The 52,879-nt window shown below is 69.6% G+C and carries 25 protein-coding genes and 5 pseudogenes; 12 read left to right on the top strand and 18 right to left on the bottom strand.

Going from position 1 to position 52,879, the window contains the following annotated elements:
* Positions 1-54: 54 nt before the first annotated feature.
* The 3 genes and pseudogenes from ACFU5K_RS18780 to ACFU5K_RS18770 form a co-directional block, all read right to left on the bottom strand.
* Positions 55-984 carry a M56 family metallopeptidase gene (locus ACFU5K_RS18780; RefSeq protein ID WP_384062754.1) on the bottom strand — a complete coding sequence of 310 codons (930 nt, stop codon included), beginning with the start codon at positions 982-984 and terminating at the stop codon, positions 55-57.
* Between the two features lie 4 nt (positions 985-988).
* Positions 989-1,390, bottom strand: a complete 402-nt coding sequence (locus ACFU5K_RS18775) for a BlaI/MecI/CopY family transcriptional regulator (RefSeq protein ID WP_384062751.1) — start codon at positions 1,388-1,390, stop codon at positions 989-991.
* A gap of 74 nt (positions 1,391-1,464) precedes the next feature.
* Positions 1,465-1,876, bottom strand: a pseudogene (locus ACFU5K_RS18770) (BlaI/MecI/CopY family transcriptional regulator).
* A gap of 223 nt (positions 1,877-2,099) precedes the next feature.
* On the opposite strand from ACFU5K_RS18770, the pseudogene ACFU5K_RS18765 reads away from it, so the two are divergent.
* The 5 genes and pseudogenes from ACFU5K_RS18765 to tatA all read left to right on the top strand — a co-directional run bounded on the left by ACFU5K_RS18765 (position 2,100) and on the right by tatA (position 6,344).
* Positions 2,100-3,369 (top strand): annotated as a pseudogene (locus tag ACFU5K_RS18765) (LCP family protein).
* Positions 3,370-3,552: 183 nt separating this feature from the next.
* On the top strand, positions 3,553-4,128 hold the full coding sequence (locus tag ACFU5K_RS18760) for a TerD family protein (RefSeq protein ID WP_384062749.1): 576 nt from the start codon (positions 3,553-3,555) through the stop codon (positions 4,126-4,128).
* 203 nt (positions 4,129-4,331) lie between these two features.
* On the top strand, positions 4,332-5,102 hold the full coding sequence (locus tag ACFU5K_RS18755) for a hypothetical protein (RefSeq protein ID WP_384062746.1): 771 nt from the start codon (positions 4,332-4,334) through the stop codon (positions 5,100-5,102).
* Between the two features lie 176 nt (positions 5,103-5,278).
* A complete protein-coding gene (locus tag ACFU5K_RS18750; protein WP_384062743.1) occupies positions 5,279-5,860 on the top strand; it encodes a TerD family protein in 582 nt (193 codons plus the stop codon).
* Positions 5,861-6,071: 211 nt separating this feature from the next.
* On the top strand, positions 6,072-6,344 hold the full coding sequence (tatA, locus tag ACFU5K_RS18745) for a Sec-independent protein translocase subunit TatA (RefSeq protein WP_384062740.1): 273 nt from the start codon (positions 6,072-6,074) through the stop codon (positions 6,342-6,344).
* Positions 6,345-6,470: 126 nt separating this feature from the next.
* Here the strand turns inward: tatA and ACFU5K_RS18740 are convergent.
* The 6 genes and pseudogenes from ACFU5K_RS18740 to ACFU5K_RS18715 form a co-directional block, all read right to left on the bottom strand.
* Positions 6,471-6,575 (bottom strand): annotated as a pseudogene (locus ACFU5K_RS18740) (IS5/IS1182 family transposase); the annotation flags it as partial.
* A 642-nt stretch (positions 6,576-7,217) separates the two neighbouring features.
* The gene (locus ACFU5K_RS18735) at positions 7,218-8,264 is read right to left on the bottom strand and encodes a ketoacyl-ACP synthase III family protein (protein WP_384062738.1); all 1,047 of its coding nucleotides are present in this window, start codon (positions 8,262-8,264) and stop codon (positions 7,218-7,220) included.
* Positions 8,261-14,833 carry an acyltransferase domain-containing protein gene (locus ACFU5K_RS18730; protein WP_384062756.1) on the bottom strand — a complete coding sequence of 2,191 codons (6,573 nt, stop codon included), beginning with the start codon at positions 14,831-14,833 and terminating at the stop codon, positions 8,261-8,263. Before ACFU5K_RS18730 ends, ACFU5K_RS18735 begins: the two co-directional genes overlap by 4 nt.
* A gap of 176 nt (positions 14,834-15,009) precedes the next feature.
* Positions 15,010-20,370 (bottom strand): amino acid adenylation domain-containing protein, encoded by a 5,361-nt coding sequence (locus ACFU5K_RS18725; protein WP_384062736.1) that lies wholly within the window; start codon positions 20,368-20,370, stop codon positions 15,010-15,012.
* Positions 20,371-20,572: 202 nt separating this feature from the next.
* Complete coding sequence (locus ACFU5K_RS18720) at positions 20,573-21,853, bottom strand: ATP-grasp domain-containing protein (RefSeq protein WP_384062733.1); 1,281 nt, start codon at positions 21,851-21,853, stop codon at positions 20,573-20,575.
* A 49-nt stretch (positions 21,854-21,902) separates the two neighbouring features.
* Positions 21,903-28,217, bottom strand: coding sequence for an amino acid adenylation domain-containing protein (locus ACFU5K_RS18715; protein WP_384062730.1), 6,315 nt, complete (start codon positions 28,215-28,217; stop codon positions 21,903-21,905).
* A 677-nt stretch (positions 28,218-28,894) separates the two neighbouring features.
* On the opposite strand from ACFU5K_RS18715, the gene ACFU5K_RS18710 reads away from it, so the two are divergent.
* On the top strand, positions 28,895-30,571 hold the full coding sequence (locus ACFU5K_RS18710; protein WP_384062727.1) for a B12-binding domain-containing radical SAM protein: 1,677 nt from the start codon (positions 28,895-28,897) through the stop codon (positions 30,569-30,571).
* 94 nt (positions 30,572-30,665) lie between these two features.
* On the opposite strand, the gene ACFU5K_RS18705 is transcribed toward ACFU5K_RS18710, so the two are convergent.
* Positions 30,666-35,456 (bottom strand): amino acid adenylation domain-containing protein, encoded by a 4,791-nt coding sequence (locus ACFU5K_RS18705; protein WP_384062724.1) that lies wholly within the window; start codon positions 35,454-35,456, stop codon positions 30,666-30,668.
* Between the two features lie 882 nt (positions 35,457-36,338).
* Here ACFU5K_RS18705 and kdpF point away from each other — a divergent pair.
* The 5 genes from kdpF (at position 36,339) to ACFU5K_RS18680 (ending at position 43,566) form a co-directional block, all read left to right on the top strand.
* Positions 36,339-36,428 (top strand): K(+)-transporting ATPase subunit F, encoded by a 90-nt coding sequence (gene kdpF / locus ACFU5K_RS18700; protein ID WP_010058599.1) that lies wholly within the window; start codon positions 36,339-36,341, stop codon positions 36,426-36,428.
* An 8-nt stretch (positions 36,429-36,436) separates the two neighbouring features.
* Positions 36,437-38,101 carry a potassium-transporting ATPase subunit KdpA gene (kdpA, locus tag ACFU5K_RS18695; RefSeq protein ID WP_384062720.1) on the top strand — a complete coding sequence of 555 codons (1,665 nt, stop codon included), beginning with the start codon at positions 36,437-36,439 and terminating at the stop codon, positions 38,099-38,101.
* Positions 38,098-40,206, top strand: coding sequence for a potassium-transporting ATPase subunit KdpB (gene kdpB, locus ACFU5K_RS18690; protein WP_384062717.1), 2,109 nt, complete (start codon positions 38,098-38,100; stop codon positions 40,204-40,206). The genes kdpA and kdpB overlap by 4 nt, the downstream gene beginning before the upstream one ends.
* Before the next feature lie 6 nt (positions 40,207-40,212).
* Positions 40,213-40,893: a potassium-transporting ATPase subunit C gene (locus ACFU5K_RS18685; RefSeq protein ID WP_384062715.1), complete on the top strand. Its 681-nt coding sequence runs from the start codon at positions 40,213-40,215 to the stop codon at positions 40,891-40,893.
* Positions 40,894-41,052: 159 nt separating this feature from the next.
* Positions 41,053-43,566 (top strand): DUF4118 domain-containing protein, encoded by a 2,514-nt coding sequence (locus ACFU5K_RS18680; protein ID WP_384062713.1) that lies wholly within the window; start codon positions 41,053-41,055, stop codon positions 43,564-43,566.
* A gap of 28 nt (positions 43,567-43,594) precedes the next feature.
* On the opposite strand, the gene ACFU5K_RS18675 is transcribed toward ACFU5K_RS18680, so the two are convergent.
* Positions 43,595-45,550 (bottom strand): amino acid transporter, encoded by a 1,956-nt coding sequence (locus ACFU5K_RS18675; RefSeq protein ID WP_384062710.1) that lies wholly within the window; start codon positions 45,548-45,550, stop codon positions 43,595-43,597.
* 287 nt (positions 45,551-45,837) lie between these two features.
* Here ACFU5K_RS18675 and ACFU5K_RS18670 point away from each other — a divergent pair, with 287 nt between their 5' ends.
* Positions 45,838-46,299: a GNAT family N-acetyltransferase gene (locus ACFU5K_RS18670; RefSeq protein ID WP_384062708.1), complete on the top strand. Its 462-nt coding sequence runs from the start codon at positions 45,838-45,840 to the stop codon at positions 46,297-46,299.
* Between the two features lie 19 nt (positions 46,300-46,318).
* On the opposite strand, the pseudogene ACFU5K_RS18665 reads toward ACFU5K_RS18670, so the two are convergent.
* The 7 genes and pseudogenes from ACFU5K_RS18665 to ACFU5K_RS18635 form a co-directional block, all read right to left on the bottom strand.
* Positions 46,319-46,601: pseudogene (locus tag ACFU5K_RS18665) on the bottom strand (IS630 family transposase); the annotation flags it as partial.
* Between the two features lie 74 nt (positions 46,602-46,675).
* Positions 46,676-46,876 carry a hypothetical protein gene (locus ACFU5K_RS18660; protein WP_384062706.1) on the bottom strand — a complete coding sequence of 67 codons (201 nt, stop codon included), beginning with the start codon at positions 46,874-46,876 and terminating at the stop codon, positions 46,676-46,678.
* 443 nt (positions 46,877-47,319) lie between these two features.
* Positions 47,320-47,517: pseudogene (locus tag ACFU5K_RS18655) on the bottom strand (glyoxalase); the annotation flags it as partial.
* 72 nt (positions 47,518-47,589) lie between these two features.
* A complete protein-coding gene (locus ACFU5K_RS18650) occupies positions 47,590-48,861 on the bottom strand; it encodes an ATP-grasp domain-containing protein (protein WP_384062703.1) in 1,272 nt (423 codons plus the stop codon).
* Between the two features lie 11 nt (positions 48,862-48,872).
* Complete coding sequence (locus ACFU5K_RS18645) at positions 48,873-49,916, bottom strand: hypothetical protein (protein WP_384062700.1); 1,044 nt, start codon at positions 49,914-49,916, stop codon at positions 48,873-48,875.
* Between the two features lie 555 nt (positions 49,917-50,471).
* The gene (locus tag ACFU5K_RS18640) at positions 50,472-51,002 is read right to left on the bottom strand and encodes an NUDIX domain-containing protein (protein WP_384062697.1); all 531 of its coding nucleotides are present in this window, start codon (positions 51,000-51,002) and stop codon (positions 50,472-50,474) included.
* 87 nt (positions 51,003-51,089) lie between these two features.
* Entirely contained in the window at positions 51,090-52,427 is a 1,338-nt protein-coding gene (locus tag ACFU5K_RS18635; RefSeq protein ID WP_384062695.1) for a transcriptional regulator, read from the bottom strand.
* Positions 52,428-52,879 lie beyond the last annotated feature (452 nt).

The raw sequence follows: 52,879 nt of genomic DNA, 5'->3' as shown, positions 1-52,879 counted from the left end.
GGCCTGGCCGGTAGGCCCCACACTGGCAAACACCGCCGGAAGGAACTGCGCTTTTTACAGCGGGGTGGCCGCCTTCAGGACGAAGAACAAGGTGAGAGCCGCGTTCGCCGAGGACAGCGCAGAGACTGTCGTACCGGCCGCGGCAGCCCAGGCCGCCATGCCCACGGCTGTGCAAACAGGCGGCCACCTACGTGAGACAGGGGCGGGACCAAGCAGGGCCTCGACCCGACGCGGCACCGGTCCCGGCGCGGCCACGCCGGCGAGCGTGGGCGCGGGCGCCCCGCGGGAGACAAGCGCGGCCTTACCGATCGCACGCGCTACCACCCGCCTGCTACCTACCGCATCAGCAGCATCCTCGTCCGCCCATCTTTCGGCGGTGTAGGCCACCACGGTACTCAAGGGCCGCAGGAAAGGGTTCGCCCTCGCGGCCAACTGCACAGCGATCAGGAACCGATGGTGAAAGCCGGCCAGATGGGCCCGCTCGTGCGCGAACAGCGCCCGGCGCTCCGGCGCGTCCAGACAGGACAGCAGCGCCGTGGACACCACGATCCGGCTGCGGGAGCCGGGCAGCGCATAGGCGTACGGGGCCTCGTCTGGCAGCACCGCGACCGAGGTATCGGGCAGCCCGATGAGTGCGCGTACGGCACTGCGCCGCACCCGATGATGCCGCCAGGACGCCTTCGCGCACGCGGCGAACACGGCGATCAGGGCAGGGATGGCGGCCTTGCCCGCCACCTCGTCGTACGGCACCGCCTCGCGCACCTCCGGGTCCGACCAGCCGTCGGGCAGCGGATTGCCCGGCAGTTGGGCGGTGCCGACCACCATCAGCAGCACCAGGCACAGGGTGCTGCACACGGCCAGCACTCCCGCGACCGCGGACAGCAGCCAGGTTGCGGTGCGCGGGTGGAGATGGTGTGCGGCCAGGCGGGCAATGGGCCAGGCGGTTAAGGGCAGTACCAGCGGCAGGAAAACAAAGACGCCCATGGCTCTACTCTTCCGGCTCGTCGGTCACCTGGGACAGTAGGGTGCGCAGCAACTGTTCGTCACCCGGGGTAAGAGAGGTGAGGAAGCTGGCCAGGACCGCCTCCCGGTTCCTCTCGCCGTCCAGGACTTTCCGCATGCGTAGAGCGGCGAGACGGGCTTCGTCCGCGGTCGGAGTCCACTGGAAGGACCGGCCCGCGCGCTGCCGGGCCACTACACCCTTGGCGTGCAGGCGGGTCAGGATGGTCATCACCGTGGTGTAGGCGGGGCTGCCGCCGAGCCGCTCCTGCACCCAGGCCGCGCTCGCGGGCCCCGGAGACTGGCGCAGCGTGGCCAGCACCTGCGCCTCCAGCTCGCCCTGGCCGCGTCGACGGGGCTGGTCCGGGTCGCCCTGGTTCTGGTCTGCCACATCCGTCTCCCTCCAGGTGTCCCGCACACCGGCTCGCAGTGGTTCATCGTACTGAGTCGCAGCCCGGCCGCCGATCAGTCCTCTGGCACGCTCCCGCAGGCTGGGCCCCGGGTGCGGCCCGTGCGCTCGAGCCGGCGCCGCAGTGCCTGTTCGTCGTCGGGCGGCAGCCCCGCGAGAAAACAGGTCAGAACAGCACGGCGATCGCTCTCGCCCTCCAGCTCGCGACGCATCCGCCGGGCAGCAAGGCCCGCTCGATCCGTCGTCGCCGTCCACCGGGAAGGAGCGGCCGGACCGGAAGCGGGCCACGGCCTGCTTAGCCTGCAGCCGAGTCAGGATCGTCACCACCGTGGTGTACACGAGGCCACGATCCAACTGGTCGCGCACCCAGCCCGCCGTCACAGGTCCTGATGTGCCCTGGAGCGCCGCCAGCACCTCGGCCTCCAGTTCACCGGGCCCTCTTCGGCGCACTTCAGGACGCGTGGGCACTGCTTTCTGCTCCTGTTCCACCTGCACGTCCCCTCCGTCGCACCGCCGGATTCAGGCGAGAGTACGCCGCCCGCACCCCTTCACTGTCCCCGCCAGGCCCACAAACTTCTACACCGTTGTAGATTTTTGGCTGCGCCGTATGGGTCCCAACGCACTCGCGTACGGGAAATATGCGGCAGAGAGACAGGACCCGCACCGGGCCCGGTGGGTGGTGGAGAACAGCATGCACACGCAGCGCAATACCGGCCGGGCCGAGGCCCGGCCGCGGGCCGGTCATCGGCGCAAGACCGGCCGGCTGACCCGGCGCGGCCGGATACTGACCTGGGCCGGCGGCCTCCTGGCCGCGGTGATCCTGGGGGTGGCCGGCGTGGGCACGTGGATGTACCAGAGTCTCGACGGCAACATCCACACTGCTGCCGTCGAGAACAAGATCGGCGAAGGGCGCCCGGCCAATCTCAGCCCGGGGGCGAAAAACATTCTTGTGGTCGGCTCGGACAGCCGTGACGGTGACAACGCCGCGTACGGCAAGGGCCTGACCACAATGCAGTCCGATACCCTGATGGTCGTCCACATCGCCGCTGACCGGAAATGGGCCACCGCTCTCTCCTTGCCCCGCGACTCCTGGGTGCAGATACCCGCCTGCGAGCGCGGGGACGGCACGAAGTCCACTCCTCCCACTTCAAGATCAACGAGGCGTTCGCCATCGGTGGCACCGGAGGTGATGTAGGTGGCGCGGCGGCCTGCACGATCAAAACCATCGAGCAGAACACCGGGCTGCGCATCGATCACTTCGCCTCCCTCGACTTCCAGGGATTCAAAGGCATGGTCGACGCCTTGGGTGGCATCGAGGTCTGCCCCGAGGAGCCGATCCACGACACGAAGGCGCACCTCGACCTGGAGGCCGGCTGCCAGAGCGTCAAGGGTGAAAGGGCCTGTACGGATTCCTGGACTCGGCGACCAAGTCGCTGACCACGGATGAGTCCTTGGACGGCATCAAGCCTCTGTACGACCTGGCCTCCGACGTCAAAGGCATACCGAGTGACCGGCTGACCTTCCTCACCGTCCCCAACTACCCCCGCGAGCTGGACGTCCCGACCGACAAGGCCAACATCACCTGGCAGTACCCGCAGGCACGGACGCTGTTCACCGCCTTGGCCAAAGATCAGGAGATCGACAAGGAAGAGCTGACCAGCGCCAAGCCCGTCCCGACCAGCTCGATCAAGGTTCAGGTCCTCAACGGCACCGGCACGAGCGGCCAGGCAGCCAAGGTCGCCGGGCAACTGCGCACGGCCGGATACATCGTCACCACTACAGGCAATGCCCCGGAACCGGTCGAGGCGACCACAGTCTCCTACGCCGCGGGATCCGAGCAGCAGGCCGAAGCGCTGGCGGCCCGGCTCGCCCCCCAGGTTTCCCCCGAAGCCGGACGGAACGCGGCACCCGGGCCGATCACCCTCACCATCGGCCCCGACTACGAGGGACTGCGCGGCTGACCTTCCGGACTACCGAGGACGGGAGAAGGACCGCACTCCGAACCCAGCCCCGGCAGGCGCACACCCGATCCGGAACATCCGGCATGGGAACCATCAACAACTTCTACAGTGCTGTAGATTCTGATGCTCAAGGGACCGCCCCTCATTCGAGGGCGCGGTGGAACGCGCGAAGGGAACAGCAACATGGGTGTGAGCCTGGCCAAGGGCGGCAACGTTTCGCTCAGCAAGGAGGCGCCGGGTCTGACCGCCGTCCTCGTCGGACTCGGCTGGGATGCACGCAGCACGACTGGCACCGACTACGACCTGGACGCCAGCGCACTACTGGTGGACAGCAGCGGCAAGGTGCTCTCCGACCAGCATTTCATCTTTTACAACAACCTCAAGAGCCCCGACGGCTCGGTCGAGCACACCGGCGACAATCTCACCGGAGAGGGCGAGGGCGACGACGAGTCCCTCAAGGTCAACCTGACCACCGTCCCCACGGACGTGGCGAAGATCGTCTTTCCGGTCTCCATCCACGACGCCGAGAACCGCGGTCACAGCTTCGGCCAGGTCCGTAACGCCTTCATCCGCGTGGTCAACCAGTCAGGCGGCGCGGAACTCGCCCGCTACGACCTGAGCGAAGACGCCGCGACCGAGACCGCGATGGTCTTCGGCGAGCTCTACCGTCACGGCGTGGAGTGGAAGTTCCGCGCCGTCGGCCAGGGCTACGCCTCCGGGCTCGCCGGAATCGCCGCCGACTTCGGCGTCGGCGTCTGACGCCTCACCTCCCTCCCACATGAGGGAACACCACCGGTGCCCCGGCCACCGGCCGGGGTGCCGCCTTGCCGGGCAAGGATGTCAGCACCAGGTGCGCATCCGCGTGAGGACACCCATCTGCCCACGCGGCCGGGCGAACGCGACAACGCCCGCAGCGGTCACGGTCGGTGCCCGTGGGCAGACACGATCGGGATACTCCACTCATGCACGCCCTTGACCGCCTTGAGGCGGAAGACCAAGCAGACTTCGCGCAGGTATTGCGCCTCGCCCTGGAGTCCCAGGAGATCCGCACGGCCCTACGGCACGCGGACGCGGGAGTCGATGCCGAGCACTTGAGGTCTCAGGCAGTGGCCGCGACCGAGGCCATCTCAGCTGCGGCTGCCGCCGAGCACACCGCCTACCTCCGGCTACGGGCCACGGCCGGACGCTCCGCAGCCCGCCGCTTCGGGCACCCTCGGAAGGTGGATGCTTCGACAGGCGGGCGCGAGCTACTGACGGCGCTGGCCGTGCTCACTCCGGTCCTGTCAGCCACCGCATCGGCGATATGCCTGCTCCTTGGCTACAGCCTCCGACTCGCCGGTACTCAACAGCACCTCGCGGCTGGACTCGTGGGCACCGGTTGGATCGTCGCAGCCCTGGCCGGGCTCGCCGCCCTCGCCGCTGCCGCTGCGCTGATTGCCACCGCAATGCGGCACCTCCCCGCACCCGGCGGCAATCCGCGCCACGCCGACACACCGTCCGCCATGGCCGCCCGCGAAGCGTGGCGCCAGGCGTTGCTGGAACGCGGCACGCTGCCCTTTCTGCACCAGCAATTGCGCCTGCCCGCAACTGCCTCCTGCGCCGCCGCACAGCCGCCACCGCCCCGCCCGACCGTCAACGATCCGCTCCCAGAACGCCGCACCCGCCTGGGATACACCAGCCCCGACTTCGCAAGCCCGGACTTCACCGACCCCGTGACACCCTCGCGAGACTGACGCCTCTCGCTCCGTCACGCACGCCTCCGCTCCGAGGGGGGACAGGCCGCCTCCGCCTGATTGGCGTGGAAGCCTCCTGCCAGTGACTTCTACAGTCCTGTAGTTTCGACATGCCGCCACCCATGCGGCAGGGGTCCCGCGTTGGCCCGACGACCGAGCATCAGGAGGAAGCAGATATGGGAGTGACGCTGACCAAGGGCCAGCAGATCAGCCTGGAGAAGTCCGGCGGTGGAACCCTCAACGTCGTGCGGATGGGCCTGGGCTGGCAGGCGGCACCACGCAAGGGCTTCCTCGCCAGACTGACCGCCCGCGAGATCGACCTGGACGCCTCCGCAGTACTCTTCGCCGGCACGGAGCCGGTGGACGTCGTCTTCTTCCAGCACCTGATCAGTGACGACGGCTCCGTCCGCCACACTGGCGACAACCTCATCGGCGGCGCCGGCCAGGGCGGCGACGACGAGTCGATCCTCGTGGACCTCCTCCGCCTGCCCGCACACGTCGACCAGATCGTCTTCACCGTCAACTCCTTCACCGGACAGACCTTCGCCGAGGTACAGAACGCCTTCTGCCGCCTCGTCGACGAGAGCACAGGCGAGGAACTGGCCCGCTACACCCTCTCCGGCGGCGGCCCGTACACCGCCCAAATCATGGCCAAGGTCCACCGCACCGGCCGCGCTTGGAACATGTCCGCCATCGGTGAAGGGGCGAACGGCCGGACCTTCAAGGACCTGATCCCGGCCATCTCCACCCACCTCTAGCCGCCCCCGCCCGCTTCGGCAGGGATCCGGGCCGCGGACGCTCCGTGCGCTCCGTGCGCTCCGTGCGCTCCGTGCGCTCCGTGCGCTCCGTGCGCTCCGTGCGCTCCGTGCGCTCCGTGCGCTCACAAGCGTCCGGCATCCCCGCAGGTGCGCCACGCCGAAATCTCAGCCGCCGTTTGCCACTCAATTACCGGGGAGAAGACGCACACCCATGTTCGGCATCAGCGAGATCGCCATCATCCTCATCGTCGTCATACTGATTTTCGGCGCCAAGAAACTCCCGGAACTCGCACGCTCCATGGGCAAATCGGCCCGCATCCTCAAGAGCGAAGCCAAGGCGATGAAATCCGACCAGACCCCACCGACATCAGGGGATGCCTCCTCCCCTGAGGCCACAGCCCCACGCATCATTCGGGCCACCCCTGCCGACGTAGGCAACACTCACCCCACCACCCAGCCGAGCACCGAAGCACCACGGCCCTGACCGGTGCAACCTCCACCCACCCCGGACTCGCCCCTGCCGTATAGGGCACGCCCCCGGGGCCGCCCCCGTCCGTCACGCCGAATCGAAAGCAGCATCACGTGAGTGCGGGCAGTCGTGCGGCAGTTAGCGCCACGGGATGCCAGGCCGGTTCACGTGGAGGACGGCGGCCAGAAGGCTTCGCAGGTCATGATTCGGTGGCCTGCCGATGTCCAGCCTGCGGCCGCGGCGCTCGGTATTGAGTTGCCCATGCCGGGCCGGGGCGACCGCTCAGGCCCGCCGACCGGCGCGGCCTGACCACGCTGCCCTAGTCACACCTACGCCCGTACGGAACGGCCAGCCTCGAGATGGACGTCTGGCTGAACCTCACTGCGGTCACCGTGCCGAGTTCCCGGACTGCGCCGGACGAGGCGTTGGCTTCTCCGGGCGGGCAAAGCAGGAGTGGCGCCGTACCGGCGCGGGCCACCCTGGAATGAGAGCGGCGTAGGTCACTGGTCCGGGAAGCAAGGGTACCGACGGCTGCCGGGCATATGACCCGACGGCCCTCTCTGGGTCAGGCGATGCGGCGGATGCGGCGGATGATGAAGTACAACAGCAGCGCGGTCAGGGCAAGGGAGACGCCGGTCTCGATGGACTGGAACGCCCAGAACCGGTCCCCGGGTTGGTACTTCAACCAGTTGTAGGCGCCGTCCCCGCCTGTTCCAGGGTGAATTCACCTGGAACAGCGCCTGCGGCGGCGATACGGTCGGCGGGCTCGGGCGGCACCCGCCAGGTCCTCGCCCGGCCGTCCTAGCCCAGCCCCGCACGGACGGCACGGGGGCACGGCGAGCGGTCGGACCGGCGTCGCGATTCCCCTCGTCGCACGACAGGTGAAGCTCAGATTCCCCCCTTTGCCCAGGCCGGAACGTGATCGATGCGGACCACGGCACAGGAGATCGAGACACCGGCTCCGTGCGCCACCATCAGGACATGGTCGCCGGGGCCCACCTGCCCGGTTTCGACCAGGTGGTTGAGCCCCACTATCTGGTCGTTGACCGTCATGTGTCCCACGCGCCGCCCGAAATCGAACAGTCCCTGCTCCGGGCTGAGGCCCAGCGGGTCGAGGATGCCCTTGAGGTAGCTTTTCCGGCCGGTGAAGATGTGCGCTACACGGGTGATGTCGTCGACGTCCAGATCAGCCTCAGCGATGGAACGTAGGGCGAGTTCGGTGCGCAGTTCGCCTTGCCGTCCCACCGCTTCGGCCACCGACTCGTCCAGGATCCGGTCGGCCTCCGGCCGCACGCCGGCGTGGGTCGTCGCAGGGGCGGTCGCGCCGACGTTCGCGGGCGGGAACTCTTCCTCGCGGAACTGCTCCTCGACCTCGGCGGTGGATCCGCTGCTGATCGACAGGAGGCGGGCGAACCCGGGCTGCTTGGTGAGCAGGACGGCGCTTCCCGCGTCGGCGAGGAGACCGTTCTCGAGGGAGGCCCAGCGGTTGAAGTGCGGTGAGCCCAGATTGTCGGAGCCCGTGACGAGAGCGGCTTTACGTTCGGGGACGGCCTGGAGGTAGCAGGCGGCGAGCTCGATCGATCCGAGCAGTCCGTTGCACCCCTGCGAGACCTGGTAGGCGGGGATGTCGCGGTCCGTGAGGTGGCGCAGAATGTAGTGCTGTGCCGACCATGCTCCGGGCCCCTGCTTGTGCAGGCAGGCGTGGATGTGGAGGGCGAGATCGTGGGGGTGGAGGCCGGCGCGCTCACTGGCCTGGCGCGCCGCCCGCACCGCCATGTCCGGTGCCGGCATGTCGCCTGCGACGGCGGCGCCGGTCCATCCCTGGTGCTCGTGGTCGTCGGCGTCGTACAGGCCCGACTCCACCGCCTTGCCGGCGTCGAGGATGTCAGGGACGTACACGCCGAGACCGGCGATGTACAGGTCCGGGGTCTTCACTTCGAGGACGCTCCTTCCGACACGGCGTCGGTCGTCATGGGGGCCTTCGCGTCGGCGACGGCCTGGGCGAGTGAGTCGATGGAGCTGTCCCGGAGGATCTGAATCATCGGCAGTTTGACCTTGAACTGCCGGTCGATGCTGCTTCTCAGCTGAACCGCCGTCATCGAATCCATGCCCATCCTGTTCAGTGGCCGGACCAGGCTCACACGCGCCGGCTCCAGGCCAAGAATCTCCGCGGCCGCCTCCTTCAGCGCCTCGACGACCTTCGGATCCGGCGCTGTCCGTCCCCCGGGGACGGAGTTCGCCGCGCTCGCGGACACCGCCGCGGTGGGCACGGCATCGACCGGCCCCGAAACTACGGGAACCTCCGGCCGGCCGGGCCGCGCCGTCCGCGAGGCGCGGGTCTTCGATCGCGCCGGATCGTCCGGAACGGGCGTCGCGGCGCGGTCACCGCCGGCGGTCAGTTCCCTGAGCAGCGGGACACGGGCCGCGTCCGGGTAGGCACGCGCCCATGCCTGCCAGTCGGCGCGCAGGACGACGCTGTGAGAGGCGCCGTCTTCCAGAATGCCGTCCAGGAGGGTGAGGCCTTCGGCGGGCGAGAAGCTCGCCATGCCTTTCGGGACAAGGCTGCGGCCGCCTTCCTCCTCCTTGCGGGCGACCATGCCGACACCAGCCCAGTAGCCCCAGTTGACCGAGGTGGCCGGTGCTCCTTCGGCGAGGCGGTGGTGGGCAAGGGCGTCGAGGAACGCGTTTCCGGCCGCGTAGCCGCCGAGGAAGGGTGCGGACAGGACGGAGTAACACGAGGAGAACAGGACGAACATGTCCAGTGGTACGTCGCGGACCAGCCGGTGAAGGTTCCAGGCACCCGAGACCTTGGCCCTCAGGTGGTCGTTGAGGTGCCGGGCCGTCATGTCGCGTATCAGGACGCCGTCGAGTGTCCCGGCCGCGTGGAGGACCCCTCGCAGCGGGGCCTTGCCCTGACGGCCTCGTTCGTGGAGAAGCGCGCGCATGGCTTGGTGGTCTGCCGAGTCCACCGCTGCGTACTGGACGTCGACGCCGCGCCGGGCGAGATCGCGCAGCACCGCCAGCTGTGTGGCCCGGGGATGGTCGGGCGCGGCGGTCGCCGGGTCGGGCAGCGGGGTCCGGCCGGTCAGCAGGAGGCTGCGGGCACCCCGGTCGACGAGCCACGAGGCCACCTGCGCCCCGATGCCGCCGGTGCCGCCGGTGATGAGGTAGGTGCCCACGGGGTGCACCCGCGCGGCAGGCTCCTCGGGCTTCTGGCTGGGTTGCGGGACGGGAAGCACATCGTCGGTGAAGGCAAGGACGATCTCGCCGGCGCTCTGCTGCCCGGCCGTCGACCGCAGGGCCTCCGCGGCTCGGGCGGCGCTGAACTCATGGTGGGACAGCGGTGCGAGCACGCCTTTGGCGACGAGGTCGGCCGTCGCCCGCAGCACGGCGCCGGCCTGGTGCGGGCGGTGCTTGATCATGTGGACGGCATCGATGGCGTGGAGGGTGATGTTGGATGCGAGGGGGCCTCGGTTCAGGGGGGCGAGGCCGGCCGTGCCGGGCGCGGTGAGGTCCAGGTAGTGGCCGTAGGGCGCCAGCAGGGAGAGGCCGGCGGTTGCGGCCTCTCGCGCGAGGGTGTTCACGACCGCGTCGAATCCGGTACTGCCGGTGGCCGTGACATGGACGTCGGCGCCGAGCCAGCGGGCGACGTTGACGGCGGCCGGGCTGGTTCCCCCGGCAGCCGGGTGGACGAGCACACGATCGCCCTTCCCGATGCGGGCACGCTCGTGGAGCGCGTGGTAGGCGCCGAGGTACGCCCCGGGCAGTGCGGCTGCGGCGGCGGGATTGAGGTTTTCGGGCCTCGGCGCCGTCAGGACGGCCATGGTGACGACGTGTGTGGCCGTCGCGTTCTCGGCGAGGGCGATGACCTGGTCGCCGACGGCCACGTCGTACACACCGTCGCCGACAGCGATCACGGTCCCGGAGCACCCCGTGCCGAGCGGCTGATCACCGCGCGTCGGGTGGGGGCGGGCGGCGCCTGGGGTGGGAGGGGTGAGGAGCGCGGCGTGCGAGACACGGATGGTGACTTCGTCCGGGGCGGGCACGGGGAGGGCCACCGGCGTCAGGTGCAGGTCGTCGACTGGGCCTGACGGCGGGAGGGAGAGGCGCGCCGCGGTGGCCGGGCCCTCGCCGGTGAGGGCCCTTCGATGCGGCACCAGGCGGGCGACGTGGCGGGTGCCGTCACGCAGTGCGATCTGGTCCTCGTCGTCGGGGGTCAGCAGGGCCGCGACCAGGGCGGCCACGCTCCTGGGGTTGCGGTCCAGGTCGACGAGACGGCTGCGAAGAGCCGGGTGCTCGGCGACGAGCGTGCGTCCCAGGCCCCACAGCGGAGCCTGAAAGGGAGCGACCAGCAGGTCGTCCGGTGTGACCCGCTGGGCGTGCCGGCTGATCAGCCAGAGTCCGGGTGCGCTGGGAAGATCCCGGGCATCCAGGGCCTGTACGAGGTGGATGACGCTGCCGCAGGACAGAAGCTGAGCCCTGTCCATCTCCTTCCCGGTCGCTTGCAGCCCCGCTTCCGCGTCCAGGGACCACATGTGCACGATGCCGCGGAGTCCACCACGCCCCGCCACCTCGTCCAGCACCGCAGAGAAATGCGCCGTGTCACCGGGATTGATGCGGAACCGGTTATCGGCGGCCTGGTAGGTGGCGGCGGCAGTGATGACGACGACGTCCTCTCCCTCGGCCGCGAGCCCACGAACCACGGCTCTGCCGAAGGGGCCGCTGTCCGTGAAGACCAGCCACGTGCCACGGTCCGAGGGCGCACCGCCGGCGATCGGGCGTGGCAGCGCCTTCCACCGGACGTCGTACATCCAGCTGTCCGGATCGTCCGTGCGCTGCGGTGCGCCGACCGCAGGGCGGCCGGGAGTGGTTCCGGGGGTCTCGTCCCCCGCCGGGCCGGCAAGGTAGTGGAGGCGCGCACCCAGCATCTCGGCCAGGAGCCGTCCGGAGGCGTCGCGGATGCCGAGGTCGGCGGTGACGGAGTCGGAGCGTTGGCCCTGTGCCGGACGGGCGTGGCCGAACAGTTCGGTTCCAGGCCGGTCGTAGCACCGGTACTCCGTGATGTCGCCGAGGACGAACACGCCTTCCGGATCGGCTTCCCGCCGGGGGCGGATCGCTGCCATCGCATGACAGCCGGCGTCGAGGAGAGCCGGGTGGAAGTGGTAGTCGGCCAGAGTGGCGCGCAACTCTTCGGGGCATTCGACCCGTGCCAGCGACTCGCCGTTGTGGCGCCACAGTTCACTGAGGCCTCGAAAGGCACCCTGCCACTGATTGCCGCGTTCAGCGTGGTGGGCGTAGAAATCGGCTGCGGTGCGGTGTTCGGAAAGGGTGTCCCGGACGGCTGCCAGGTCGACGGGGGCTTCGGTCGCGGCGTCCGTCTGGAGGGCGTACCCCCTCGCTTCGGCATGCAGCGCCCATGGGGCGCTGCCGGTGGGGCTGCTGTGCACCTGGAAGGCCAGTCGCCTCCCGGCAGGGCGGGCGCTCACCCGCAGGACGGGAGCCGGGCCCTCCTCGTCCAGACAGAGGGCCTGCGTGAAGTGAACGTCCGCCAGGGCCACCGGCCCGTCGCCGAGGACCTGACGTGCCGCCACCGTCAGCAACTCCAGGTAGACGGTTCCCGGCACGACGATCGTGTCCTGGACACGGTGGTCGGCCAGATAGGCATGTCGACGGATGTCGAGGGGGCCCTGCCACACATGGGTGCCGTCGGCGGCCCTAGTCGGCGTTCCCAGAAGGGGATGCCGGGGCGGGGTGACAGGCGGGTCCTGGGCAGGGGCAGGGGCATCCGCGGAGATCCCCCGAACGGGATCGGGTCCGGGCAGCCAGTGCCGGGTGCGCTGCCAGGGATAGCCGGGGAGCGGGACGTGGCGGCCGCCGCCGATGACCGCGGCGAGGTCGACCGGCACGCCGGCGGTGTGGAGGGCACCCGCCGCGCTCAGCAGGGCGGTGCGCCCGTCCTCTTCGCGGCGCAGTGATCCCACCACGGTGGTGTCTCCCCGGCTCGCCGTGCGAGCGGTCTCCCTGATGCTGCCGACCAGCACAGGGTGAGGGCTCATCTCGATGAAGACGGTTGTCCCGGAGTCCAGTTGGTCACGCACGGCGCCGACGAAGTCGACGGGTTCGCGCATGTTGCGGGCCCAGTACCGGGCATCCATACCGGAGCCGTCGATGACCTCGCCGAGGAGCGTGGAGTGGATGGGGACGGCCGCCGGACGGGGGCGCACGTCGTTCAGGGCCTCCAGCAGGTCGTCCCGCAGAGCGTCCGTCTGCGGACAGTGGGAGGCGAAGTCGACCTTGACGAGCCGATGTGGTGTGCCCCGGGCGTCGAGTGTCGCAAGGACCTCGGCCAGAGCGTCGGCGTCACCGGAGAGCAGCGTGGACGAGGGGCTGTTGGCGGCGGCTACGGCGACGGTGTCCTCGTGGCCGGCCAGCGCGTGGGCGGCCTCGGTGGCGGACAGGGCGACCCAGGCCATGGCGCCGCGGCCGGACAGGCGTTTGGCGATTTCACTTCGTCGGCAGATGACGGCCGCCGCGTCTTCGATGCTCAGCGAGCCGGCGATGTACGCTGCCGCCGATTCGCCCATGCTGTGGCCGATGACGACGTCCGGCTCGATCCCCCAGGATCGCCACACCTGTGCCAGGGCGATCTCCATCGCCCACAACACGGGCTGCACGACATCGATTTCCCCGAGGCGTTCCTCGGGACCGTCGCGGAGCAGTTCGATCACCGACCAGCCGGTTTCGGCCCGCACGGCGGCGTCGCACATCCGCATGGCGCGGGCGAAGGCAGGCTCGGTGTCGAGCAGTTCGCGGCCCATGCCCGCCCATTGGGAACCCTGTCCGGGGAAGACGAAGGCCACCCGTGGGCGCCGGCCGGAGTCGGTGTACTCCGAGAAGGACAGACCGGGTTCGGGTTCGTCCCGCACGAAGGCGTCCAGTGCGAGCGCGGCCTGCTGGAGAGTGTCCACCGGCAGGGCGAGCCGGGCGTCGAGATGGGAGCGGTGCAGCGCCGCGCTGTGGCAGACGTCCCAAAGGAGGTGGTGATCGCCGTCGTCGGCGGTCAGGAACCTGGCGACGGACGCCGCCAGCGCCTTGAGGGCCTCGGGGGTCGCGGCGGAGAGGGTGAGCAGTTCCGCGCGGTCCGGTGCTCCTTCGCCGGCGGACCCCACCGGCGCGGGCACGTACTCCTCCAGGACGATGTGGGCATTGGTGCCGGAGAGCCCGAAGCTGCTGACGCCTGCGAGAGCGGGCCGGCCGGCGTCGGGCAGCGGCGTGTTCCGCGTCGCGATGGTCAGTGGAAGATCCGGCCAGGGCACGGCCGGGTTGGGGGTGTCGAAATGCAGGCTCGGCGGGACGGCGCGCTGTTCGAGGCAGAGCACCGCCTTGATCAGGCCGGCGATTCCCGCCGCCGCCTCGGTGTGCCCGATGTTGGTCTTGACCGAGCCCACGAGGACGGGGTGATCGGCGGACCGCCCCCTTCCCAGCACCTCGGCGAGTGACTCGAGTTCGACCGGATCACCGACAGCGGTCCCGGTGCCGTGCGCCTCCACGTAGTCCACGTCCGCCGGATCGACGCCCGCGTTCGCGTACGCGCGTACGAGTACGTCGCGCTGACCCTCGACTCCGGGAGTGGTCAGATAACCGCTGGAACGGCCGTCGTTGCCCACGGCTGAGCCGCGCAGGACGGCCCGGACCCGGTTGCCGTCAGCCAGCGCCCGCGAGAGCGGCTTGAGGATAACGCTGCCGATCCCGTCGCTGCGGACGAAACCGTCCCCGGACGCGTCCCCGAATTTGCAGCGGCCGTCCACGGCGAGCATGCCCGCGCTGGAGTAGCCGATTCCCTCCTCTGGACGGAGGACGAGATTGACCGCGCCGACGACGGCCATCCGGCACTCGCCGAGGCGGAGGGCCTGCACGGCGTTGTGCACCGCCACCAGACCCGAGGAGCAGGCCGTGTCGACGGTGAAGCTGGGACCCCGCAGGTCGAAGGCGTACGACAGGCGGCCCGACGTGACCGCGCGGAACGCGGCTCCGGTCATGCCGTACAGGTCGAGCCGGTCACGTGCCTCGTACTGGGTGTGCCAGTAGTCGCCGCCGGTCTGGCCCACGAAGACCCCGGTGTCAGAACCGGCCAGGCTGGAGAGCGGGACGCCCGCGTCCTCCAGGGCCTCATACGCGACTTCCAGCAGCAGGCGCTGCTGGGGGTCCATTTTCGCGGCCTCCCGTGGAGCGATGCCGAAGAATTCGGCGTCGAAGTCCCCGATGTTCTGGAGAAGGCCGCCCCATCTGCTGACGGTACGGCCGGGTGTACGCGGCCGCGGGTCGTACACGGCTTCGACGTCGTAACGGTCGGCGGGAATCTCGGTGATCGTATCGGTGCCGCTGCGCAGCAGTGTCCACAGGTCCGGGACCGTGTCGGCACCGGCGAAGCGGCCGGCCATCCCGATGATGGCAATGGGTTCAGCTGGGTCCGTCGCTGATGTGTGACTGGACCGGTCGTCCACGGGCACGGGGGCGTTCCTTGATTCGTGAGTCGGTGGTCGGAGTCGGCCGCGTGGTGGGCCGACTGCCGCGGTGAACGGTGAATGGGCCCGCAGGGTGGCCGCTCGCCTTCCGGGCTGTCGCTTGTTCCGGGCGCGGCCGGGAATCACCGGGTGTAAACGGCAGCTTGCGGGAGACCTCATCCCGTCCGGCGCCAGGCGGCGAGCCGGCGACCCGCCCGCTCCTGGACGGCGTCGAGATCGCGTTCGGTCTCGTGGTCGGGGGTCGCGTCGGGCAGGCCGTCCTCCAGTCGGCGCAGTGGCCGGAAGCACAGGCCGAGGGCGCCCCAGACGATGACGCACACCCCGCTCACGATCAGAAGGAGGGCCATCCCGCGTCCCGCACCGCTGCCCAGCATGCTGCCAAGCGCGGCGTGTTCCCGCAGAGCCGGGGCGAACACGTGGTCGGCGAGCGGACCGGCCGCGAGGAACCCGACGGGCTGGGTGGCGAGCGCGAGCGTGACGTTGGTGGCCAGGACCCGGCCCTGCAGTTCCTGTCCCACCTTGACCTGGATGATCGACAGCCAATGAGCGTTCAGCACGGCCATGGCGCCCATACGCAGCGTCAGTCCGAGTGCCACCAGGGGCACGGACGCGTGCAGTCCCATGACCACCGTCCCGGCCCCCACACCGATGGTGGCGCCGATCATGCCGATCGCCCGGCGCCGGGTGCCGCCCCACGGCACCATCAGCAGTCCGCCCAGCACACCCCCAAGGCCGCCCACGGTCGTCACCAGGCCGAGCTGTGGCACACCGGCGAACGACAGGACGAGCGGCTGCACCGCGACGAACACCACCGAGGCGAAGAGGTTCAGTACCGCGGCGAATCCGGTCAGCAGGAGCAGCGGCCTGCGTTGCGCGATGAAGCGCCAGCCCCCGATGAGCGCCTGGCCGAAGGACTCGCGCTGCCGGTGGAACATGCGCTCGGGAAAACGGACGGCCAGCAGGGACCCGATGCCCGCGGCGAAGGCACACACACCGACGACTACGACCCCGGTCACGCCCACGGACGCCACGAGCGCACCGCCGAGCAGCGGTCCGACGACACCGGCGAAGCCGAGCCCGAGCCCGACGAGGGCGTTGGCCTGCGGCAGATAGGGCTTGGGCACCAGTTGGGCGGTGGCGGCCAGGTACGCGGGCCGGTGGAAGGCGGTCGCGACCCCGGTGATCGCGACGATGAGGCACACGGCCGGCAGCGACAGCCGATGGGTGACGAGCAGCACGGCCAGAGCGGTCATCGCCAGGCCGCTCGTGCTGTCCGCGGCCAGCATGACGCGGCGGCGGTCCACCCGGTCGGCGACCGTTCCGCCGACCGGTGTGACCAGGAGCGCCGGGAGCGTGGCCAACATCATGACGAGGGCCAGGTCGAGAACCCGGCCGCTGCGCTGGTAGGCCCACACGCCGAGGGCGAACATGCTGAGGCTGCCGCCCAGCATGGAGAGGAACTGTCCGGCCGCGACGGTGTAGAAGGCCCGAAGCCCGGAGTGTGGCTGTACCGCTGCGGCCGGCTCGGGCAGGCGCCCCGCGGTCCAGTCCGCGATCCGTTTCCCGAGCAGGGCCGCGAGGACGGTCGCCTGGTGGCGCAGGAAGTAGTGGCCCGCCTTCTCGATGGTGACGAGTTCGACCCGGTGGGAGAAGGCCTCCCATTCGCGGTACCGCTCCTGGTACAGCTCCGTTGAGTGGTCTGCCTCACCCACCGCGCACAGGATCGGTGCCCGCAGGGCGGCGTGTGGTTCGGCCAGTTCGCGGGCGTACCACGCCCGGGCCTCGGACGAGTCGTGACGCATGGCGCGCAGTGCGGTCTCGGTGGCTGCCTCGTCCATATCGTCCAGGATTCCGCCGGTCGTGCGGAGGACGTCCCGGTAGTGACGGTTGGAGGCCCACCGCTCCAGCGGCAGGATGCGGTTGGCCCAGGCGGCCGCCCGTCCCGGCAGGGGCGCGGACGGGAAGTTGCCCGCCACGACCACGCCGAGCACCCCGCGACCGCCGGCCTCCAGCCTGCGGGCCAGTGCGACGGCCGCGGCCGATCCCACGGAGTGCCCGTAGACGACGACGGGACCGGTCACCGTCGCGTCGATCTCCTCGGCCAACCGCTCGGTCAGCTCGTCCAGCGTCACGAACTCCTCCGCGGGCCGGGCCGGGTCGTGTCCCGGCAGTTCGGCCGCGAGGAGTGCCAGATCGTCGGGCAGCGCTGCCGCGAGCGGCTGGTAGACGGCCGCCGACCCGCCGCCGTAGGGGACACAGACCAGGGTGGCCACGGCGTCCCCCGACCCGCTCAGGCGGTGGAGCATCCGGCCCTGTCCGGTGTCGGACGCGTCCAGGTGTGCCGCCAGTTCACGCACGGTGGGACGGGTGAACATGTCGATAACCCGCAGGCCGGGGTCGCAGGCCCGCACGGCACGGACCGCGGCGAACGAGTCCCCTCCGAGCGCGAAGAAGTCGTCGTCGATCCCGACTTCGGGAAGCCCGAGGATCCGTTCCCACACCCGTGCCAGTCGGCGCTCGGTGGGGGTGCGCGGCAGCGTCCGGGCTCCGGTCTCCTCGGCCTCGGGCAGCGGCAGGGCCTTTCTGTCGACCTTGCCGTTCGGTGTCAGGGGCATCTGGTCGAGGACGGCGAGAGAGCCCGGCACCATGTACTCCGGGAGGCGTTCACGCAGTTCGGTGCGTATGTGCCGGACATCGAGCCGCTCCCCGGTCTGCGGCACCACCCAGGCCGCGAGTCCCCGGTCCTGCTCCTCGCCGACGGGCAGGACGACCGCTTCGGCGACGCCCGGCAGCCGCCTCAGGGCGTCCGCGACATCGCCCGGCTCCACCCGGTAGCCGCGCACCTTGACCTGGTCGTCCACGCGGCCTCGGAACTCCACCCATCCGTCCCGGCGCATCCGCAGGACGTCGCCGGAGCGGTACATGCGCCGTCCATCGACGGTGATGAACCGCTGGGCGGTGAGCTCGGGCGCCCCGATGTAGCCCCGTGCGACCCCGGGCCCTCCCACCAGCAGTTCTCCCGGGATGCCCGGGGGTACCGGACGGCCCTCCTGGTCGGCCAGGAAGCCGACGGTGTTGGGCACGGGCCGGCCCAGCGGGACGATGCCGGCCCGCAGGTCCTCAGGCACGTCGTCCACGTCGCAGACCGTGCGGACCATGGTCGATTCGGTGTGCCCGTAGTGGTTCTGCACCCGCAGTCCGGGGCGGGCGGCACGGGCGCGCTCGACGATGGACCAGGGCAGCGCCTCGCCTGCGAACATCAGCAGCTTCCGGGGCATGACGGCGCCCACGTCGCCGTTGGCCGCCAGCAACTCGAAGTGGCTCGGGACGAGCTTGATGACGTCCATGGGGTTGTCGGCCAGATAGCCGGCGAGCGCCACGGGGTCCATGGCCGTCTCCCGTGCGACGAAGTGGACGGTGCCGCCGGTGACGAGAGCCGCGTGAAAGCAGGTATGGGCGAAGTCGGCCGCGATCGTGGACATCACGGCGAACGTGCCGCCGCGGACGTCGTCGCCCAGTCGTTGAAGGACACCGTCCAGGTAGTCGGTCACACTGGCGTGATCGACGGCGACTCCCTTGGGAGTGCCGGTGGATCCGGAGGTGAAGATGACGTGCAGCAGGTGACGGGGGTCTACCGGGACGTCCGGCCGGTGTCCGGGGCTGTCCTCGAGCACGGCCGGGTCGTCCAGGACGACGACGCGCCGGTCGCCTCCTTCAACCAGCCCGGTGAACTCCCTCACGGTCACGACCGTGCGCACGCCCGCGGTGTCCAGGATCGCGGCGATCCGGCTCGCGGGGTGTGTGGCGTCCAGCGGCAGATAGCCGGCACCGGCCTTGTGTACGCCGTGCAGGGCGGCCGGCAGGGCAACCGAGTGCTCCAGCAGGACTCCGACGGGCTCGTCGGGGCGGACACCGGCGGCGATCAGGGCATGGGCGACGCGGTTGGCCATGCGGTCGAGCTCGCCGTAGGAGAGCCTGCCGTCGGGTGCCACGACGGCGAGCGCGTCGGGGGTGCGGTCCGCCCACCGCTCGACGAGCGGGTGCAGGGTGTGCGGGGCTTCCTCACGTACCGGGCCGCGCAGCACCGACTCGGCGGAAGATGCCAACTCGGCCGCACCTATAGGGGAATCGAGATCGTCCAGCATCTGCGCCAGCATGCTCAGGTACCACGAGGCGATGCCCCGCACGGTCTCCTCGTCGAACAGGTCGCTCCGGTAGTTGAGGCTGCCGGTGAAGTCGACCGGGCTCTCTGCCAGTGTGAGGTGGAGATCGGATTTGGCGGCAGGTGCCGGTCTGCTCACCGCGGTCACCTCGAGCCCGGGGAAGCCCGGTCCCTCCTCCTCCAGCACGAGGAAGTTCAGCAGCGTCTGGACGATCGGGGCCGAGGTCGCGCTGCGGTCGGGCCGCAGCCGGGCAACCACCTGCTCGAACGGCACATCAGCGTGTGCGAACGCGTCCAGTGCCACCTCCCGCACCCGCGTGAGGAGTTCGGACCCGGTGGGGTTGCCGGAGAGGTCGGTACGCATGACGACGGTATTGACGAAGCAGCCCACCATGCCGTCGGTACCGGGGTGACGGCGGCCCGCCTCCACCACTCCCACCGGCACGTCGGTGGTGGCACACATGCGCGACAGCAGCGCCTGCCACGCCGCGAGGAACACCATGAACGGTGTGCAGCCGGTCCGCCCGGCCGCCGAACGAACCCGCTCGGCCAGGGGGCCGGTCACAGCCAAGGCGACCTCGCCGCCCGCGGATCCGGCGACTGCCGGCCGGGGCCGGTCGGACGGCAGATCCAGAAGGGGCGCGAGACCGGCCAGGTGCTCCTCCCACCAGTCCACGCCCTCGGGCTGGTCCGGAAGCCTGGCCAGCCATGCGGCGTGGTCCGTGTACTGGGCGGGAGGCGGTGGAATCTCGCCGAGCCCGAGTCTGGCCGAGTACAGCGCCGGGAGTTCGGCGCGGACCAACCCCAGGGACCATCCGTCGATCGCGACATGATGGAACGTCAGTGCCAGCACCGAATCGTCGGGGGTCCGGAACAGCGCCGCGCGCATGGGCGGCCGCTGCCTCAGGTCGAAGGGCCGGTCGCACTCCTGCGCAAGCGCCGCCTCCAGCTGCTCCGGTCGGACATCCCCGGTGGACACCGGCAGATCTGCGGCGCTGCCGACCACGGTGACGGGTTGCCCGTCCCGCTCCTCGATCCGGCTGCACAGCACCTCGTGGCGCTGCGCGAGGTCCCGGACCGCGCCGAGCAGGGCCGCTTCGTCCACGGCGCCGCGCAGTCGCAGCACGAGGCGGGCATGGAACGCGGAGCCGCTGTTGCCCAGTTCCTCCAGGAACCACAGCCTGGACTGCGCGGCCGAGAGCGGGACCGGTGCGGAGGGCTCGGACCGTCGTGGAATGGTGTCGGCGGGCCGGGCGAGTACTGCGGCCAGGCGCTGTTCCAGCAGCTCACGGGTACGTGTCTGTGCATCGGTTGCGGTCGGGTTCGGGGCCGTGCCGAGAATCTCAGTTCCCATTGTGGTCAGTCTCCATCGACGTGCGCGCTGTCGCAGGACGCCGAGGGGACGGACGGCACGTACGCGTGTCCGTGCGGCGCCACCTGTGCCACTGCGATCTTGTTTCTCCGGCTCGCGACTGACGTCCGGCGAGCGATTGGGTTGAACTGGTGTTGAGACAGGGCCCGTCTTCGGGCTCGGGCAGGCGGGTGCGGGTGCCGCGTCATGATCCGGCCACAGGGGCGGGTCGCATCCCGATCCGCAGCCGGCCGATGGCTTCCTCTGCCCGGCGTACGGCCTCCGCCGGCGTCGCCGCGCAGCTGATGGTGTATCCGACGCGGTCCAGTGAGTGGTGCGGTTCGCGGGTGCGCGCGCCGGGCTCCACCAGAAATCTGCACACCATCACGCCTGGTACCGCGTAGGCCGCTGCCAGTCCGTCGAGGCTCGCCACCACACCGGCCGGAGCCCCCAGGAAGCGGACGGCCGCGGCCTGTCGGGCGCGCCGCGGCAGTGGACGTGCCAGTGGTTCTCCCCTGAGCAGGGTCCAGAAGGCGCGTACCAGCTCCGTGTCGTACGCCCACTCGATCAGTTCCGCGATCTCGTCGCCCGGAGGGCGTCCCGCGCACTCGACCAGATAGGGCGTGCCGGCCTCCACGATCCACTCGCAGTGCACCATGCCCGTGCCGAAGCCGACCGCGCGCACGACCCGTTCCGTCTGCTCCCGCAGGAGCGTGTCGAGTCCGGCGGAGATGTCGGCGGGGACCAGGTGCCCCCGCTCGACCGGCCGAGGTCCGGGGTAGAGGTCCTTTTCGGTCACGTTGCCGAACAGGGTGCGGCCCGCCGAGACCAGCATCTCCACGCTGTACTCACGGCCACGGACGTACCGTTCCACCAGCATCCGCACCGGGACCTGCCTGTCCGGCATCCAGACGCTCCCGGACAGGGCGGCACACTCGGCGGCACACTCGGCCCAGGCTTCATCCACCTCGTCCGCGGAGCGGAGCACGCGGATGCCCACGGCCCCCTGCCGGTCAGCGGGTTTGAGGACCACCGGACCGGGGTGAGCCCTCATGAACGCTTCCGCCTGCTCCGGATTCTCCACCGCCTGCGACTCGGGGTTCGGGATGCCGGCTGCCCGGGTGACTCCGCGCAGCAACGACTTGTCGTGCAGTACCTCTGCGGCGCAGAGCCCGGCGCCGGGAAGTCCGTAGCACTCCGCGAGGCGCGCGGCGAACAGGGTGGCGTCCTCCACCATCGGCGCGATCGCGGTCGGTGCGAGATCGGGGTGGGCTCTGTGGAACGCGTCTGCGGCGCCCGCCAGTTGGTACTCGCACTCGACCAGCTCGCCGATCACCTCCGCGCCCCGCAGCTCGGAGCGCAGTCCGCGCTTGCGGATGACGTCGGGCTCCTCGATCACGATCACCGAGGCGTCGGGCTGGAAGGCGCCGATGGCGGCCACCGAGGTCCAGGTGAACCCGACCATGATCACGGGATGCGCCGTCATGTCCTTTTCCTGCTCTGTCGTTTCTGGTCCTCGGTGCGCCGGCATCCGGTCATGCCGGGTCATCGCTCTGCTCGGCGGCGAGGTCGTCCAGCATCTGCCGCTCCACGTCGTCGGCGAAGTCCGCGAGCACCGGACGGTCGAAGACGGCCCGGACAGGTATCCGCCGGCCGAGCGCCTCGCGCAGCCGGCCCACCATCCGGGTGGCAGCCAGTGAGGTGCCGCCCAAAGCGAAGAAGTCTGCCCGCGGTCCGGCCTCGTCCTTGTGCAGCACCTCGGCCCAGACCTTCGCCACGACCTGCCGCATCAGCGACATGGGCGCCCCGGCCGCCGTCTCGACCGCTCCGGGCTCGGGCAGTGCGGCGCGGTCCACCTTGCCGTTCGGCGTGGTGGGGAAGACGTCCATCACGACCCAGCGGCGCGGGACCATGTAGTCGGGCAGCCGCTCCGCGAGATGGCTCTCGAACGCCGTGTGCCGGGGCGTCGTGGACACGACGTAGCCCACCAGGTGCCGTTCGCCGGCCGGGCCGGCGACTGCGACGACCGCGTCGGCGACGTCAGGGTGTTCGCGGAGCACCGACTCGATCTCACCGGGTTCGACGCGATGGCCCCGGACCTTCACCTGGAGGTCGGTCCTGCCCAGGTACTCCAGCGACCGTCCTCGCCACCGGACGAGGTCGCCCGTGCGATAGCACCGCTCGCCGTCGGGTCCGTTGACGAAGCGTTCGGCGGTCAGCGCGGCCCGGTCCACGTATCCGGTGGCCACTCCCGCACCCGCGATCCACAGTTCGCCGGTGCTCCCCGGCAGCGCGGGTCCGCCCCACCGGTCGACCACGTGTATCCGGGTGCCGGCGATCGGGCCGCCGATGGGCACGGCGCGGTCGGCGACCGGCCTGTCCACGCGGCCGATCATCGAGTAGATCGTGGTCTCGGTGGGTCCGTAGGCGTTCCACAGCTCCCCGATGCGCGACGCGAGGCCGCGGGCCAGCGCCGGGTCGAGGAGTTCACCGATGCTGATCACCCGCATCCCGGGCCGGTCCGGCCAGTCCGCGGCCTGCAGCAGGCGCAGCGCGGTCGGAGTCGCCGTCACCACCGTCACGCCGGTGCGCTCCATCCACTCGGCCAGTGCGTGGCCGTCCGTGGTGGTGTGCCGGTCCGCGAGCGCCAGTCGCGCGCCGCGGGCGAGAGTCACCCACAGCTCGTAACCGAACACGTCGAAGGTGAACGGCACCACACCGAGGGTGACGTCGTCCTGTGCCATCCCGGGGCTCGCCGACAGCGCGGCGACGAAGGCGGCCAGGTTCGCGTGGGTCACCCGCACCCCCTTCGGCCGCCCGGTCGAGCCGGAGGTGAACAGGACGTATGCCATCTGCTGCGGTTGGGGATCCGGCAGGTCGGCGGCAGGGGTGTGCTCAGCGGCCTCCTCCACGTCGAGCACGGTCACCCCCGGCAGGGCGTGGCGGGCCGTGGCGAGAGCCGTGCCGCCGGACAGGACCACGCGCACCCCCGCGTCCGAAGCGAGCCGGGTCAGGCGGACGGACGGGTGATCGGGATCCAGCGGGACGTAGGCCGCCCCGGCCCGCAGCACGGCGAGCAGCGCTCCCGGCAGCCGTCGCCCACGCGGGAGGCAGACGCCGACCGGTTCACCGGGCCTGAGCCCTCGCGCGGCGAGGGCGGCCGCGACCCGGCCTGACCACTCGTCCAGTTCGGCGTAGCTCACCGCGCCGTCGGCGGTGAGCACGGCGACCGCGTCCGGTCGGCGACGTGCCTGTTCCAGGGCGGCGGCGACCACCGTCGCCGGCCGGCCCGTGGGCAGATCCTCGCCCGTGGCGGCCGAGCGCAGCTCCGCGCGCTCACCGGCGGAGAGCGGGTCGATCCCGAGGATCGGCCGGTCCGGCTCGCCGAGCGCGGCGTCGAGCAGTGCGACGAACCAGCGAGCCCAGCGTCGCGCGGTGGCCTGGTCGAACAGGCCGGCCCGGTAGGTCAGTGTGCCGGTGAACCCGGTGCCGTCGTCCACCAGGGCGAGCGACAGGTCGACCTGCGCCGCCGTCCGCGGTGTGTCGATCCGCGCAGCGGTCAGGTCGGCGAACGAGTCCGTGGTGCCCGGCAGTCCGATGACGTTGAGCATCGCCTGGAACAGCGGCGTGGAGTCCGGGTCGCGTTCCGGACGCAACTGCCGCACGACCTCCTCGAACGGCGTCTCGGCGCGATCGAGGGCGTCCAGCACATGAGTCCGGGTGCGGAGCAGTGCCTCCCTCACCGTGGGATCTCCGGACAGGTCGCCGCGCAGTACCAGGGTGTTCGCGAAGCAGCCAACCATGCGCTCGGTGCCAGGATGCGTACGCCCGGACACCGGCACACCGACCGGCACGTCCTCGGTGTCCGCGAGCCGGGCCAGCAGCACGTGCCAGGCGGTGAGCAGCACCATGAACGGCGTGCAGTCCAGGTCGGCCGCGACCTCGCGCAGCCGTGCGGTCAGGCCGGCGGGAAGAACGAGGGGTTCGGCCGCCGCCGCCCAGCCGGTCGCCGGGCCGCGCGGGCGGTCCACCGGGAGCATGAGCGGCGTCAGGCCGTCCAGGCGCGCCACCCACCAGTCGAGGTGCTCGTCCGCAGCGCCGTGACGGTGACGGGCACGATGCCACTCGGCCACATCGGCGTACTGGAGGTCGAGGGGCTGCGGAACCGGGCCGCCGTTGTCCCGGTGGGCCTGGTACAGCGCCGACAGGTCGTCCAGGATCGTCGTCCAGGACCACGCGTCGACAGCTATGTGATGGATCGTCAGAACAAGGACGTGCTCGGCCGCGGAGGTCCGCAGCACCAGTGCTCGAAAAGGCGGTTCACGGTCCAGGGAGAACGGTCGCGTGGTCTCTGCCCGCACCGCGGCGCCGACGCCGTCGGCCTCGGCTTCCACCACGGACACGGGAATGGTGTCGGCAGCCACCGTTACGGCCAACGGCCCCGCCTCGTTCTCGGTCACGACCATGCGCAGCACCTCGTGGCGTGCGCCGAGACCACGCAGGGAGGTACGAAGGGCCACCACGTCGAGCGGCCCGTTCAACCGCAGTGCCACGCTGGTGTGGTAGGCGTCGCTGTCCGGGCGCAGCCGCCACAGGAACCACAACCGCTCCTGGGCCGGCGACAACCGGACCGGGGCTGCGGGATCCGCGCGCCGGGGCAGGGGCCCTGACGCGGCCGCTCCCTCCGTACGACGTTCCAGCTCGGCGGCCAGGTCACGCAGCACCGGCCGTTCGAAGACCACGCGGACCGGCAGCCTGCAGCCGGTGGCCTCGGTCAGCATGCCCACCATGCGGGTCGCTGCGAAGGAGTGGCCGCCCAGCGCGAAGAAGTCATCGGTCGCGCCGACCCGGGGCAGGCCGAGCAGTGCCGTCCACACCCGGGCCACCGCCTCCTCGGCGGGTGTGCCCGGCACGACGGCGGCGGCCTCGGGCCGTGCGGGTCTCGGCGCCCGCCGCAGGGCCGCCCGGTCGGGTTTTCCGTTGGAGGTGAGCGGGATGCGGTCCAGGACGACCACGTCGGCCGGCACCATGTGTTCGGCCAGCGTCTCCCGCAGCCGGGCGCGGATCCCGTCCGGCTGCGCCGTGTGTCCGGCAGCGGGCACGATCCAGCACGCCAGCCGCCGCTCGTCCGCCTCGCCCTCGGGCAGCACGACGACGTCGGCCACCTCGGGCAGCGCCCGCAGCGCGGCGGTCACTTCGCCGGGCTCGACGCGGTGGCCGCGCACCTTGATCTGGTCGTCGGTCCGGCCGAGGAACTGCACCACATCGTCGTCGCGCAGCCGGACCATGTCGCCGGTGCGGTACCAGCGGCCGCCGTCCGGGTCGTCGACGAACCGCTCGGCGGTGAGGTCCGGGCGGCCCGCGTAACCGCGGGCCACACCCGGACCACCGAGGAGGAGTTCGCCGGGGACACCGGCGGGCTGGGGGCGGCCCGCACGGTCCACCACCCGGCCGGTCACGCCCGGCAGTGGCCGGCCCAGCGGCACCAGGCCGGTTCGCGCCCGGGCGGGGACCTCGTCCACGTCGCAGATCAGCGACATCATCGTGGCCTCGGTGGGCCCGTAGTGGGTGTGCACGAGCAGGTCGGGCCGCAGCCGCCGTACCTCCTCGACCAACGACCACGGGCAGGCCTCCCCGCCGAGGATCAGCAGCCTGCCGGGCAGGACGTCGGCCAAGTCACCGTGCCGGGCGAGCATGGCGAGGTGGCTAGGCACGAGTTTGACGACGTCCACCCGGTGCCGCACGAGGTATGCGGCGAAGGCGTGGGGATCGGTCGTTGTCTCCCGGTCCGGCAGGTGGAGAGTGCCGCCGGTGAGCAAGGCCCCGTACAGGCAGGCGAGGCCCAGGTCGGCCGCGACCGTGGACACCGTCGCGAAGGACCCGCCCGCGACCTGGGGCATCCGGCCGATGAGTCCGGCCAGGCGGTGGGCCAGGTTGCCGTGCCGCACCGCGACGCCCTTGGGCGCTCCGGTCGAGCCGGAGGTGAAGATCACGTGGGCCAGGTGGTCCGGGCCGACCGGCACGGCCGGCCGGCTGTCGGGGCCGCCGCCATGGGCGACCGCCGGATCGACGGCGTCGGCGAGTCCACGGATGCGGTCCGCCGGTTCGCCCGCCGTCACCACCAGCCGCGCACCCGAGGAGCGGAGCATGGCGCGGACGCGGGAGGCGGGGTGGGCGGCGTCCATCGGCAGGTACGCGCCGCCCGACTTGAGGATGCCGAGCACCGCCGTGGCGAAGTCGATCCCCGGATCCAGCAGGATGCCGACCGTGTCGTCAGGGCCCACGCCCAGCGCGATCAGCCGGTTGGCCAACCGGTTGGCACGCAACTCCAGCTCACGGTAGGTGAGGTGGCCGTCTCCACCCACCACGGCCGTGACGTCCGGGAGTTCGTCCGCCCATCGTTCGATCAGCGCGTGCACGGGCACTGCGGACGGTCCCGCGACGGGGCCCGCGAGCGCGGGGCCCGCCGTCGGCTCCAGCGGTATGGCGCCGACCGGCCGTCCCGGATCGGTGACCATCCCGTCCAGCAGTGCGATGAACCACCGCACCATGTTCTCGGCGGTTCCCGGATCGAACAGGTCGCTCCGGTATTCCAGACGGCCATTCATTCCGGAGCCGGGCCCGCCGTCGGCCAGCTCCATGCTCAGGTCGAACTTGGCGGTGCGCGGCGGCACCAGCCGCCACTCGGCCCGTACGCCGGGCAGGGCGAGTGGCTCCAGCTCGTCGTACACGTTGAGCATCACCTGGAACACCGGTGTCGCCGACAGGGTCCGCTCCGGGCTGAGCCGTTCCACGACGCGCTCGAACGGCACTCGGGAGTGGCGGAACGCGTCCAGTGCCCCGGCGCGCACGCGGGCGATCAGATCACGTCCGGACGGCTCGCCGGAGAGGTCGGCGCGCACCACGACCGTGTCCAGGAAGCAGCCGACGGCGGTCTCGCTCGCCGCGGAGTGCCGTCCCGCGTGCGGGACGCCCACCGCGATGTCACCGGTGTCCGCGAGGCGCCCGAGGAGGCCCTGCCAGGCGGCCATGAGCACCATGAACGGGGAGGCCCCCGACTCGGCGGCGACCGCACGCACCCGGGCCGCCGTCGTACGCGGCACCGTGACCCGCGCGGCCGCGCCGGGCCACGCCGAAGCCAGCGTACGGGGCCGGTCGGTGGGGAGGCCGAGCACCGGGGGGAGGCCGGCCAGATGCCCGGCCCACCAGTCGAGCCCGGCCGGGTCCTCCGCCTCCTCCATCACCACATCCGCGTACTGCGACGCCGGGGCCAGGGGTTCGCCGTCACCGCAGCGGGCGACGTAGAGGGCGGCCAGGTCCGCGAGGAGGATTCGATGCGACCATCCGTCGGTGGCGATGTGATGCAGCGTCATGGCCAGCGTCCAGCCGTGGGGCGTCCGGAACACCACGGCCCGCATGGGCGGCTCGGCGGTGAGCCGGAACGGGCGGCCGGTCTCCTCGGCCAGCGCCGCGTCCAGGTCCTCCTCTCCCAAGTCCTGCACGGACAACGGCACCTCGGCAGCCGGGCGGGTGCGCACGACCGGCCGGAGTCCGTCCGGATCGACGACGCCACGCAGTACCCGGTGCCGCTCCGCCAGGTCCCGGAGAGCGGCGAGCAGGGCATTCTCGTCCAGCGCGCCGGAGAGTCGCAGCACCACGGGCACGTTGTACGCCGGGCTGTCCGGCTCCAGTTGCGCGAGGAACCACAGCCGGCGCTGCACGGCCGACAGCGGGACCGGGGTATCCGGGCTGGAGGTCCTGGGCTGGACGGTTCCCAGGCCAACGGCCTCACGACCGGCCGCGAATCGCGCGTTCAACTGATCGCGCAGGCCGTCGCCTGTGTTGCTCATGTTCCTTCTTCGAGGTCGTTCGGCCGGCTCGCCGAGTGGGCTTCGGTCTGAGGCGCACGCGCGCCTCCGCCGGCCCTTTCCGAGGGGGCGGCCTCGCCCGAGGCCGGGCGGGAGCAGTGATGGTGATGGTGATGGAGGTGATCTTGTGGTGGCCTCGATCCCGCTGCGGTGTCCCGCTCCTGGCGATCGGGGACGAACCACTGTGGGATGCCGGAGGATCAACTGTTCTTACGCACGATCCTTCGGCGTAAGAGCCCACCGGTGCTGGTGATGGCGTGTTCCTCTCAACCGCGCGTGGCGCGAGCGGTGTTCCGGTCCTCGCGACCGTCCGGTGACCACCATGGATCGCTCCGGGATCGGTTGCCCCGGTGATTAACGGACTCATGACGGTTATCGCCCGCATCTTGACGCTTTCCGCGCGCCTTGCCCCCGTACGATCGGGTCCGGCGGATCAGCTCCCCTTGCTGCGCCCGGAGAATCCTGCCCGCAGCCCCGACAGCAGCCTTCACCCCGCCCCGCCCCGGCCTGATACAGCCCGAAGTCTTGTGCGCCACCGGCCGATCGGGCGAAGAACGATTCCGTCGGCCGGTTCCATGGCCGTACCGGGACACGTCGAAGTCGGCACGTACGTCTGCGCGCTGTGAGCACCCATTCAAGAAAGCTGAGAGACGACCCTGATGATGAGCCTCGAGCCGGTGGAAGAGCTGGTCTCCGCCACTGATTCCCGATACGTCTGGACCTACCCCGTCGACCAGCCGGTCTCGGAGCCGCAGACCAAGAAGCTCCAGACCGTCTGGTACGTGGGGCTCCCTCTCACCTCCGCTCACCGCGGTAGCCACTCGGGCGGTGGAGCGCTGATCGACGAAGCCGGGGACCAGTCCCGTTACGCCAACGAGGGCACGGTCTACCCGCATTCGTCACTGGTCGAGATGATCACCTATCAGGACAAGTGTTTCCCCCATCTGGACTGGCATTACCTGGACATGAGCCATCTCGACTGGGAGGACGTACGCGGGAGGATCCAGTCGGATCCTCCCGATGTGGCAGCCTTCACCGTCTACTCCTCGACCGCTATGTGGGCCTACATCGTCGCCGCCGAGATAAAGCGGGTGAACCCCGACGCCGTCATCGTCTTCGGAAACGATCACCCGGGGATCCTGCACCGCGAGGTCCTCTCGGGCACCTACGGCTCGGAGATCGTGGACTTCGTCTGCACGGGGAACAACGGCCCCTTCACCATGATGGGACTGCTGTCGTGGCTCGAGGGGCGAGTGGACCTGTCACGGATTCCGTCCCTCGCGTACCGCGCGGGCGCCGGTGAGATCCACAACCAGGCGGCGCCCACGTACCCGCTGTCGGGGCGCATGCTCCCCGACTACCGGCTCATAGAGGACAAGCTGAAAGCTCACTACGACGACGCGTTCAGCGTCTGGTACGCGTCGCACTACGACTTGAAGCGCATGGTCACCCTTCCGCTCGACGGCGGCTGCAACTGGGGACGGCGCCCCACCCGCCGGTGCCTGCACTGCTCCATCCAGGGGCTGACTCCCAAGACGTCCGAAGTCAACGCGGCTGTCAACACGCTTGAGATACTGGTCGGCCAGCTCAAGTCGAACGTCTACGCGGCCGGCGACTCCACCCTCGGCATGTCCAAGGCCCAATGGGGCGGGAACATCTCGTTCCTCGACGATCTCGCCGAGGCGTGCGCCGGGTCAGAGATCCTGCGGGGCCAGCGATTCATGCTCGCCTACGGCCTGGTCTACGAGTTCCTTCAGTCGGCAGAGCTCTGCAAGGGCTTCGTGAAGACCTGGAACGTCGGAATCGAAGCCTTCGACCCCAAGCTTCTCAAGGGAAATTCCAAAGGCATCAACAAGGGACCCGACAGGGTCTTCGAGGCGCTCGAACTGGCGCAGAGTCTTGACTACAAGATGTATCTGTCAGGGATTCTCGGGCTTCCGGGAACCACCTTGCGGCAGCTCAAGGAGGAGGTGAACAACTGGCTCTCCATGGCAGAGACCTTCTCGGGATCCATCACCACCATCTCGGTCGCCGCGCCCGCGATCATTCCAGGCTCCCGAATGTACCGAGACGCCTTCAACCAGCACGCGGCCGTGAGGGAATGGCACGGCGAGTTGCTTCCCATCAGAAAACTCTCCGAACTCTACATCCGTGAGAACACCGAAGTGGAGCTTGCGGATGTCGAGGCAGCGCTCACCGATCTCGGGCGGGGGGTCATCGCTCTGGACAACAGCGGCGCCAACATCAAGTTCGGCGGTTACATGCTGGGAGGCGTGGACCACGAGGAGTCGTACGAGCGCCGTCAGCTGCAGGAGATCTTCACCCAGCTCCGCTGACACGGTCACCACCCCGTCCACCGCCGAGACGGCCCGCCGGTACTGCCGGCGGGCCGTCTCCTGCTGTCGGCGCCCAGGGCGGTCCGCCCGGAATTCAGCGTTGCGAACGGCGGCTCTCGGGTGCCGGCTCCTGAGCTTGGCCGGTCAGGTCGTCGATCAGCAGCGCCTCAAGAGCTGCCGCGAAATCGGTGAGGACGGGGCGGTCGAACAGGAGCTGCACCGCTACCGGGATGCGCAGGGTCTCCCGCAGCCGGCCGACGACGCGGGTGGCGGCGAGCGACTGGCCGCCCAGCGCGAAGAAGTCGTCGTCCGACCAGATGGGGGAGACTCCCAGCACCGCCGCCCAGACGTCTGCGACGAACAGTTCGGCCTCTGTGCCGGGTGGCACCCGTGAACGCCCGGAGTCCTCCGACGGCGGCAGAAGTGCCGCGCGGTCGACCTTGCCGCTGGGCAGGGCAGGCAGCGCTGCGAGTCTCACCCACCGGTTGGGAACCATGTGCTCGGGCAGTCGCAGGCGAAGCCGTGCCTGGACGGCCACGGCGTCGACGCTGTCGGGCACCAGATAGCCGACCAGATGCGTGTCGCCGCCAGTGCCGGACACCGTCACCGCGGCGTCGGCCAGCTGCGCGTCGGCACGCAGTGCCGCCTCCACCTCACCCGGCTCGATACGGAATCCGCGCACCTTTACCTGGTCGTCACGGCGGCCGCGGTACTCCAACGTCCCGTCACGCCGCCAGCGGGCCTTGTCGCCTGTGCGGTAGCAGCGCTCACCCGGCTCGAAGGGATCGGCCATGAACGCCCTCGAGGAGAGGTTGCGGTAACCGCGTGCCACACCGCTGCCCGACACCCACAGTTCACCGGTCACTCCCGGTGGTACCAGCCGGCCGAGCGGATCCACCACGTAGCAGCGGGCGCCTGCAACCGGGCGGCCGATCGGGACGGTGTCGCCGTCCGTCGCGGTCACGCGGTGGACGGTGGCGGTGACGGTCGTCTCGGTCGGCCCGTAGGAGTTCCACAGCTGGCCGACCCTGCTGAGCAGTTCCCGGGCGAGCTGCGGGTCCAGCACCTCGCCGCCGGTGACGACCGGCATCCGCGGGTCACCCGGCCAGTCCGCGGCGAGCAGCATGCGCATCGTCGTCGGAGTCAGGTGCACCATGGTGACCTCGCCGGCCGTGATCCGCTCGGCCAGGGCGAATCCGTCCGTCGCGCAGGCCCGCTCGACGATGTCGCAGCGGCCCCCGACCGCCAGCGGTGCCCAGATCTCCTCGGCCGAGACGTCGAAGGACAGCGGAGCCACCGCGGCCATCGAGTCGGCCGGGCCTATGCCGGGCGCGAGACGGAACCCTTCCACGAACGAGGCCAGGTTGGCGTGGGTCACTTCCACACCCTTGGGCCGGCCGCTCGACCCCGAGGTGTACAGGACGTAGGCGAGTTCTCCGGGACGGGCCTCGGGCAGGTCGCGGTTGGTGGCGCGCGCGAACAACTCGTCGGCGTCCAGTGGCATGGGCAGCCCGGGCGGGATCGGTCCCCGTGCCAGGACTGCCCGTGCGCCCCCGTCCACGGCAAGCCGCTCCAGTCGCTCCACCGGGTAGTCGGGGTCCAACGGCAGATAGGCCGCTCCGGCCCGCCACACCGCCAACAGGACCGCGGGAAGCAGATGGTCGCGGGGCACGCTCACTCCGACGACGTCACCGGGGCGAACTCCGGCGTCGAGTAGCCCTGCGGCCACCCGCCCGGACCAGGTCACGAGTTCGGCGTAGGTGAGGGAGCCCGCGGACCCGGATACAGCGACCGTCTCCGGCCGGGCCTCCGCCGCGGCCAGCACGGCGTCCACCACGGTCGCCGGCCCGGACTCCGGCAGCGCGGGTCCCGCCGCGAATGCCAGCACGGTGTCACGCTCCTGCCGGCTGACCAGCTCGACGCCGGACAGCGGAAGGTCGGGCTCCGCCAGCCCGGTCCGCAGAGTCCTCAGCATCCGCTCGGCGAAGGCCTCGGCGTCCTGCCGTGCGAAGCGTGCGGTGGCGTACTCGACTTGGAGCTCGAAGCCGGTGACCGTCCTCGATATGAAAACCGACAACTCGTTCGCCGCGGCGCCGCTGCCCCGGTCCGACCGCAGCTCCAGCCGAAACGGTCCGCCGGACAGCGACGCCGGTTCGTCGAGCGGCAGCATGGTGATGACGACCGGCGTGCGCGACGCGCCGGCCACCCGGTGGGGCGGCAGGTGTTCGAGCAGCTCACGTGCGGGAAGCTCCTGGTGGGCGAGTGCGCCGACGATCGTCGTGGCGCACTGCCGCATCAGGTCCCTGAAGGTCAGGTCGCCGCTCATGCGCAGCCGCAGCGGCAGGGTGTCCACCAGCGGGCCGATTACGCGCTCGGTCCCGGAGCGGTGACGGCGGGCGGCGGCCGCGCCGATGACGACGTCGTCGTGTCCACCGAGGCCACCCGTCACCAGCCCCAGCGCGACCAGGTATCCGGCGAACGGGGTCGTCCCGGTCTCGGCCGCGAACCGACCCAACCTTGCCACCAGGGGTTGTTCCAGCGTGAAGGTCACCCGTTCCGTCTCCCAGCCCGGTGCCTCCTGGCGGCCAGGCAGTTCGTCGGGGATGACGGCGCCCTCCAACGCGGTCTGCCAGAAGGAGTTCAATCGGTCGCGGCGCGACGACTCGGCATCGAGCCCCTGTTCGTGCAGCGCTATGTCGCCCATCTGCACCGGAAGTTCGTCCACCGGTTCGTCGGCGAGCTCCGCAGCGAGTTCACGCATGAAGACGGCGACGGAGGCGCCGTCGAACGCCACATGGTCCACAGCCACGACGAGTTCACCCGCATCGTCGGCCGTACGGGCGAGCGCGGCCCGAATGAGTGGGCTCTCGTCGCCCAGGTCGAAGGTGTACGTCGCGGTGTCCTGGTGCAGCGCCTCCAGCCGACGCCGCTGTTCGTCGGCCGGCAGAGCGCGCAGGTCGACCTCGCTGACCGGGACGGCCACCGGCGGACCGACGACGAGGTAGGGCTCGGAGTCGGACCGGATGCTGCTGCGCAGCACCTCGTGTCGTCTCACGATCGCGTCCAGCGCCTCTCGCACTGCCGGCCCGCTCACGGGGCCGCGCAGGCCGACACGCATCGTCAGAGTGGTGACAGGAACGTTCGGGGCGAGCTGGCGCAGCAGCCAGAACTCCCGCTGCATGGCGGTGAGCGGGTAGCGCGCCAGTCCCGGCGAGCGCCGCAGGGGCGGTTCGGCGGCCAGGGTGCCGAGTACCCGCGACAGCGACGCGGTGGTGGGATGGTTCAGGAACGTCGCGAGCGGCACCGGAGTCCCGCGGCGTCTTCCGAGTTCACTGACCACACGGGCCGCGGCCAGGGAGTGTCCGCCGAGATCGGCGAATCGGTCGTCGACACCGACCCGGTCCATGCCGAGGACCTCGGCGATGACCTCCGCCACGAGCCGCTCGGTGTCGTCGCGCGGCGCCGTGTAGGGCGCGTCCGGCCTACGGCCAGTCGTGATGGCGGGCAGCGCGGCGCGGTCGACTTTGCCGGTGGGGTGGACGGGGATGCGGGCAAGCACCGCGATGCGCCACGGCACCGCGTGCTGCGGCAGCCGGGCGGTCAGCCAGGCACGCAGCTCCGCCTCGGTCGCCGCGTCCGACTCGGCGTACCCGACGAGCCGGTCGCCGGCGGCCAGAACGACGGCGTGCCGGACGGCGGGGTGGCCGGCGAGCGCGGCCTCGACCTCACCCGGCTCCAGCCGGACGCCGCCCACCTTCACCTGCTCGTCGGCGCGACCGGCGAAGTGGTAGGTGTCTCCCAGGCGGCGTACCAGGTCGCCCGTGCGGTAGCCGTACGGGCCGAAGCGGTCGGCGGTCAGTTCCGGTCGGTCGAGGTAGCCGCGGGAGACGCCCGGCCCTGCAATCCAGAGCTCGCCGGTCTCGCTCTCCGGCAGGACGCCGCCGTCCGGGGACCGGACCGACAGTTCCGCTCCGGCGATCGGCTGTCCGATCGGTGGAGTGCCGGTGCCGTGCCGGTCCACCTCGGCCATGGTGCAGCACACGGTGCACTCGGTGGGGCCGTAGAAATTGAGCACCCGACGGACCTGGGGGTGGGCGTAGACACGGTCGCACAGGGCACGGGTGACCGGCTCGCCACCCGTGATCACGGTTCGCACATTCGGCGGCAGTCCGGCAGGCATCAGCGCCGACAGGGCGGACGCGGCAGCGACCAGTACGGCAGCTTCGGACCGGGCTGGGAGCGTCGGTACGGCGAAGAGGTTCTCCGCGAGAATCACGGTGCCGCCCGCCACCAGCGGCGCGAAGATCTCCACGGTCGAGGGGTCGAAGCAAACCGACGTCGTCGCCAGCATGCCGCGCAGTTCGTCGGCGGAGAGGTAGGCCGCGAACCAGCGGATCAGGTTGTGGAGGTTGCGATGCTCGACGACCACGCCTTTCGGCGTCCCGGTGGAGCCGGAGGTGTACATGACGTACGCGGGACCGTGCGGATCGGATTGCGGGCCGAGGCTGTCCGCGGGCTGCGTGTCCTCGACAGACAGGGACGTGGCGGTGGCCGGCACCACGTGCTCTGTGCCCGCCGAGGTGAGGACCGCCGAGAGCGAGGCGTCCGCAGCGATGAACCTGATGCGCTCTTCGGGGTACGCCGGATCCAGTGGCACATAGGCGGCACCCGCCTTCATCACCCCCAACAGGGCGGGCACCAGCCACACATCACGTCGGACGCACAAGCCGACACGATCGCCGCTGCGCACTCCCGAGGCATGCAGTCGCCGCGCGATGCCGTTCGCCAGCCTGTCGATTTCCGCGTAGCTGGTCCTGGCCTCACCGACCACCACCGCGGTGAGGTCCGGATTTCTCCGGGCCTGCTGCTCGAATTCCTCGTGCACACATGACGCTGTCGCGTAAAATTCAGTTCTCATTGAACTCTCTGCCTACCGTGCGCAATGCACAGGGGAAGCCACTTCGGCCGCTGATTCATTCGCCGCGTACCGTTCAAGCCGTCGGCCTATCGCGCGTTCTCCGTTGCTTTCATCGCCTCACAGCGGGCGGCGAAAGCAACGGAGGCCGACGGTGCGACCGCACGAGAGACCCACAACCACCAGGCGTTCCCCGCGCGAAGGGCACTCGGGTTCCCAGGAAATCGAACACTAACATCGGAAAGTGCCCGTCGACGGGCGTGGCAATCAAAGCGACGTCAAGGCACCGTATGGACCGCGTAAGTGCCATCGGCCTGCCGGACATACCCGCGCCATTGCCGGCAGTGCAGGAATGAACCACAGCACTGCGTGATACGTCAGGGCAGCCCGTCCGGTCATTCAATCCACCTCTCGGCACACGCGGAAGGCGTTCAGCGCTCCGAGCCACGACCCGGCGCTCGACTGCCCGCGGCAGGCGTGGTGCGGTCGCGAGGACCGGCGCCTACGGTCCGTTGGCGCATCACGGACGACCTGACGCGACGGCTCTTCACGGCTCGGGGACCGGCTCCGCCCGGGGCACGATCACGTACCCGTCCGTATGCGGAAGGCAACGTGCCGTAGTCGGTGGCGGTGGAGGCGTCAGATCGGCGTCAAAGGGCTCCCGATTTCCGTATGGACCACGTCAAGGTGGCTCTCCGCCGGGCTCAGGACGAGGTTTGCTCCTTTTGGCCGCACGGCCGATTCCATTCCTCACTTCAATCAGGAGCTCACGATGGCCGACCTGGCCTTCGTCGTCACCACGGTCGCGGTCTTCGCGCTGGTGGCTCTCATCGCCCGGGGGGTGACCAAGCTGTGACCGCCGAGAACATCGTCGGCCTCGTCGTGGCCGTCTCCCTGCTGGGCTATCTCGTGCTCGCACTCCTCTATCCGGAGAGGTTCTGAGCGTCGACATGAGTCCCCAGACCGCTGGTGTGCTCCAGCTGCTCGCCCTGATCGCCGCCCTCGGCCTTGCCTACCGCCCACTGGGCGACTACATGGCCAGGGTCTACTCCTCCGAAAAGCACTACAGAGCGGAGAAGTGGATATACAAGGCGATAGGTGCCAACCCGGCCGCCGAGATGAGGTGGCCCGCCTACCTACGGGGCGTGCTCGCCTTCTCTGCGGTGAGTGTTCTCTTCCTGTACCTCTTGCAGCGGGTACAGGGCTCACTGCCCGGCTCGCTCGGCTTCTCCTCCATCGACGCGGACCAGGCGTTCAACACGGCCGCCTCCTTCGTCTCCAACACCAACTGGCAGTCGTACTCCGGCGAGCAGGCCATGGGCCACGTCGTGCAGACCGGCGGCCTCGCGGTGCAGAACTTCCTCTCCGCCGCGGTCGGCATGGCCGTCGCGGTGGCGCTCGTGCGGGGCTTCGCAAGGGCGCGTACCGGTGAGCTGGGCAACTTCTGGGCCGACCTGGTGCGCGGCACCATCCGCATCCTGGTGCCGATCTCAGTGATCGGTGCGCTCGTCCTGGTCGCCTGCGGCGCCATCCAGAACTTCTCCGGAATCCATGAAGTCGGACAGTTCATGGGCGGCAAGCAGGAGTGGAACGGCGGCGCGGTCGCCTCCCAGGAGGCGATCAAGGAGCTGGGCACCAACGGCGGCGGTTACTTCAACGCCAACGCCGCCCACCCCTTCGAGAATCCCAATCCGCTCTCCAACCTGTTCGAGATCTTCCTCCTCCTGGTGATCCCGTTCGCGTTGACCCGCACCTTCGGCCGCATGGTCGGCTCGCTCAGGCAGGGCTACGCGATCCTCGGCGCGATGGCCACCATCTGGCTCGGCTTCACCGCGCTGATGATGTGGACCGAGTTCGCCCACCACGGACCCGCGTTCGAGATCGCGGGCGGGGCTATGGAGGGCAAGGAGAGCCGCTTCGGGATCGCCGGCTCGTCCATCTTCGCGGTTGCCACCACACTGACCTCGACCGGTGCGGTCAACTCCTTCCACTCCTCCTACACCGGCTTCGGCGGTGGCATCACCTTGCTGGGCATGCAGCTGGGCGAGATCGCACCCGGCGGTGTGGGATCCGGCCTGTACGGCATGCTGATCATGGCGATCATCGCGGTGTTCATCGCAGGGCTCATGGTCGGGCGCACCCCGGAGTACCTGGGCAAGAAGATCGGCACCCGCCAGATCAAGCTCGCCGCGTGCTACATCCTCATCACCCCGGCACTCGTGCTCGCCTTCACCGCCGTGGCGATCGCGCTGCCCACCCCGGGCAACTCGATGACCAACAGCGGGGCACACGGCTTCTCCGAGATCCTCTACGCCTATACCTCCGGGGCCAACAACAACGGCTCCGCCTTCGCCGGCCTGAACGCTGACACCCAGTGGTTCAACACCACCATCGGCATCGCGATGCTGCTCGGCCGGTTCCTCCCGATCGTCTTCGTCCTGGCACTCGCCGGGTCGCTGGCCGAACAGAAGCCGGTACCCGAGACGGCGGGCACACTGCGCACCGACAAGCCCCTCTTCACGGGTCTTCTCGTCGGCACCATCCTGATCATCACCGGTCTGACCTACTTCCCCGCCCTTGCGCTGGGTCCGCTCGCTGAAGGGCTCGCCTCATGAGCACCGTCACCCCCACTCATCCCCCGCACGGAGACCTGCCCTCCTCCGGGAATCACGCGGGCACCGACCGCGTCGGCAGCGGCCTGTTCGACCCCAAGCAGTTGCTGAAGTCCTTCCCGGACGCCGTGCGCAAGCTCGACCCGCGCGTGATGATCAAGTCGCCCGTCATGTTCGTCGTCCTGGTCGGCTCGGTGGTCACCACCGTGCTCGCGATGCTGGACCCGAGCGACTGGTTCGGCTGGGCCATCGCCGGCTGGCTCTGGCTCACCACCGTCTTCGCGAACCTCGCGGAAGCGGTGGCCGAGGGCCGGGGCAAGGCCCAGGCCGACACCCTGCGCAGGGCCAAGACCGGGACCATCGCCCGCCGTGTCGTCGGTTCGAACGAGGAGCGGGTCGCGGGGACGGAGCTGCGCATCGGGGACCTGGTGGTCTGCGAGGCCGGCGACACCATCCCCGGCGACGGCGATGTCGTGGAAGGCGTCGCCTCCGTCGACGAGTCCGCGATCACCGGCGAATCGGCCCCGGTCATCCGCGAGTCCGGCGGCGACCGCAGCGCGGTGACCGGCGGTACCAAGGTGCTGTCCGACCGCATCGTCATCAAGATCATGACGAAGCCGGGCGAGACGTTCATCGACCGGATGATCAGCCTGGTGGAGGGCGCGGCCCGGCAGAAGACGCCCAACGAGATCGCCCTGAACATTCTCCTGGCGTCCCTCACCATCGTCTTCCTGCTGGCCGTGGTCACCTTGAAGCCGTTCGCCATCTACGCGGGAGCCGACGAGCAGACCTCGATGATCGTGCTCGCCGCGCTCCTGGTCTGCCTGATCCCCACCACCATCGGCGCGCTGCTCTCCGCCATCGGCATCGCCGGTATGGACCGTCTCGTCCAGCGCAACGTTCTGGCCATGTCGGGGCGTGCCGTGGAAGCGGCGGGCGACGTGTCCACCCTGCTCCTCGACAAGACCGGCACCATCACCCTGGGCAACCGGCAGGCGGCCGAATTCCTGGCGGTCGAAGGTGTGACGGAGGGCGAACTCGCGGATGCCGCGCAGCTGTCCTCGCTCGCCGACGAGACTCCTGAAGGCCGGTCGATCGTCGTCCTGGCCAAGGAGAAGTACGGGCTGCGGGAACGGCACCAGGGCGAGCTGTCGGGTGCCGACTGGGTCGCGTTCACCGCGCAGACCCGGATGTCGGGCGTCGACCTGGACGGGCGCAAGGTCCGCAAGGGTGCGACCGGTTCCGTCGTCGCATGGGTGAAGAAGCGGGGCGGGAGTGTCGCCGAGGACGCGCAGGCGCTCACGGACCGGATTTCCCAGGCTGGTGGCACGCCGCTGTTGGTGGCTGTGGAAGATGCTCACGGTCCGCGGGTCCTCGGGGTCATCCACCTCAAGGACGTGGTGAAGGAGGGCATGCGCGAGCGGTTCGACGAACTGCGCCGGATGGGCATCCGTACGGTCATGATCACCGGGGACAACCCGCTGACCGCCAAGGCGATCGCCGAGGAGGCCGGGGTCGACGACTTCCTGGCCGAGGCCACTCCCGAGGACAAGATGGCCCTCATCAAGCGGGAGCAGGCCGGAGGCAAGCTCGTCGCGATGACCGGTGACGGCACCAACGACGCCCCGGCCCTCGCCCAGGCTGATGTAGGCGTGGCGATGAACACCGGCACCTCGGCCGCCAAGGAGGCCGGGAACATGGTGGACCTGGACTCCGACCCCACCAAGCTCATCGAGATCGTCGGAATCGGCAAGCAGCTCCTCATCACCCGCGGCGCCCTCACCACGTTCTCCATCGCCAACGACGTCGCGAAATACTTCGCGATCATCCCCGCCATGTTCGCCGTGGCGTACCCGTCGCTGGACAAGCTGAACATCATGGGGCTCGCCTCTCCCGAGTCCGCGATTCTGTCCGCCGTCATCTTCAACGCACTGATCATCGTCGCCCTGGTACCGCTGGCCCTCAAGGGAGTGCGCTACCGGCCCGCCAGTGCCGACCGGATGCTGCGGCGCAACCTCGGGATCTACGGACTCGGTGGCCTGATCGCCCCGTTCATCGGCATCAAGATCATCGACCTGCTTCTCTCCCTCATCCCCGGAATCGGCTGATCCGCCATGACCAACACCTCCGTCAACAACACCGCGCGCCTGTTCGGAGCCGGACTGAGGGCCCTGCTCGTCCTCACCCTGGTGTGCGGGGTGATCTACCCGCTCGCCGTCACCGGCGTCGCCCAGGCCCTCTTCAGCCACCAGGCGAACGGCTCCGAGATCAAGGACAGGGACGGCACAGTGGTCGGCTCCTCCCTCATCGGCCAGACGTACAACCTGCCGAAGCGGAACCCCGACGACACCGAGGAGGCTGCGCGACCGGACCTGAAGTGGTTCCAGCCGCGCCCCTCCAACGGCCTGGGCAGCAACAGCGTCAATACGCAGTACTCCCTTATCCTCTCCGGCGCCACCAACCGCTCCGGCGACAACGAGGAACTGATCCAGTGGGTGAGGGACGCCAAGGCCGCCGTGGTCAAGGACAACTCCACGGCCTCCTACAAGGTGAGACCCGCTGACGTACCGGCAGACGCCGTCACCTCCTCCGGCTCCGGCCTGGACCCGGACATCTCACCGGCGTACGCGAAGCTCCAGGTCCACAGGGTCGCGGAGAAGAACGGTCTTCCCGTCAAGGAGATCGAGGGCCTTCTCGCCGATCACACGACGGGACGGCTCCTCGGCTTCATGGGCGAGCCCCGCGTGAACGTCCTCGAGTTGAACACCGCGCTCCGGGACCTGATCCAGGGCTGATGAACCTGAGGCGAGCGACCGGGAACCGGTGGGATGCAAAGGCTCCGCACCCCACCGGTTCCCGAGCCGCCCACCATCGGTACCTGATCACCGAGCCGGGCATGGGCCACCGCTTCGAGCCCTGATGCCGCCTCCACCACGAAAGAACGAGAAGTCACCATGGGACGCGGAAAGCTCCGGATCTACCTCGGTGCGGCGCCGGGCGTCGGCAAGACGTACGCGATGCTCTCCGAGGCACACCGGAGGGTGGAACGGGGCACCGATGTCGTCATCGGGCTGGTGGAGCATCACAACCGATCACGCACCGAGGTAATGCTGCACGGGTTGGAACTCGTGCCGCGCACGGAAGTGGACTACCGGGGCACGGTGTTCTCCGAGATGGACGTCGACGCCGTGCTGGAGCGGGCCCCTGCGGTGGCCCTGGTGGACGAGCTGGCCCACACCAATGTGCCCGGCTCCCGGAACGCCAAGCGCTGGCAGGACATCGAGGAGCTCCTCAAGGCAGGAATCGACGTCGTATCGACGGTCAACATCCAGCACCTGGAGTCGCTGGGCGACGTCGTGGAGTCCATCACCGGCGTCCGCCAGCGCGAGACCGTCCCGGACGAGGTGGTGCGCCGAGCCGACCAGATCGAGCTGGTCGACATGTCGCCCCAGGCGCTGCGCCGGCGGATGGCGCACGGGAACATCTACAAGCCGGACAAGATGGATGCGGCCCTGTCCAACTACTTCCGCCCCGGCAACCTCACCGCACTGCGCGAACTGGCCCTGCTCTGGGTGGCGGACCGGGTCGACGAATACCTCCAGCAGTACCGGGGCGAGCACGACATACGCACCACCTGGCAGGCCCGCGAGCGCATCGTCGTGGGACTGACCGGCGGGCCCGAAGGCCGCACCCTCATCCGCCGCGCAGCCCGTCTCGCGGAGAAGGGTGCCGGCGGTGAGGTCCTGGCCGTCTACATCGCCGCGAGCGACGGGCTCAAGGCCGTGTCGCCCAAGGAGCTGGCCGTCCAGCGCACCCTGGTCGAGGATCTCGGCGGCACCTTCCACCACGTCATCGGCGATGACGTACCCTCGGCCCTCCTGGAGTTCGCCCGGGGCATCAACGCCACCCAGATCGTCCTCGGCGTCAGCCGCCGCAAAGCCTGGCAGTACGTACTCGGGCCCGGCGTCAGCGGCACCGTCGCCCGGGAATCCGGTCCGGACCTGGACGTGCACATCGTCACCCACGACGCGGCGGCCAAGGGGCGGGGCCTGCCGATCGCCGGCAGCGCGCGGCTGGGGCGGGCCCGGATCATCTGGGGATGGCTGGCCGGCGTCGCCGGACCCGCCCTCCTCACCCTGCTGCTCAGCAGCGTCGTGCCCGACCTCGGGCTCGCCAACGACATGCTGCTGTTCCTCACCGCCACCGTCGCCGCCGCCCTGCTGGGCGGCCTGCTGCCGGCCCTGGCGTCAGCGGCGTTCGGCTCTCTGCTGCTGAACTACTTCTTCACACCGCCGCTGCATCGGCTGACGATCTCCGACCCCAAGAACATCGTCGCCATAGTGATCTTCATCGGTGTGGCCGTGTCCGTCGCCTCGGTGGTCGACATGGCAGCTCGCCGCACCCACCAGGCGGCGCGCCTTCGCGCCGAGTCGGAGATCCTCTCCTTCCTGGCCGGCAGTATCCTGCGGGGCGAGAACTCCCTGGACGCACTGCTGGAACGGCTCCGTGAGACCTTCGCCATGGAGTCCGTCGCGCTCCTGGAGCGGGCGAGTGACGTCGATCCCTGGTCCTGTGCTGCGGCTGTCGGTGTACCCCCGGTCAGCCGTCCTGAAGATGCCGACGTCGACATACCTGTCGGAGAAGATCTGGCCCTCATCCTCACCGGCCGGGCCCTGCCCGCCGAGGACCGACGTGTCCTCGGCGCCTTCGCCGCCCAGGCGGTCGTGGCACTGGACCGGCAACGTCTGGTCGGCCAGGCCGAGGAGGCGCGCAAGCTCGCCGAGAGCGACCGCTTCCGCACCGCGCTGCTCGCCGCCGTCAGCCACGACCTCCGCACCCCACTGGCCGGCATCAAGGCATCCGTCACCTCACTGCGTGCCGACGACGTCGATTGGTCCGAGACCGACCGCGAGGCCCTGCTCGAAGGAATCGAGGAGGGCGCCGACCGGCTGGCCGCACTGATAGGCAATCTGCTGGACATGTCCCGCCTCAACACGGGCACCGTCGTACCGCTGATCCGGGAAACGGATCTGGACGAAGTCGTCCCGATGGCACTGGGCGGTGTTCCCGAGGGCAGCGTCGAACTGGACATTCCGGAGACCTTGCCGATGGTCGCCGTAGACCGTGGCCTACTGGAACGCGTCGTGGCCAACATCGTCGAGAACTCCGTCAAGTACAGCCCCGAGGGCAGGCCCGTCCTCGTCTCCGCCAGCAGTCTGCGCGACCGGGTGGAACTGCGCGTCGTCGACCGTGGTCCGGGCGTCCCGGATACGGCGAAGGGGCAGATGTTCGAACCCTTCCAGCGTCTCGGTGATGCCCCGCGTGGGGCCGGAGTCGGCCTCGGCCTCGCGGTCGCGCGTGGCTTCGCCGAAGCGATTCACGCCACGCTCAGCGCCGAGGACACTCCCGGCGGCGGACTCACGATGGTGCTTTCGCTTTCCACAGCCCCCACCGACCTGCCTGATTAACCCCACCGGCCTTCCCCCGGCCCGCCTCTCAGCCGACGTGGACGCGGGGGCGGCGGTTCCGGTCCGCCTCCGCCTCGCGAAGCACCTCCCGCGTGACCGGGGCGACTTCGCCCTGGCCCAGGAGGAAGAAACGGAGGAAGTTGGTGAAGGGGTTGCCCTCGGTCCACTCGAAGTAGATGTGGGGGCGGGTGCCGGTGCTGTCCCGGGTGTGGAGGAGGAGGGCCGCGAGGGCATTCGGGACCGAGGACGACTCGATCGTGAGGACACGGTAGCGGTCGTGGAGGACTTCGCCGCGGACAGTCAAACCGGCTTCGAACTCGGAGGGGTCGGTGACGGTGACCTCGACGAAAACGAAGTCCTCGCTGGTGGGGAGGTCGTTGTCGGCGCGAATCTGCTCGATCTTGTCGCGGTACTCGGCGACGTCACGGTTGTCCGGTTCGTTGGCGATGAAGCGCGCGGTTCGGCGGGAGATGTCCTGGATGAAACGTTCGGCCAGCTCGTCCAGCTCTATGTGCGTGACACGCAGCTCGAAAGCGCGGCCGAGACGGGAGAGGAGGGAAATGAGGATGATGCCGACGATGAAGCAGGCACCGATCTTCACGCCGTCCGGGCGCTCGATGACGTTGACGACCGTGGTGTAGAGGAACACGGCGGAGATGACGCCGAACCCGATGGTCCAGCCGCGCTGGCCGGCCTTGCGGGCGGCGATGGTCACGGCGATGGCCGCGGAGCAGATCAGGACGAGGACACCGGTCGCGTACGCGCCACCCTGCGCGTCGACGTCCGCGTCGAAGAGCAAGGTCACCAGGAAGGCGATCAGCGTGAAGACGATGACCATCGGGCGTACGGCGCGCGCCCAGTGCGGGGCCATACCGTACTTGGGCAAGTAGCGAGGCATCAGGTTCAGCAGACCGGCCATGGCCGAAGCGCCGGCGAACCACAGGATGGCGATGGTCGAGACGTCGTAGATCGTGCCGAAGGCGGTGCCGAGGTACTCGTGGGCGAGAAAGGCGAGTGCACGGCCGTTCGCCTCGCCGCCGGACTCGAACTCCTTGTGGGGGATGAGGACGGTGGTGATGAAGCTGGTGCAGATCAAGAAGACACTCATGATCAGCGCGGCCGTCGTCAGCAGCCTCTTGGCGCCCCGGATCCGTCCGGTGGGCTTCTCCTTGGTGTCGCCCGGGTCGCCCTCGACGTGCGGCATGACGGCTACGCCGGTCTCGAATCCCGACAGGCCGAGCGCGAGCTTGGGAAAGACGATCAGTGCGACGCCGATCATGGCGAAGACGTTGCCGTGTTCGGCGGTCAGGGCTGCGGACCAGTCGGTGACGACGTGGCCCTCGGTGGCCACGTGCCACAGGCCGGTGACCACTACGACCACGTTGAGTGCCAGATAGATGCCGACCAGGACGACCGCGACGCCGATCGCCTCCAGGAAGCCCTTGAGGAACACCGCGCCGAGCAGCGCGATGAGGATCAACGTGATGAGGACCTGCTTGTCGTGCAGGGCCTCGGCCAGATGCGGGTTCTCCACGAGGTGGGTGGAGGCATCCGCCGCCGAGAGCGTGATGGTGATCAGGAAGTCGGTGGCCGCGAAGCCGAGCAGGGTGAGGACGAAGAGCTTGCCCTTCCAGAAGGACAGCAGGCGTGACAGCATCGCGATCGAGCCCTCGCCGTGCGGGCTCTCCTCCGCCACACGCCGGTAGACGGGCAAAGCGCCGGCCAGGGTGACGATCACCAGCACGACAGTGGCGACAGGAGACAGCAGTCCGGCCGCGAGCGCGGCGATGCCAGGCTGGTAGCCAAGGGTGGAGAAGTAGTCGACACCGGTCAGGCACATCACCCGCCACCACTGTTGCCCTCTGTGACCGGCCTCAGGGGCGGACGCCACGGGCCGGGACGGTTTGCCCTTGCCCATGTCGGAGAGCCCCTCCAGCATCCACGCGCGCAGTCGGCCGGTGCGCGGGGCGTTCGTCGTGAACATGGAGGGCTCCTGGGCTACTGCGTGGTGAGGGAATCCGACCGCCGGACGGACGGCGGGGCCAGCGTAAGCAACGCCAAAATGTCCTATCCGGGCGGGTGCGTCAGGAAAGCGTCAAGAAGATGCCCCCATGATGCTTCACCGGTGCTGCCCACCGGACGAGTGCTCCGGCGCGCCGTGGACATCGGGCATGACACTCACACCCGCTCGAATGTCCACCGAGAGGGCCGGCTGGTCCGGTGGAGAAATCCGGATGCGTCAGGGTCACTCGTCTGCGAGAGTCGCCCGCTGTGAACAGTGCTGATCTTGTTTTTCGGCGTGCGGATGACTCTGATGCGGCCGGCATAGCCGATGTGTGGCTGCGTTCCTTCACCGCTGCCCTGCCGACCGTGCGGCGCGCGCATGGTGACGATGAGGTGAGGGACTGGTTTTCCCATGTGGTCGTACCGCAGTACGAGACCTGGGTAGCCGTTGCCGACGTCTCTGTGGTCGGCCTCCTGGTCCTCGATGGCGAGGAGCTCGAACAGCTTTACCTCAATCCGTCATGGCGCGGCCGGGGTATAGGCGACCGGTTCATGGACTTGGCAAAGCAGCAGCGGCCCGACGGACTGGGTCTGTGGACCTTCCAGGTCAACGGACCAGCCCGGCGGTTCTACGAGCGGCACGGTTTCATCGCAGTTGAGCACACCGACGGACTGCGTAACGAGGAACATGAGCCGGACGTCCGCTACTCCTGGAAGCCCCAGGAGTAGGACCCGCTGAGAAGCTCGGTCATGCTGTCAGAAGGGGACGTCCGCGCCAGCGGATGCCTTTCTCGCTGCGGTCGCGGGCGCGCTCGCGGCGTTGGGCGGTCAGTGCGTCGGGATGGCGGGCGTTGGCATTGCGCCAGCGCAGGTGCCGGTGCAGTTCACGGGTCTGCACGGTGTGGTTCGGGTGGTTCGACTTGGCCAGGGTAAACTGACGTAGCGGCCCGCAGTGCGGCCAGGGAGTTCACGGCGCCTTTGCGGCGGTGGCTGACGCCCCACTGGGTGTCGTCGCCGATCGAGTAGCAGCCGATCTCAGCCCTCATCCAATCGGCTCCGACCGCAAAGGGGGGGCAGAACCCGGCGAACCAACGCGGTCACAGCACTAGCGGGACGACGCGGCGGCGCGGCGGTACGGAGCCAGGAAGCGCGTCAGTTCCGACAGCGGTTCCCTGGGTGCATGTTCGGCGACCCAGTGTCCGGCGCCCGCGATGACTGCACCTTGCACGTCGTCCGCGAGGGGAGTCACTTCCTTCCTGACCAAGTCGCCCCAGCTCTCCGACCCGCCGATCGCGAGGACGGGCATCGCCGGCCTGTTGTCGGCATGCTTCGCGTTCTGCGTGGTGGTGGCGCCCCACGCCCGGTAGAACCGAAGCCGCCACGCAGTGCCTCCAGGTCGGAGAAAAGACGAATGTAATACTGACGCGCGTAATTGGGCAGCTCCGGTCCGTCCTGGATGTCGAGCTCATAGCCGAATAGGATGTCTTCACGTCCCCTGACCAGCTTTTCGGTCAGCTCGTGATTGACGCGTTGAAGGCGATGTGCCAGAGCCTGTCGTTGCGCTCCTCATCGATGAGTTCCTTTGCGATCTTTCTCTGACAACAGGGCGTGGCTGCGACCTCGGCGAGTACAGCGGGGCTTGCCGTACCGTCGACTTCGCCACAGCCACGCCCGGAAGGCGAACGAGCGGGCGTCAGCCCCTCTGCGGGGCTGTCACATCGCTCCCGTCCGTGGGTATCTGACGGGATGTCAGCGGCCCGGGAAGCGCTGCTTGATCTCCTGGAGCACCCAGCCGTTGCCGTCGGGGTCGCTGAATGTGGCAAACGAGCCGTAGGAGGCACCGTCGGGGCGCAGGCCGGCGATCCGTCCCTGGCCCTCGAGCTCGTGGGTGACCTCGCCCCCGTCGTGGCCGTGGAAGATCATGCCTCCGGCGTCGTGGAACACCTCTCGCCCAGCTCGCGTGGCCTGCACGGAGACACGGGCTGTCGATCGGCCTCGACCGACAGCCAGCCACGCCGCCTACATCGCACCCGTGGATCGTCCCGGGTACCCGTTCGTGTCGACCTCGTACATGCCTGCGCCGTCGAGGTAGCGCACCGTGTTCAGGTCCCGCCTCAGGATGTCCTCCACGGAGTGCCTCAGGGTCAGGGTTGCCGGGTACTCCAGATCCCATGTCGTGGGAACGATCGGATCGCCGGGCTTCACGATGAGGTTCAGGTCGTCGAAGCTGTCCAGCGCTCTGATCTCGTCGAGAGCGCGGTAGCGCGTCAGCCGGCCGGCGACCGGCGATACGAGTGCCGCCCAGGCGAACGCGCTTCGGCGCCGGTACGCCGTTCCTGCGCGGGCCATGAACCGCTCCGGCCTGACGTACGCGTCGGCGGCCCATTCGAGTTGGCCTTCGCCTATGACATCCGCGACGTAGTAGGGGAGCCCCGATGCACGGGCGGCTGCCTCGACCAGTCGCGGGCCCTCGGGTGTCAGCTTGATCTCCACGTGCGCCGCGCCGTAGCGGATACCCAGGGCGTCAAGCACCTTGTGGGCGAAAGGCACCAGCTCGCCCACTACAGGGTCGTCGGAGTCGAGGAGTATCTGCGCGACGACCATGTCTCTGATGCCGTTGGCGCTGATGCGGTCCGTGCTCCACACATCGGTGACTTGGTGCACGCCGTCGCAGCTGGCGGTGTTGACGATGTATTCCGCACCGACGAGATACTCCTGGGCGACGACCTCGGCGATCGTCTCCCCAAGGACGGACGTGCGGCCTCTGACCGCCTCCAGAGCGGCAACCGCCTCCTCGGGACGATCACAGAAGCGGACTCCCTCGCCGGCTCCGCTCCGCAGCGGCTTGACCACGATGGTGCCACCGCACAGTGCGTGCCAGGCGTGCAGTTCCGCTTCGTCACTGGTCCGTATCTGTCGCATCGCGGGGATTCCCAGCGATCTGATCCGCTCGATCTGCGTGTACTTGTCGCGGCGTGCCGCGCTGAGCTCTGTGCCGTTGGTGGGTAGGCCGAGCCGTTCTGAAAGGGCGTCGGCCAGTTCCACCCCGGATTCACGACCGGGCAGCACGGCGCGCGGTTTCAGCACCGCCAGTCGCTCGGCAAGGTCTTCGAAGTCTCCGTCGTTGACGAGAGTGTGGCTGAACCTGGAGGTGTCGACGGGCGCGATCCCTGGCAGAGGAGCGACCCTGCTCCTGATCTGAATGACCTCGCCTCCGATCGCGCTGAACGTGTCTGTATAACGGAAGCTGGTCGCGAAGGCGTCGACAACTGCCACTTGGAACGTTGACATCATTGACATCGTCACTTCACCCTTCCGTCCGTTGGCGTCTGCCCACGTTCTGCGACGCTCCGGCGTGCCTCCAGCAGCCGGTACACCGAGTTGACGAGCACGTTGTGCACACTGAAGCCGGACGTGCCGGGATTGCGGTCGTCGAGGATGTCCGCTTCACCGGTCTGTCGGGCAATGCCCTTCTTGGTGACCACGCTCCCGGGCTGGAAGGCCTCCGGGATCGTCTTCCGGGTGACGCCGAGATGCACCATCCGGAAGTCCGCAAACTTGTCGATGACATCCAGCAACGTGGCGGTGGCGTCGTCATTGAGCTTCAGCCGGCCGTCGAGAACGGCGTCGACAACGTTGTCTCCCTGAGTGGATCTCCCACGCCATTCCGTGATCAGGGGGCGCGACCAGGTCGGGAAGTAGGCCATGGACTGGTCGAGGTAGACCTCATACTCCGTTGTCGGCGCGAGGAGGACCAGTTCCAGCAGCTGAACGCTGGGCATGAAGGCCCCGCTCGCCCCTCGGGGGCCGCCTGGGTGCCCCATGTGGTATTGGCGGAACGAGTTGAACGCGTCCCTGGTGAGTTTGCCGTACTGCGCCATGTACAGCCTGAACTCCTCCAGGCTTCGCAGGACCGCGCCCAGCGTCTCGGTCGCATCCAGGCTGTCCGGCTCCTGGAGCAGCGTACGCAGCAGGCCGAAGGCGGACCGCACGGTGGGCTCGGCGAGATGGTGCCCCAGGTAGAAGTCCCGCTCCAGCCGGCCGAGCTCACCCTCGGTGAACACCCGGATGTCCCCGCTCCGTTGCCACTCGCTCGCATTGACGTCGATGAGCAGCTCGTAACTCATGTGGGGGTCGAGCGAGGGGAACCGGGCGCATTGGGCCGCTACGGCGTCCGACAGGTGGCGCGGAGCCGCCTCGGGGCCGCCGGGAAGGAAGCCGTTGATCATGAAGAGCAGATCGAGTTGGATCATCTGCGCCACAGCGAGGTCGTCGATACGGAGAGTGTGCGACCCAAGTGAGGACAGAACCTGCCCCTGCTTGTCGGCGAGCTCACGGTACGTCATATGACCTGCGGCAACAGCACTGAGATCCGCCGGCAGGACGTCGAGCGTGTAGGAGCGAAGGGGTAACAGCATCGAGGGTGCAGCACTGTCCACCGCATTCCTCGGCGGGTGCTCCAGTCCGGTGAACAACTGGTCCTTCTTCACTTCTTCTCCAGTATTTCGGTCAGACTCGCAGGGCCGCACAAGGCTGGACGTCAAGGCGGCGCCAGGTGCGCACACCTTCATGTCCAGAAAGCCAAGAGACCCCGCGAGTGCCACTGCTGACGCAGCATCACCTGGGAAACGGTGTGCGGCATGTGTAGGTTCACGCACCGCTGCGGCGGTGACGTACGGCGAACGGGCGACCACCGGCCCGGCCTCCCCGCAGACGGTGGCCGATCCGGTCGGCAGGCGTCGGCCTGCCCCGCGGTGACATGCCTGAACCACGTACGGAGGTCGCACCCGCCGACGCCCTGTCCGCAAGGCCGGCTCGGGCTTCTGCCCGTACGCCCGACCACCTCCCCCGTGCGGCGGGCCGGCCGGTCGGGCCGTCCCGCCGCACGGGGGCGCGCGCTCTCAGTCCAGCAGCATGTGATGGAGCATCAACAGTCCCGCCGCCATGCCGGCCGCCGGGATCTCACCGCGCGCGATCATGTCCGGGACGAGCTTCAGCGGGACCCATTCGCGGCGCGAGGACTCGAAGTCGTCCGCCGGATGGCCGGTGTACGTCGCCTCACGGGACCAGAAGAGATGATGTCGCGCGTCGATGAGGCCGTTGGCCGGCTCCACCGTCATCAGCGGGAGCAGTTCGCCCGGGCGCCAGCCGGTCTCCTCCTCCATCTCCCGCGCGGCCGCGGCGGCGAGGTCCTCGCCGTACTCGACCACGCCCGCGGCGAGCTCCCAGCCCCAGCTGTCGGTGATGAACCGGTGCCGCCACAGGAGCAGGACCTCGTTCGCCTCGTTGACGACCGTCGCCGCGGCGACGGGCCGGAGCCGGATGAGAAAGTGCTCCAGGTGCCGGCCGTCAGGGAGTTCGACATCCGCCAGATTGACCCGGAACCAGCGGTTCTCATACACGGTCTGCTCGTTTAAGTTCTTCCACTGCACAGTTCTGCCACCTTCCGACTGGTCGATGGCAACATCGGAGCAGGCTCCGCCTCGCAGGGGAACGTGCGACGGCTCCTGGTACACGGCTCACAGAGGCACGCGCAGCGCTCCTGCGATGACACCGGCCGCCGCTTCGGCCTCTGCGCTGCCGCTCGCGGCCAGATGCTCGCGGACGGATCGCATCCGCTCCCGGAGCCGCTGGGACTCCATACCCCGGGCGCGTTCCGCCATTTCACACGCGGTGCCGGCCGCCTTGTCCGCCTCACCCTGCAGCAGTTCGAGATGGCTGAGCATGGCCAGCCTGTGCACCGTCCCGCGATCGTGCGCCGGGGAGCGTACGGCCGCCAGGGCGTGCTCCTGGGCTCCTGCGAGATCTCCCAGGTTCAGCAGTGCCTCGGCCACCTGGACGTTGACCAGGCCGGGCTGGACGTAACCCGTCTCGTCGGGCTCGCTGCCCGTCCCGATGCGTCCCGCCTCGGCCTCGGCCCGGCGGATGCACTCCAGGGAACCGCGGTGGTCTCCGAGCTGGGCGTAGGCCTTGGCCTGCATGGCGTGCAGGTCGGCGGCGAGGGCCGGCGTGCTGTGCGGTCCCGCCGCCCGCAGGGCCGCCTCGGCGAAGGCGACGGACCGCCGGAAGTCGGCCAGGTACAGCGATTGGTTCACGAGCAGCGCGATGACGTAGCCGCCGAGCCCCCGGTCCCCGCTGGCCTTGGCCAGGCGCAGGGCCTGGTGGAAGTAGCGCTGCGCGAGCCCGTGGGCGTCCGAGTCGTACGCGCAGATACCGGCGACGGCCACCAGTCCGGCGGTGGCACGGTGCAGTTGGCGGCCCGTCGCGTCGCTGTACCCGCCGCGGAGCAGCGGCGCGGTCTCGGCGTTGAGGAATCCGACGACCCGGGACCTGGTCGCCATCCCTCCCGCCTTCCTGTACATCTGTTCGTAGTGGGCGCGGGCGGCGCGGAGCATCGCCATGTCGGCCATGCTCACCCGTGAGGGCCCGGGACGGGACACGTCGGTGTCCTCGGGAGGGTTCTCCCACTCCCACACCGGCATCACCGCCGTCGTGCCCGTGACGGCGGGCACTGCCGCGAGGTCCGGGCGCTGCTGGTCGTCGGACCGCCACAGGGCGGTCGCGTGCTCGACGAACCCGCAGAGCCCCCCGCCGTGTGCCGTGCGCACCCCGGAGATGCCCATCCCGATGTCGTCGAGCCCGACCGGCCGGTGCAGCCTGCGGCCGAGGACCTCGCACAGCAGGTCGGGGACCTGCCCGCGTGGACGCTGGCCCTTGATCCAGCGGGCGACCGCCGTGTGTTCGTACCGCAGGTACAGCCCGCGGGCGCGGCCGGCCTGGTTGACGTGGCCGGCGAGTCCCGCACGGGACACACCCGCCTCGTCGATCAGGGATTCGAGCAGGACGTTGGGCTCCATTGCCCCCCCCATGTGCGCGTCGCAATGAGCCTAGTGGAGCACGATTCGCACGGGGTGTGAACGCAATGCCCGAACCGTCCTGCTGTGCACCCTGCCGCGCCGGGCCACCGCTCGCTTGAATGAGTGCCTCGCAAGAGGCGGCCGGGTCGTCGGCTCCCCCTCGTACAGTCCGACGACCCGCACCCGCGCCGTTCGTCCTGCCGGCCTGCCCGACACTCCGTGGCAGGACGGGCGGCGCCCGATCGCACAGCCCGCTGCCCCGATGACAGCCGGGCCCGTGTGCGGTCACCGGGCCGTCCCGCGAGACGAGGAGGGGCGTATCCGGTGGCCGGATACGCCCCTCCTCAACACCGGAGCCTAGTAGGGCTTGGTCAGCTTGGTGCGGGTGTGGGTATGTCGCGGTGGCAGGTGGGGCAGGCGCCGGTCCATGTCGCCAGCAGGGTCTGCAGTTG

This window comes from Streptomyces sp. NPDC057428 (assembly GCF_042803195.1).
GTDB lineage: Bacteria > Actinomycetota > Actinomycetes > Streptomycetales > Streptomycetaceae > Streptomyces.
This window is presented reverse-complemented; position numbering and strand designations above follow the sequence as displayed.

Bases quoted from the DNA above. Each gene is read 5' to 3' on its own strand.
- ACFU5K_RS18780 (WP_384062754.1), bottom strand. From the start codon at position 984: ATGGGCGTCTTTGTTTTCCTGCCGCTGGTACTGCCCTTAACCGCCTGG.
- ACFU5K_RS18760 (WP_384062749.1), top strand. From the start codon at position 3,553: ATGGGTGTGAGCCTGGCCAAGGGCGGCAACGTTTCGCTCAGCAAGGAG.
- ACFU5K_RS18755 (WP_384062746.1), top strand. From the start codon at position 4,332: ATGCACGCCCTTGACCGCCTTGAGGCGGAAGACCAAGCAGACTTCGCG.
- ACFU5K_RS18750 (WP_384062743.1), top strand. From the start codon at position 5,279: ATGGGAGTGACGCTGACCAAGGGCCAGCAGATCAGCCTGGAGAAGTCC.
- tatA (WP_384062740.1), top strand. From the start codon at position 6,072: ATGTTCGGCATCAGCGAGATCGCCATCATCCTCATCGTCGTCATACTG.
- ACFU5K_RS18725 (WP_384062736.1), bottom strand. From the start codon at position 20,370: ATGGGAACTGAGATTCTCGGCACGGCCCCGAACCCGACCGCAACCGAT.
- ACFU5K_RS18720 (WP_384062733.1), bottom strand. From the start codon at position 21,853: ATGACGGCGCATCCCGTGATCATGGTCGGGTTCACCTGGACCTCGGTG.
- ACFU5K_RS18715 (WP_384062730.1), bottom strand. From the start codon at position 28,217: ATGAGCAACACAGGCGACGGCCTGCGCGATCAGTTGAACGCGCGATTC.
- ACFU5K_RS18710 (WP_384062727.1), top strand. From the start codon at position 28,895: ATGATGAGCCTCGAGCCGGTGGAAGAGCTGGTCTCCGCCACTGATTCC.
- kdpA (WP_384062720.1), top strand. From the start codon at position 36,437: ATGAGTCCCCAGACCGCTGGTGTGCTCCAGCTGCTCGCCCTGATCGCC.
- kdpB (WP_384062717.1), top strand. From the start codon at position 38,098: ATGAGCACCGTCACCCCCACTCATCCCCCGCACGGAGACCTGCCCTCC.
- ACFU5K_RS18685 (WP_384062715.1), top strand. From the start codon at position 40,213: ATGACCAACACCTCCGTCAACAACACCGCGCGCCTGTTCGGAGCCGGA.
- ACFU5K_RS18680 (WP_384062713.1), top strand. From the start codon at position 41,053: ATGGGACGCGGAAAGCTCCGGATCTACCTCGGTGCGGCGCCGGGCGTC.
- ACFU5K_RS18675 (WP_384062710.1), bottom strand. From the start codon at position 45,550: ATGTTCACGACGAACGCCCCGCGCACCGGCCGACTGCGCGCGTGGATG.
- ACFU5K_RS18660 (WP_384062706.1), bottom strand. From the start codon at position 46,876: ATGCCCGTCCTCGCGATCGGCGGGTCGGAGAGCTGGGGCGACTTGGTC.
- ACFU5K_RS18650 (WP_384062703.1), bottom strand. From the start codon at position 48,861: ATGTCAACGTTCCAAGTGGCAGTTGTCGACGCCTTCGCGACCAGCTTC.
- ACFU5K_RS18645 (WP_384062700.1), bottom strand. From the start codon at position 49,916: ATGACGTACCGTGAGCTCGCCGACAAGCAGGGGCAGGTTCTGTCCTCA.
- ACFU5K_RS18635 (WP_384062695.1), bottom strand. From the start codon at position 52,427: ATGGAGCCCAACGTCCTGCTCGAATCCCTGATCGACGAGGCGGGTGTG.